Origin of the sequence: Mucilaginibacter sp. SMC90 (genome assembly GCF_022811725.1) — a bacterium.
Lineage (GTDB): Bacteria > Bacteroidota > Bacteroidia > Sphingobacteriales > Sphingobacteriaceae > Mucilaginibacter.
The window spans coordinates 6916603-6974273 of the sequence record NZ_CP094527.1; the positions used below are offsets into that span (position 1 = coordinate 6916603).

At 43.2% G+C, this 57671-nt stretch carries 52 protein-coding genes; 23 read left to right on the forward strand and 29 right to left on the reverse strand.

Going from position 1 to position 57671, the window contains the following annotated elements; translation table 11 throughout:
• Window positions 1-35 precede the first annotated feature (35 nt).
• Both rpsJ and MTO98_RS28830 read left to right on the forward strand, forming a co-directional pair.
• Window positions 36-341, forward strand: coding sequence for a 30S ribosomal protein S10 (gene rpsJ, locus MTO98_RS28825; RefSeq protein WP_022830652.1), 306 nt, complete (start codon window positions 36-38; stop codon window positions 339-341).
• A gap of 623 nt (window positions 342-964) precedes the next feature.
• A complete protein-coding gene (locus MTO98_RS28830) occupies window positions 965-2038 on the forward strand; it encodes an Ldh family oxidoreductase (RefSeq protein ID WP_243482457.1) in 1074 nt (357 codons plus the stop codon).
• Window positions 2039-2463: 425 nt separating this feature from the next.
• On the opposite strand, the gene lepB (MTO98_RS28835) is transcribed toward MTO98_RS28830, so the two are convergent.
• From lepB (MTO98_RS28835) to MTO98_RS28865, 7 genes are all read right to left on the reverse strand, one after another.
• A complete protein-coding gene (gene lepB / locus MTO98_RS28835) occupies window positions 2464-3942 on the reverse strand; it encodes a signal peptidase I (RefSeq protein ID WP_371825438.1) in 1479 nt (492 codons plus the stop codon).
• 23 nt (window positions 3943-3965) lie between these two features.
• On the reverse strand, window positions 3966-5105 hold the full coding sequence (gene lepB, locus MTO98_RS28840) for a signal peptidase I (protein WP_243482459.1): 1140 nt from the start codon (window positions 5103-5105) through the stop codon (window positions 3966-3968).
• 228 nt (window positions 5106-5333) lie between these two features.
• Window positions 5334-6755, reverse strand: coding sequence for a signal peptidase I (gene lepB, locus MTO98_RS28845; protein ID WP_243482460.1), 1422 nt, complete (start codon window positions 6753-6755; stop codon window positions 5334-5336).
• A 49-nt stretch (window positions 6756-6804) separates the two neighbouring features.
• Complete coding sequence (gene dapB / locus MTO98_RS28850; RefSeq protein ID WP_243482461.1) at window positions 6805-7554, reverse strand: 4-hydroxy-tetrahydrodipicolinate reductase; 750 nt, start codon at window positions 7552-7554, stop codon at window positions 6805-6807.
• A gap of 23 nt (window positions 7555-7577) precedes the next feature.
• Window positions 7578-8255, reverse strand: a complete 678-nt coding sequence (locus tag MTO98_RS28855; RefSeq protein WP_243482463.1) for a DUF5683 domain-containing protein — start codon at window positions 8253-8255, stop codon at window positions 7578-7580.
• Window positions 8256-8270: 15 nt separating this feature from the next.
• Window positions 8271-9182 (reverse strand): ParB/RepB/Spo0J family partition protein, encoded by a 912-nt coding sequence (locus MTO98_RS28860; RefSeq protein ID WP_243482465.1) that lies wholly within the window; start codon window positions 9180-9182, stop codon window positions 8271-8273.
• A 3-nt stretch (window positions 9183-9185) separates the two neighbouring features.
• On the reverse strand, window positions 9186-9989 hold the full coding sequence (locus MTO98_RS28865; RefSeq protein WP_243482467.1) for a ParA family protein: 804 nt from the start codon (window positions 9987-9989) through the stop codon (window positions 9186-9188).
• Window positions 9990-10290: 301 nt separating this feature from the next.
• Between MTO98_RS28865 and MTO98_RS28870 the strand changes: the two genes are divergently transcribed.
• Window positions 10291-10812 (forward strand): NADPH-dependent FMN reductase, encoded by a 522-nt coding sequence (locus tag MTO98_RS28870; RefSeq protein WP_243482470.1) that lies wholly within the window; start codon window positions 10291-10293, stop codon window positions 10810-10812.
• Window positions 10813-10966: 154 nt separating this feature from the next.
• Here MTO98_RS28870 and MTO98_RS28875 read toward each other — a convergent pair whose 3' ends face one another.
• Together MTO98_RS28875 and MTO98_RS28880 are read right to left on the reverse strand one after the other, a co-directional pair.
• On the reverse strand, window positions 10967-11818 hold the full coding sequence (locus MTO98_RS28875) for a gliding motility-associated C-terminal domain-containing protein (protein WP_243482472.1): 852 nt from the start codon (window positions 11816-11818) through the stop codon (window positions 10967-10969).
• Between the two features lie 173 nt (window positions 11819-11991).
• Complete coding sequence (locus tag MTO98_RS28880) at window positions 11992-13956, reverse strand: gliding motility-associated C-terminal domain-containing protein (RefSeq protein WP_243482473.1); 1965 nt, start codon at window positions 13954-13956, stop codon at window positions 11992-11994.
• Between the two features lie 174 nt (window positions 13957-14130).
• Between MTO98_RS28880 and MTO98_RS28885 the strand changes: the two genes are divergently transcribed.
• On the forward strand, window positions 14131-15453 hold the full coding sequence (locus tag MTO98_RS28885) for a sorbosone dehydrogenase family protein (protein WP_243482474.1): 1323 nt from the start codon (window positions 14131-14133) through the stop codon (window positions 15451-15453).
• Between the two features lie 168 nt (window positions 15454-15621).
• Here the strand turns inward: MTO98_RS28885 and MTO98_RS28890 are convergent, their stop codons facing one another.
• The 5 genes from MTO98_RS28890 to MTO98_RS28910 all read right to left on the reverse strand — a co-directional run bounded on the left by MTO98_RS28890 (window position 15622) and on the right by MTO98_RS28910 (window position 22841).
• The gene (locus tag MTO98_RS28890) at window positions 15622-16548 is read right to left on the reverse strand and encodes a hypothetical protein (protein WP_243482475.1); all 927 of its coding nucleotides are present in this window, start codon (window positions 16546-16548) and stop codon (window positions 15622-15624) included.
• A gap of 87 nt (window positions 16549-16635) precedes the next feature.
• The gene (locus tag MTO98_RS28895; protein ID WP_243482476.1) at window positions 16636-17826 is read right to left on the reverse strand and encodes a M20 family metallopeptidase; all 1191 of its coding nucleotides are present in this window, start codon (window positions 17824-17826) and stop codon (window positions 16636-16638) included.
• The gene (locus tag MTO98_RS28900) at window positions 17819-18280 is read right to left on the reverse strand and encodes an SPOR domain-containing protein (protein ID WP_243482477.1); all 462 of its coding nucleotides are present in this window, start codon (window positions 18278-18280) and stop codon (window positions 17819-17821) included. Before MTO98_RS28900 ends, MTO98_RS28895 begins: the two co-directional genes overlap by 8 nt.
• Window positions 18281-18616: 336 nt before the next feature.
• Entirely contained in the window at window positions 18617-21928 is a 3312-nt protein-coding gene (gene secA, locus MTO98_RS28905; protein ID WP_243482478.1) for a preprotein translocase subunit SecA, read from the reverse strand.
• A gap of 340 nt (window positions 21929-22268) precedes the next feature.
• Window positions 22269-22841 (reverse strand): hypothetical protein, encoded by a 573-nt coding sequence (locus MTO98_RS28910; protein ID WP_243482479.1) that lies wholly within the window; start codon window positions 22839-22841, stop codon window positions 22269-22271.
• Window positions 22842-22919: 78 nt separating this feature from the next.
• On the opposite strand from MTO98_RS28910, the gene purD reads away from it, so the two are divergent.
• Window positions 22920-24194, forward strand: a complete 1275-nt coding sequence (gene purD / locus MTO98_RS28915; RefSeq protein ID WP_243482481.1) for a phosphoribosylamine--glycine ligase — start codon at window positions 22920-22922, stop codon at window positions 24192-24194.
• Between the two features lie 131 nt (window positions 24195-24325).
• Here the strand turns inward: purD and ispG are convergent, their stop codons facing one another.
• The 7 genes from ispG to MTO98_RS28945 form a co-directional block, all read right to left on the reverse strand.
• Window positions 24326-26395, reverse strand: a complete 2070-nt coding sequence (ispG, locus tag MTO98_RS28920; RefSeq protein ID WP_243482483.1) for a (E)-4-hydroxy-3-methylbut-2-enyl-diphosphate synthase — start codon at window positions 26393-26395, stop codon at window positions 24326-24328.
• Window positions 26396-26507: 112 nt separating this feature from the next.
• Window positions 26508-26633: a DUF2683 family protein gene (locus tag MTO98_RS34335; RefSeq protein ID WP_256464327.1), complete on the reverse strand. Its 126-nt coding sequence runs from the start codon at window positions 26631-26633 to the stop codon at window positions 26508-26510.
• A 14-nt stretch (window positions 26634-26647) separates the two neighbouring features.
• Entirely contained in the window at window positions 26648-26947 is a 300-nt protein-coding gene (locus MTO98_RS28925; RefSeq protein ID WP_243482485.1) for a type II toxin-antitoxin system RelE/ParE family toxin, read from the reverse strand.
• The gene (locus MTO98_RS28930; RefSeq protein ID WP_091165582.1) at window positions 26935-27117 is read right to left on the reverse strand and encodes a hypothetical protein; all 183 of its coding nucleotides are present in this window, start codon (window positions 27115-27117) and stop codon (window positions 26935-26937) included. The genes MTO98_RS28925 and MTO98_RS28930 overlap by 13 nt, the downstream gene beginning before the upstream one ends.
• Before the next feature lie 49 nt (window positions 27118-27166).
• Complete coding sequence (locus tag MTO98_RS28935) at window positions 27167-27778, reverse strand: RDD family protein (RefSeq protein ID WP_243482487.1); 612 nt, start codon at window positions 27776-27778, stop codon at window positions 27167-27169.
• 115 nt (window positions 27779-27893) lie between these two features.
• The gene (locus MTO98_RS28940; protein ID WP_243482488.1) at window positions 27894-28892 is read right to left on the reverse strand and encodes an MBL fold metallo-hydrolase; all 999 of its coding nucleotides are present in this window, start codon (window positions 28890-28892) and stop codon (window positions 27894-27896) included.
• 78 nt (window positions 28893-28970) lie between these two features.
• The gene (locus tag MTO98_RS28945; protein WP_243482491.1) at window positions 28971-29801 is read right to left on the reverse strand and encodes a S9 family peptidase; all 831 of its coding nucleotides are present in this window, start codon (window positions 29799-29801) and stop codon (window positions 28971-28973) included.
• Window positions 29802-30569: 768 nt separating this feature from the next.
• On the opposite strand from MTO98_RS28945, the gene MTO98_RS28950 reads away from it, so the two are divergent.
• Window positions 30570-30977: a hypothetical protein gene (locus tag MTO98_RS28950; protein WP_371825389.1), complete on the forward strand. Its 408-nt coding sequence runs from the start codon at window positions 30570-30572 to the stop codon at window positions 30975-30977.
• A gap of 127 nt (window positions 30978-31104) precedes the next feature.
• Here MTO98_RS28950 and MTO98_RS28955 read toward each other — a convergent pair whose 3' ends face one another.
• The 3 genes from MTO98_RS28955 to MTO98_RS28965 form a co-directional block, all read right to left on the reverse strand.
• Complete coding sequence (locus MTO98_RS28955; RefSeq protein WP_243482496.1) at window positions 31105-31749, reverse strand: hypothetical protein; 645 nt, start codon at window positions 31747-31749, stop codon at window positions 31105-31107.
• Between the two features lie 142 nt (window positions 31750-31891).
• Complete coding sequence (locus tag MTO98_RS28960; RefSeq protein ID WP_243482499.1) at window positions 31892-33418, reverse strand: carbon-nitrogen hydrolase family protein; 1527 nt, start codon at window positions 33416-33418, stop codon at window positions 31892-31894.
• Between the two features lie 121 nt (window positions 33419-33539).
• On the reverse strand, window positions 33540-33926 hold the full coding sequence (locus MTO98_RS28965; protein ID WP_243482501.1) for a MauE/DoxX family redox-associated membrane protein: 387 nt from the start codon (window positions 33924-33926) through the stop codon (window positions 33540-33542).
• A 168-nt stretch (window positions 33927-34094) separates the two neighbouring features.
• On the opposite strand from MTO98_RS28965, the gene hemA reads away from it, so the two are divergent.
• The 4 genes from hemA (at window position 34095) to MTO98_RS28985 (ending at window position 38328) form a co-directional block, all read left to right on the forward strand.
• The gene (gene hemA, locus MTO98_RS28970; protein ID WP_243482503.1) at window positions 34095-35321 is read left to right on the forward strand and encodes a glutamyl-tRNA reductase; all 1227 of its coding nucleotides are present in this window, start codon (window positions 34095-34097) and stop codon (window positions 35319-35321) included.
• 92 nt (window positions 35322-35413) lie between these two features.
• Complete coding sequence (locus MTO98_RS28975) at window positions 35414-36037, forward strand: hypothetical protein (RefSeq protein ID WP_243482504.1); 624 nt, start codon at window positions 35414-35416, stop codon at window positions 36035-36037.
• 246 nt (window positions 36038-36283) lie between these two features.
• The gene (locus MTO98_RS28980) at window positions 36284-37096 is read left to right on the forward strand and encodes a YncE family protein (RefSeq protein WP_243482505.1); all 813 of its coding nucleotides are present in this window, start codon (window positions 36284-36286) and stop codon (window positions 37094-37096) included.
• Complete coding sequence (locus MTO98_RS28985) at window positions 37093-38328, forward strand: gliding motility-associated C-terminal domain-containing protein (protein ID WP_243482506.1); 1236 nt, start codon at window positions 37093-37095, stop codon at window positions 38326-38328. Before MTO98_RS28980 ends, MTO98_RS28985 begins: the two co-directional genes overlap by 4 nt.
• A 25-nt stretch (window positions 38329-38353) precedes the next feature.
• Here the strand turns inward: MTO98_RS28985 and MTO98_RS28990 are convergent, their stop codons facing one another.
• A complete protein-coding gene (locus MTO98_RS28990) occupies window positions 38354-39073 on the reverse strand; it encodes a LytTR family DNA-binding domain-containing protein (protein WP_243482507.1) in 720 nt (239 codons plus the stop codon).
• Window positions 39070-40134: a sensor histidine kinase gene (locus MTO98_RS28995; protein ID WP_243482508.1), complete on the reverse strand. Its 1065-nt coding sequence runs from the start codon at window positions 40132-40134 to the stop codon at window positions 39070-39072. The genes MTO98_RS28990 and MTO98_RS28995 overlap by 4 nt, the downstream gene beginning before the upstream one ends.
• A gap of 216 nt (window positions 40135-40350) precedes the next feature.
• Here MTO98_RS28995 and MTO98_RS29000 point away from each other — a divergent pair, with 216 nt between their 5' ends.
• Complete coding sequence (locus MTO98_RS29000) at window positions 40351-40797, forward strand: hypothetical protein (protein WP_243482509.1); 447 nt, start codon at window positions 40351-40353, stop codon at window positions 40795-40797.
• Between the two features lie 671 nt (window positions 40798-41468).
• Here MTO98_RS29000 and MTO98_RS29005 read toward each other — a convergent pair.
• A complete protein-coding gene (locus tag MTO98_RS29005) occupies window positions 41469-43838 on the reverse strand; it encodes an ABC transporter permease (protein ID WP_243482511.1) in 2370 nt (789 codons plus the stop codon).
• Window positions 43839-44201: 363 nt separating this feature from the next.
• Between MTO98_RS29005 and hemC the strand changes: the two genes are divergently transcribed.
• The 8 genes from hemC to MTO98_RS29045 all read left to right on the forward strand — a co-directional run bounded on the left by hemC (window position 44202) and on the right by MTO98_RS29045 (window position 52631).
• Window positions 44202-45776, forward strand: coding sequence for a hydroxymethylbilane synthase (hemC, locus tag MTO98_RS29010; protein ID WP_243482512.1), 1575 nt, complete (start codon window positions 44202-44204; stop codon window positions 45774-45776).
• A 109-nt stretch (window positions 45777-45885) separates the two neighbouring features.
• Window positions 45886-46857: a porphobilinogen synthase gene (gene hemB / locus MTO98_RS29015; protein ID WP_243482513.1), complete on the forward strand. Its 972-nt coding sequence runs from the start codon at window positions 45886-45888 to the stop codon at window positions 46855-46857.
• 293 nt (window positions 46858-47150) lie between these two features.
• The gene (gene hemL, locus MTO98_RS29020; protein ID WP_243482514.1) at window positions 47151-48518 is read left to right on the forward strand and encodes a glutamate-1-semialdehyde 2,1-aminomutase; all 1368 of its coding nucleotides are present in this window, start codon (window positions 47151-47153) and stop codon (window positions 48516-48518) included.
• Between the two features lie 98 nt (window positions 48519-48616).
• Window positions 48617-49492, forward strand: a complete 876-nt coding sequence (locus MTO98_RS29025; RefSeq protein ID WP_243482515.1) for a cell wall metabolism sensor histidine kinase WalK — start codon at window positions 48617-48619, stop codon at window positions 49490-49492.
• A 14-nt stretch (window positions 49493-49506) separates the two neighbouring features.
• A complete protein-coding gene (locus MTO98_RS29030) occupies window positions 49507-50214 on the forward strand; it encodes a response regulator transcription factor (RefSeq protein ID WP_090529686.1) in 708 nt (235 codons plus the stop codon).
• Complete coding sequence (locus MTO98_RS29035) at window positions 50214-50744, forward strand: hypothetical protein (RefSeq protein ID WP_243482516.1); 531 nt, start codon at window positions 50214-50216, stop codon at window positions 50742-50744. Before MTO98_RS29030 ends, MTO98_RS29035 begins: the two co-directional genes overlap by 1 nt.
• 219 nt (window positions 50745-50963) lie before the next feature.
• Entirely contained in the window at window positions 50964-51989 is a 1026-nt protein-coding gene (hemE, locus tag MTO98_RS29040) for a uroporphyrinogen decarboxylase (RefSeq protein WP_243482517.1), read from the forward strand.
• 108 nt (window positions 51990-52097) lie between these two features.
• A complete protein-coding gene (locus MTO98_RS29045; RefSeq protein WP_243482519.1) occupies window positions 52098-52631 on the forward strand; it encodes a CopD family protein in 534 nt (177 codons plus the stop codon).
• Between the two features lie 11 nt (window positions 52632-52642).
• On the opposite strand, the gene MTO98_RS29050 is transcribed toward MTO98_RS29045, so the two are convergent.
• Complete coding sequence (locus MTO98_RS29050; protein ID WP_243482520.1) at window positions 52643-52945, reverse strand: hypothetical protein; 303 nt, start codon at window positions 52943-52945, stop codon at window positions 52643-52645.
• A gap of 356 nt (window positions 52946-53301) precedes the next feature.
• Between MTO98_RS29050 and MTO98_RS29055 the strand changes: the two genes are divergently transcribed.
• The 4 genes from MTO98_RS29055 to MTO98_RS29070 all read left to right on the forward strand — a co-directional run bounded on the left by MTO98_RS29055 (window position 53302) and on the right by MTO98_RS29070 (window position 56719).
• Complete coding sequence (locus MTO98_RS29055) at window positions 53302-53871, forward strand: RNA polymerase sigma factor (RefSeq protein WP_243487958.1); 570 nt, start codon at window positions 53302-53304, stop codon at window positions 53869-53871.
• A complete protein-coding gene (locus MTO98_RS29060; protein ID WP_243482522.1) occupies window positions 53855-54652 on the forward strand; it encodes a hypothetical protein in 798 nt (265 codons plus the stop codon). Before MTO98_RS29055 ends, MTO98_RS29060 begins: the two co-directional genes overlap by 17 nt.
• 31 nt (window positions 54653-54683) lie before the next feature.
• Entirely contained in the window at window positions 54684-55514 is an 831-nt protein-coding gene (locus MTO98_RS29065) for an outer membrane beta-barrel protein (protein ID WP_243482524.1), read from the forward strand.
• Between the two features lie 206 nt (window positions 55515-55720).
• The gene (locus MTO98_RS29070) at window positions 55721-56719 is read left to right on the forward strand and encodes an ABC transporter ATP-binding protein (RefSeq protein WP_243482526.1); all 999 of its coding nucleotides are present in this window, start codon (window positions 55721-55723) and stop codon (window positions 56717-56719) included.
• Window positions 56720-57131: 412 nt separating this feature from the next.
• Here the strand turns inward: MTO98_RS29070 and MTO98_RS29075 are convergent, their stop codons facing one another.
• On the reverse strand, window positions 57132-57443 hold the full coding sequence (locus tag MTO98_RS29075; RefSeq protein WP_243482528.1) for a hypothetical protein: 312 nt from the start codon (window positions 57441-57443) through the stop codon (window positions 57132-57134).
• Window positions 57444-57671: the final 228 nt, after the last annotated feature.

Below are 57671 nucleotides of genomic sequence, written 5' to 3' on the forward strand. Positions count from 1 at the left end.
ATAGCTCTTATAATCAGCCATAATAACAAACAAAAATGAGCCAAAGAATCAGGATCAAATTAAAATCTTACGATTACAACCTGGTAGATAAATCTGCTGAGAAAATCGTAAAAACAGTAAAGCCAACTGGCGCTGTAGTTAGCGGACCACTTCCGTTACCAACCGAAAAGAAAATCTTCACCGTATTACGTTCACCACACGTAAACAAAAAAGCACGTGAGCAATTCCAACTTTGCTCATACAAGCGCTTATTAGACATTTACAGCTCTAATTCAAAAACTGTAGATGCCCTAATGAAGCTTGAATTGCCAAGCGGTGTTGAGGTTGAGATCAAAGTTTGATAGACGACCGGCCCACTGAAAGGTGTGGGATCAAAAAATAAAAAGACCATTTGCGTAAGCGGATGGTCTTTTTTTATGGGTATATAATCGCCGAAACCGTCATTCCTGTAAGGCTACGAAGCAATTTTCACCAACCCGTCATTGCGAGGTACGAAGCAATCCCCGACTTACAGAGCGGCTATGCAAACCTCCCTGTGCGGTTCGCGATTGCTTCGTACCTCGCAATGACGTCAGTTTTAACAATTATTTAAACACACTGTTATTGGCGTTACCTGCGGCCCGGGCTGTACGGTTATACGCCTGCAGGCATTATGCACAGGCCGGTATCCGCTTCCATCCCTAACGCAGAATTTGTCTGAACCGTGATTTATGGGATTAGTCGGATTATAGGATTTTGCCAGTCTGCTTTGGTCTGAACTCGAGTTTAGGGGAATTATTGGAATCTCTCGAATTTGCTTATCATCCTGTCAATTCCTTAATTCCTTAAGATTCAGGTTCAGACAAAAAATCCTGCCCATCCCAAAATCCCCCCAAATCCCGGTTCAGACAATCATCATCGGCAAAATCCCCGAAAAATCAACGAAATCAGCGTAATCAAAAAAATCAACGGTTATCTTTGCCCTATGCTGATATCACCATCTACCCTACGCACATTCACCGAAGATATATTCAAAGCCATAGGCTGCAGCCATGAACATGCAGTATTGGCAGCCGATGTACTGCTCAAGTCTGATCTGCGGGGTATCGACTCCCACGGCGTGGCTCGTTTAAGCGGCTATGTACGCCTGTGGGAGAAGAAACGCATCAACCCCACACCCAATATCCGGATAGTACACGAAACACCTACAACGGCCACTATCGACGGCGATGCGGGCCTTGGTCTGGTGGTTGCCCCCTTCGCTATGGAAGTAGCTATTAAAAAGGCTGAATTATATGGATCAGGATGGGTATCAGTACGAAATTCCAACCACTTTGGTATTGCAGGTTATCACGCATTAATGGCGGTTGAAAAAGATATGATAGGTTTTGCCATGACCAATGCCAGTCCGCTGGTGGCACCAACTTTTTCCAGCGAACGGCTGTTGGGCACTAACCCAATGTGTTATGCCTTTCCAGCTGGTAAATATCCGCCGGTGATAGTTGATATGGCTACCTCTGCAGCTGCCAACGGCAAACTTGAAATAGCCCAGCGTTTAGGCAAGCAAGTTCATGAAGGCTGGATCCAGGATAAAGACGGCAATTATACTACCGATCCGCATGCGCTGAAAACCGGAGGCTCGCTCCTGCCCCTCGGCAGCGACCGCGACCATGGCAGCCATAAAGGTTTTGGTTTGAGCGCTACCGTTGATATATTATCAGCAGTATTATCCGGCGCAAACTATGGTCCCTGGGTACCACCGTTTGTGGCTTTCCTTGATCCGCCGAACGATCCGGTTGGTGCAGGTATAGGCCATTTTTTAGGGGCGATACGGGTTGATGGCTTCCGCCCGGTTAATGAGTTTAAAGATCATTTGGACAACTGGGTAAGTCGTTTTAAATCATCAGCTACTGTTGATCCGACACAAAAGGTAGTTATCCCCGGTGAACCGGAACTGGAGGCTGAAGCTGATAGAATGGCTAATGGGATACCGTTGGTTGATGCGGTTGTTGAGGATTTGAATAAGCTGGCAGAAAGGTTTGAAATAGATAAACTATAAACTGCCGCGGGTTTAGCGCAGCGTAACCCGTGGTGGCCAATCATGTAAGCTTTCAGCTTACATATCCGTTCAGCTGAAAGCTGAAACCATAATAAACCACGGGCTGAAAACCACAGGTGTTAGGAAGATGAAGATCGGTTGGAAATGCTGGTTAAAAAAGCTATGTCATTGCGAGGAGCGGCATGGCCAAAAGCACTTGGGGCGACGCGGCAATCCCGTAGCTATACAGAGCGGACATGCATTGGCTACGAGATTGCCGCGCTACGCTCGCAATGACATCTTTTTTTATTTAAAAATAGAGATAATTTCATCTTCCGAACACCACGGGCTGAAAGCCCGCGGCGTTGTATACAAAAAGCACAAGGCCCGTTTTGCTTCGCAAAACAGGCCTTGTGCTGAAATTCCCCCTTCAGGGGGTTAGGGGGCTAATGGATCAGATTAAATAACCTGCTCCAGCGAATTTTGTGAACGAATGAAGCGTTATCATCAACACTCATCCAAATGAACAGCGCTTTACCCACAATATGATCTTCGGGAACAAAGCCCCAGAAACGTGAATCTTCCGAGTTATGACGGTTATCGCCCATCATAAAATAATAGTTCAGTTTAAAAGTATAACTATCGGCTTTTTTACCGTTAATCAGGATCTCATTACCGTTTACTTCAACTTTGTTACCCTCATACACGGCTATCGCGCGACCGTAAATCGGGAATGTTAAACTATCCAGCTTTACTGTCCAGCCCTTTTTAGGCACGATGATCGGCCCGAAGTTATCAACGTTCCATTTATAATCGGGAATGTTAGCACCGATTTTATAGTTAGAGAAAATAGTTGGGTAAACCGGATTAAGCGGATCAGACGTTCCCCTCGGTGTTAACCTTGGCGCAACCGATTTAATATTTGAATATCCGCGCAAAGCCTTTGCCGATTCTTCGGTAGTGTTGGTAATAAATTCGGTATTATTTATTGACGAGATATCAGACAAATGCAAATCCGTTGCTATCTGCGGGTTAAGCTCGTCACCATCCGTTTTAACATCATAAGTGATCTCGCCGTTTGGCGGCGTGATAGCAGCTTTACTATTAATAAACACCTGCGCATTAACAACGCTCAACGTATCGCCCGGGGTACCCTGGCAGCGTTTAATATAGTTTTCGCGTTTATCAACCGGCCTGAAATAAGGCGAGTCGGCATCCATAGGATAATTAAATACTACCACATCGCCTTTTTTAATATCACTTAAACCCGGCAGACGGTAATATGGCAGTTCAATGCCATCCCAATAAGCTTTGGTATTGATGAGCGGCATGGTATGATGTGCAAACGGAAACGCGACTGGCGTCATTGGTAAACGTGCACCATAATTTACTTTGCTTACAAACAGGTAATCGCCAATAAGCAATGAGCTTTCCATCGAGGCGCTGGGGATCACGTAAGCTTCGATGAATAATGTACGGATCAACGTAGCAGCAATCACCGCAAAAATAATAGCATCGGCCCATTCACGTGCCTGAGTTTTCTTAAGGGCAAGTTTATACTTCTGCCTGAATTCGGCACTTGCTGAGGGACCAAAATATTTGGTATTCTTGTCATTGCCCCATTTAGGGAAATAAATAAAGGGCAGGATCACTCCCTGTACATGTTCAGCAAATGTAAACTTACCGTATGACTTCAAAAAGTCAACAATTAAACCCAATGCTATTAAAAAATTCAGACCGGGTATCAGTAACATAATAAACCACCATGCAGGTCGCCCGGTTAATTTAATAATGATAAAAAAGTTATAGAGCGGTACAATGCCTTCCCATCCCTGTCTTCCTGCTTTTTCAAACAGTTTCCATAAACCCGCAAATGGTAATACTATAAAAAGAACAAATGCAATCAATAATCCAATTCCGTTCACTTCAGTGTTTTTTATATTTTCAATTAATGTATGCCCCTGAACAGCCTGTTCCATCTTATCCTATCAAAGAAGCTGGCGGTGCTGTCAATACTCATCCACGTAAATAATGCTTTACCCACTACGTGATCTTCAGGAACAAAACCCCAAAAGCGCGAATCTTCTGAGTTATGGCGGTTATCGCCCATCATCCAGTAGTAGTTAAGCTTAAAGGTATAAGTATCGGCTTTTTTTCCGTTAATCATGATATCCTTGCCCACAACATTTACCTTATTGTTTTCGTAAATTTCGATAGCTCTGCCATAAACCGGGAAAGTAAGACTATCCAGCTTAACAGTCCACCCCTTTTTAGGAATTATAATAGGCCCGTAGTTGTCAACATTCCATTTAAAATCGGGAAAATTAGGCGTGATCTTATAACGCGGGTATTTGGCTGGATAAACCGGGTTCAGCGGATCGCTGGTACCTTTAAGCGTTACTGCCGGCACAATTGATTTTACGTTTGAATAAGTTTTCAAAGTAGCTGCCGACTCTTTTCCCATCATCATTTCATAACGGTTTCCGGTATTGCCCCTGATCTCAATTTTGAGCTCGTTTAAAATAGCAGGGTTAAATTCCTGCCCGTTAGTTTCAACAAAATAACCTTCTTTTCCCCTTTCAGGATCAGGGGCCGCCTTGCCATTGATATAAACCTGGGCATCAACAACGCTCAGCGTATCGCCGGGCGTACCCTGGCAGCGTTTGATAATATTTTCACGCTTATCAACCGGCCTGAAATAAGGCGAATCGGCCTCGATAGGCGCATTAAAAACCACTATATCCTGCTTTTTTATATCGCTTAAACCCGGCAAACGGTAGTATGGCAATTTTACCCCACCCCAATAGGCTTGGGTACCCCAGGGAGTGGTGTGGTGCATAAAAGGAAAAGAAACCGGTGTTATCGGCATCCTTGCTCCATAATTAACCTTACTTACAAATAAGTAATCGCCAATTAAAAGCGAATTTTCCATTGAACCACTGGGGATAACGTAGGCTTCGATAAACAGCGTACGGATCAGGGTAGCGGCTATTACCGCAAATATGATAGCGTCGCCCCACTCACGAAGAGCGCCCTTTTTCTTTTTTACTTTACTTGTATCTTTCTTTTTCCAGAATTTCCAGTTCATATGATATTTGAAATGTGCAGATTACAGATGTGCAAATGTGCAGATTTTTTAATGTTTATATTTTATGTATAAGATATATGTTACACGTTATATGTTACGTTCCTCAATAATAATTAAAAGATGTCAATCAAATCATTCATCCGTAAATCTTCTCAATCATTTGTACACCTGAATTCTGAACTTCCGCACATCTTCCCTCATTTGCACATCTAAAATTTGCACATCTTCCTAATTGATCCCCCTGAGCACCCTATCCCACCTGATCTTACACCATGATGGTGCATTAGTGTCCCAGCTCATCCAAACAAACACGGCCTTTCCTACAATATGGTCTTCGGGAACAAAACCCCAAAAGCGCGAATCTTCAGAATTATGGCGGTTATCGCCCATCATCCAATAGTAATCCATTTTAAAGGTATAACTATTTGCCCTGCTGCCATTAATCAGGATGCTATTGCCCTTCACCTGCACCTTGTTGTTTTCGTACACCTCGATAGCCCGGCGGTAAAAAGGCATGGTCATGCTGTCAAGCTTAACCGTCCAGCCTTTTCGCGGAATAATAATTGGCCCTAAGTTATCTTCATTCCACCTAAAGTGCGCATCATGAGGAAAAACTTCCGGGTCATACACACCTCTTAATTTGATATCAGGTTTTACCGTTTTAATATGGGGATAGCTTTTTAGTTTTTCGGCGGATAGCACGGTGGTATTAACGGTAAAATCAGCACGGGTATACTGCTGAACATCCTCCAGGTGCAGATCATATAGTGTACCGGGGCTAAATATGCCTGCTAAACCGTCTGTATGCACCAGGTATTCCATTTCGGCGTTTGGCGGCGTGGGCATGGGCTGATTATTTACATATACCTGTCCATACTCCAGTTTAAGTGTATCGCCGGGAGAGCCCTGGCACCGTTTGATATAATTTTCCTGTTTATCCACAGGCCGGTAAAACGGTGAATCTGCATCCATGGGATAATTAAATACAACAACATCCCCTTTTTTTACTTCGCCAAAACCCGGCAGGCGGTAATAGGGTAGCTTTATTCCGTCCCAGTAAGCTTTGGTGCCGGTAAGCGGCATGGTATGATGCGCAAAGGGAAACGCTATTGGTGTCATGGGTAAACGTGCGCCGTAGTTGATCTTACTGACAAATAAAAAATCGCCGACCATTAAAGAGCTTTCCATAGATGAGGTTGGTATGGTGAAAGCTTCCATAAAAAGCCCGCGAATAACCATTGCAGCGATTACAGCAAACAAAATAGCTTCGGCCCACTCCCGCGCAGGCGATTTATCAAGGTTGCGGTATTTTTCCCTGAAATTCTCACTTGCCGAAGGACCAACGTAACGGGTGCTTTTATCAAAACCCCATTTAGGAATAAAAACAAAAGGCAACAGTACCGACATAGTAATTTGACCTATGCCAACCTTGCCGAACGATTTAATAAAATCAATGAGGATGCCAACGCTTATAATGAAATTTATGCCTGGTATTGCAAGCAGCAAAAGCAGCCATAGCGGCCTTTGGCTTAATTTGAGCATAATATAAAGCTGGTATACCGGGATTAAAGCTTCCCAGCCCGGCCTACCGGCCTTTTCAAAGAGCTTCCAGTATCCGGCCAGTATTAAAATCAATAGCGGGCTTATCATGATGTAAAACCCAATATAGCCCGCTATTGCCATTTATATTAAAGCGCTATTAGCTGTTAAAATCAAACATGGCTTCAACCGAGTAAAAGCCTTTTTTATCGTGCAGCCACTCGGCAGCCAGTACAGCACCCAATGCAAAACCATTACGGTTATGGGCAGTATGCTTAAATTCAATACTATCTACTTCTGAGTCGTAAATAACGGTGTGCGTACCGGGTACGCTGTCTATCCTTAACGATTCAATGAGCAACTGGTTAGGGCCAACACTTGCGTCATCGTCCTTATCATCGGTGGTTAACACGTTAACCCATTCGTTTTTGGTATCGGTGTTGTTGATAATACCTTCGGCAATGGTTATGGCCGTGCCGCTTGGCGAATCCATTTTTTGGGTATGGTGAATTTCCTCAACCTGCACCTCGTAGTAAGGATACCTGTTCATTACTTTGGCCAATAGCTTGTTAACGTGAAAAAATACGTTTACACCTACGCTAAAGTTTGAAGCCCATAGTAACGATTTATTCCCTTCAATACACTGTTGCTTTACCTCTGGTAGCTTTTCATACCAGCCCGTTGTACCAATAACAACAGGAACATCTGCATTAAAACATTGCTCAATATTTGATAATACGGATGCCGGGGTAGTAAACTCAATTACAACATCTGCTTTCTGCAGGTTTTCGGGAGTAAGGTCATGAAGGGTATCATGATCAATGGTAAGTACAATTTCATGCTTGCGGCTAAGGGCTATCTTCTCAATGATCTTGCCCATTTTTCCGTAGCCAAGTAGTGCTATCTTCATTTCAGGTATTGTGGTTTTCCTTATTAAAACGTAAAGGTAACTTTTAAACCCGGAATATAAGCATTATTAGCGCCCAGAGCATACACCGGCTGATTAATTAAACCAGGAGTCACTTTGAACGACAGGTTATTATCAACAGTGTATGAATGGATGAACTTAGCATCAATATAAGCGTCGATAGCCTGAATACCCCATACAGCCAGAAAACCAAAGATACTCAGATCGCGGTTACGTCTTGAATTTTCGCGGGCATCGTTCAAGTTAGCATCCGGAACCTGGGCATACAGGATCGATTCTTGATAGTAAGGGTCGCCCGGTTTAGCAGGGGTGCCTTGTCGATACCTTGATAGTATTAAATACTCATTATAATAATGCTGGTTATAAATAATGGCAGAGGTTAACAAACCTAAACCGCCATAAATTAACGGCACTTTCCACCATCTGTGGTTATAGACCTGTCCCCAGCCCGGCACCATCAATGAATGAATTACTGCTTTATGCGGGATATGGGTACTATCGGGATGGTAGATCTTTTCTTTGGCGGGATCAATTTTTGGAGCAAATGAGCCCGAAGGAGTTTTAACAGGATGCTTTACTTTTAGCGTATCACTTTTTTTATTCTCCGTAGTATCAAGTATTTGAGCCTCCGCAGCAAAAATAAAAAAAGTGAATACACCTAAAAAAAACAGGAATTTATACATTTTTAAAATTAACAATTACCAATCAAGCATTTCAAGGATGCGGCCAAGATCATCTTCCGAAAGGAAAGGGATCTCAATAACACCGCTTCCGCGGCTACCTACTTTCAGTTTTACCCTTGTACTAAATTTTGAAGCAAGATCATCCTGGATCTTTTGCAACTGGTATGAAACAGGCTCAGGCTGTTTGCCCTCCTTTTTCACCGGCGACTTTTGCATATCCCTTACCAGTTCTTCAACCTTACGAACGGATAAACCTTCCTTTATAATATGCTGATGTATAAATAATTGTTTTGCTGGATCAGTTAGCGTTAAAATAGCTTTGGCATGCCCCATAGAAAGTTCGCCATCACGAATAGATGCCTGGATAACCGGTGGCAGCCTTAACAGGCGCAGGTAGTTGGTAACGGTTGATCGGTTTTTGCTCACCCTGTCGCCCAGTTCTTCCTGTTTCAGGTTACACTCTTCAATCATCCGCTGAAAGCTCAGGGCAACCTCAATGGCATTCAGGTTTTCACGCTGAATGTTTTCAATAAGCGCCATTTCCAGCATTTGCTGATCATTGGCGGTACGTACATAAGCCGGGATCTGGGTTAGGCCAGCCAACTTTGAAGCGCGAAAACGACGCTCGCCCGATATAAGCTGATATTTGTGGGCACCAACTTTACGGAGCGTTATAGGCTGGATCAAACCCTGCAGTTTAATCGACTCGGAAAGCTCTGTCAGGGCCTGCTCATCAAAATCAGTACGGGGCTGAAAAGGGTTAACCTCAATTTCGGCCAGCTTTATTTCATTAACCGAGCCAAGGTCATTTACCTCGGCAGGGCTTGCTGTTTCTTTACTTCTGTTTTGGTATGGTTGTACGTTAGGCGTGTCATTCAATAGCGCACTCAGTCCCTTGCCCAGGGCATTTCTCTTTTCACCACTCATTTATTATACTGTTGCTGTAGCTGTTGTTTGTTCACCCTTAACCAATCCGTTTTTCTCCAAAATTTCGCGGGCAAGGTTTAAATAATTAATTGCACCCTTACATGTTGCATCATGCATAATTACCGATACACCAAAGCTTGGTGCCTCGCTTAAACGGGTATTACGTTGTATGATAGTATCAAAAACCATATCTTCAAAATGGGTTTTAACCTCATCTACCACCTGGTTGCTTAAGCGTAAACGCACATCATACATAGTTAGCAGGATACCCTCTATCTCCAGCTGCGGGTTCAGGCGCGACTGAACAATTTTAATGGTATTTAACAGCTTGCCCAAACCCTCTAACGCAAAATACTCGCACTGTACCGGTACAATTACCGAATCGGCAGCGGTTAAAGCATTAATGGTGATCAAACCTAATGAAGGTGAGCAATCGATAATAATAAAATCATACTCGTCACGTACCTTATCAAATACCTGTTTCATTTTATACTCGCGGCCGCTTAAATTGATCATTTCAATTTCGGCACCTACCAGGTCAATATGTGCAGGCAGTAAATCAAGATTGGGGGTTTCAGTTTTTTGAATGGCCTCGTGAGGATCAACCTCATTGATGATACATTCATAAATACTGTTTTTTATATTGCGGGGATCAAAGCCTATGCCCGAAGTTGAGTTAGCTTGCGGGTCGGCGTCAACCAATAAGGTTTTATAATCTAATACGGCTAAACTTGCTGCCAGATTTATAGATGATGTAGTTTTCCCTACGCCGCCTTTCTGGTTGGCTAAAGCAATTATTTTACTCATTCTATAGTTTAAAAAAATTTATAGTTCTGTGATTTATAACAACGTTAAATAGAAACAGAAATTTCTACTTTCGTAAAGTTTTTATCCGGTGATAAAGATACGGAATTAAATAATGCAGAAATCCACAGCTTTTGCCTATTTACAAACAAAATTGACCTATTAATGAATTATTAGCTTAACAACCTGCCGAATATTATTGCTTAAATCATACTCAAAACTAAAGCACTCATTAACAAAATATTAAAAAGGAAAAGCAGCACTAATATCATTAACAGATCATGCAGCAATTTATAAATAATAAATGATAACTATTATATCATCAACCAACAGGCCCGGCAGTTCAACACTTAAACTGGCACATGTTTATCAGCAAAAACTGCGCGAAAAAGGCGTGGAAGCCGGCATATTATCACTTGCGCAGTTACCTCCCAACGTTATTGAAACCGACCTTTATAATAAACGCAGTGCCGGATTTGAGCCTCTGCAGCAAATAGTTACCAATACCGATAAATTTATATTCCTGATACCTGAGTATAACGGAAGCTTTCCGGGAGTGCTCAAGGTTTTTATTGATGCCTGCAGCTTTCCCGAAGGTTTTTATGATAAAAAGGCTGCTTTGGTTGGCCTGTCATCGGGCAAGTATGGTAATATTCGCGGCGTTGATCATTTTACCGGTGTTTGCCACTACCTGCACCTTAATATCATGGCGCTTAAATTGCACATAGCCGCCATACACAAGGAATTTGACGAAGAAGGGAACCTGTTTAAACCCGATACCATAAAGTTTGTAAATGAACAAATAGACAAGATCATTAAGTTTTGATTATTGGGGATTTCACCGATTAGAGTTGATTACACCGATTTCTTTTTTTGTATTCCACTTGATAAAAGAAAAATTTTAACCGATGGCATTACCAACTAAAATCAGCCACGTATCGGTGAAATCAAAAAATATCGATGTAATCCCGGCAAAAAATCTATCTCATCAAAAACACCCAGCCCGAGATCCTTTTGGCACCGGTTTTAAGATCAATTGTATAATAATAAGTGCCCGTATCAAGAGGTGCCCCTTTTCGTGTACCATTCCAGGGGGTATCGTATCCAATACTTTTAAAAACAATCCCTCCGCTGCGGTCAAAAACCGTTAGCTCACAGTCGGTATAAGCGTCAAGGTTTGTGATATTCCAAACATCATTAATGCCATCGCCATTAGGCGAAAACATGGTAGGAACAGTTATTTTAGGAGCACTTGTTATAAATTCTATATCATCAAGCATCAGGTCATTTCCGGGGCCGCCGGGGGCACGGTTACTTATTTTTAATACAAGGCTGTTTACATTATCAGGCGTTTTAAAAACCAGGTTATACTTCTTCCATACCGGGCCTGCAGTTGCAGTTACGGAGCCGGTCCGGAGCGTATCAAGTACCTCACCCGCTGTGGTTTCGATAGAAAAAAGAATATCCGGCTGCTGTACTGTTGGCCCAACTACGGTATTTTTAAGCAGGTTAAGAATATACGCCGAAAACTCATAAGCTGTAGCCGGGCAAAGCGAGGGTACCATACGGGTATAAAAAGTACTTGGCTCGTTTGAGGCGTTGATCATCATCATGTAGCCATTACTATTACCGGTATGGTCATGTATTACTTTGTGCCACGATTCTTCAGCACATCCGTCGGATGTGCTAACCAGGGTGTAAAATCCATCTGGCGGACAAAACTGCGTGTATGCCATATTGGTAACGCCTGGCGGTAATGCAGGCCCATGTCCGGTGCCTGAACCAAAATCCTCTCTGAATAGCCAATGCCCAAGCTTACCTGTACAATCCATGCTTTGAGCACAGGCATTAGTACAAAATAAAAACAATAAAAAGATTAGGGGAAAACGCGCCAGCATGACCAGATCAACACTTAAAACTTTAAAAATAAGATCAAATGCGCTGCTAAATGCAGAAGTCAACGGTCAGATTTTGGATAACAACTCAAAAAGATAAGCAATGCCGATCAATGCACAATAAACACCCAGCCTGATAATAACGGCGCATTATTTTTAAGATCGATCACGTAGTAATAAGTTCCCGACGGCAAAACATACCCTTTATAGGCACCATTCCATGGCTTATCATAACCTGTAGAAGTATATACCTTTTGACCGCTTCGGCTAAAAACATTCAGCGTACTTTGAGGATAGGTTGATAAGGCTTCGATATCCCAGTAATCATTGAAGCCATCACCATTGGGCGAAAACGTTGTTGGGATGACAATTTTTTTATAAACCCGCACAAAAACCGAAACGTTAACAGATCCGCAGCCAATACCTGATGATGCCGTTAGCGTATAAGTAATATCATCGGTTGGACTGGCAACAGGGTTTAGCTTGGTAGGGTCGTCAAGCCCTTCGGCCGGGGTCCATAAGTAACTATCGGCATATTTTGCCTCAGCATCTAACACCACCGACTGACCTTCAAAGATCTTTTTTTGCGGAGTTATACTTGCCTCAGGCACTGGCATAACCGTTACAGTTACCGTTTGGGTAGCCGTACAACCCTCATTACTGGTTACAGTTACGGTATAAGTAGTGGTTTCGGCTGGTTTGGCAGCGGGGCTTGCCGAAGTTGGATCAGACAAGCCAGTAACCGGTAACCAGCTATAGCTTTTGGCATTGGGCGTAGTTTCATTGAGAATGGTGACGCTGCCCTTACAAATTGGAGCAGGGGTGATAACTGGTATCACAGGGTTTAAATTAACAGTTGCCTTTACTTTATCCGATACCGTGGCACAATCGCCAACCGAAAAAACTGTAACCTGGTAATCGCCATTATCGGCAACAGATGCATTGTCAATTACCAACGGATTTTGAGCTTTATTATCAGCCGTAACGCCGGGGCCAGTCCATTCATACCTGATTGCCCCCGGTGTAGCGGTAAGCGTAAGCGCATCGCCTTCGCACACCGGCGGAGCGGTAATGGATGGTTTAGCCAAATAGGCGTTAATTGTTACAGTACGCACATCAGAGTAAACCCGGCAGGTTGCCGAGTTAATATTATCACCCTCCGCAGCAGCTATCCTGTACTGGTAAATACCAGCCGGTTTATTTGCTGCAAATTGAAAAGCATAGCTAAGGCTTGTTGCTCCGGGTATGTTAACCCAAGTAACGCCGCCATCGGTACTGCTTTGCCATTGTAATTTAGGATTGCTGTAGCCGCTGTTAAGATCGGCTATAAGATTATAGTTTTGTACCTGACCTTCGCACGTATTTTGCGGCTGAGTATTATCGGTTGTTGTAAAACCGACTTTAATATTTGGCCCGCATGCCCTGAATTCAATATCATCAAGCAGCAAATCATTTCCGTTACCGCCAGGGCCATTATTGCTAATTTCCAATACTATCTGAGTAACCCCGGCACCGGTTGAAAAAGGCACACTGTATTTATTCCATTCTGGCCCGGCAGTGGGTAATATAGTATTGGTATCATACTGCGCTAAAATTGTCCCATCCGGCTTTTTAATAGTAAATAACAAATCGGGCTGTACGGTGGTTGCATCGCTTGATGAAAGCTTCAACAAATTGAGCACATAAGCCGAAAACTCGTAGGTTGTGTTTTCGCAAAGATTAAGGTCTTTTGTTTCGGTAAAAAAAACGCTTGGTGCGTATGATGCATTTACCAGCATCATGTAACCACCGGCATTGCCTGTATGATCATGAAGCACCGTATGCCAGGTATCATGACATGAAGTATGGCTGCTTACAATTGAATACTGACCATCGTTGGGACAATCGGTAACGTAAGCCATAGTTGTAATATCAGATGATAGAGGCGGTCCGGTACTGGTAACCCCCGATCCAAAATCAAGCTTCACTACCGGATCACCATAACTTCCGTTACAAGCAGCCGTTTGAGCCCTAACTTGTATACAAGCGAGAGCAAACAATATCAACAGAAATAATTTAATTGTTTTAAAAGGCATCAGCCGGTTGAAGGATAAAAAAACATCGAACTACCAAAAATATATTTTTTTGACTGCCCCCATGCATAAAAACCATTTAAACGATGAATATATTACACACTGCAAAACAATAGCTTATCCCAAACAATCCCAGTAGCTAAAAAGTTAACTATTAGTATACAAACTCGCGCTAAAATGAAAAATAAGCTCATCATATTCCCTTTTATTATTGGTATAACACTTTTGGCCTGTAAACACAAAAAGCCGGCTAACTATAACAATGCTGATACGGTTATCAATAAAAGCGATCAGGAAGTTAAACTGCCCGCTCCATATGAAACTAAAGCTGTAAAAAACTACTGCGATGTTATTGGCTGGCCTAAAGGCAAAACCCCTGTTGCACCGGCAGGTTTTTCGGTAAGCCTTTATGCTGATGAATTGGATAACCCACGCAATATCTATATTGCATCAAACGGCGATGTTTTTGTATCTGAAGCCAATACCGAAGTTACCGGACTGAAAAAGATAGGTGCCGATATTATCGGTGTAAGTAAATCCCAGCATCTGGGCAAAAGCGCCAATAAGGTGCTGTTATTTAAAGATACCAATGGGGATGGTATCCCCGATTCAAAAACTGTTTTTCTGAGCGGGCTCAACCAGCCCTATGGGATGCTGATTGCCGGCGATTGGTTTTATGTAGCCAATACCGATGCCCTGTGGCGTTACCCTTATAAAATGGGCGAAATGAAAGCAACCGGCAAAGGCATTAAAATACTGGATTTGCCTGCAGGCGGATATAATAACCATTGGACCCGAAACCTGCACCTAAGTGCCGATGGCAAAAAAATATACGTTTCGGTAGGATCTGGCAGCAATGTTGCCGAGCACGGAATAGAACATGAAAAACGCCGGGCTGATATTTTGGAAATCAATCTTGATGGTACCGGTGAACGTGTTTATGCTTCAGGTTTACGCAACCTGGCCGGTATCGACATTCAACCGGGAACAGGCGTTTTATATGCAGCCGTAAATGAACGTGACGATCTTGGCGATCAGCTTGTGCCTGATTACCTCACCAGCGTTAAAGATGGTGGCTTTTACGGCTGGCCCTGGGCATACTTTGGCCAGCATGAAGATCCGGTACTGAAACAGAAAGATCCTAACCCCGAAATGGTTAAAAAAGCAATCGTGCCCGACGTTGCCCTTGGCGCGCATACAGCATCGTTGGGCTTAGCATTTTACAATGGCACAAGCTTTCCGCAGGACTATCATAATGGGGCTTTTATCGGGCAGCATGGTTCATGGAACAGTTCAAAACTGGTAGGCTATAAGGTTGTTTTTGTTCCATTCAGTAATAATAAACCAACCGGACAAACAACAGATTTTTTAACCGGCTTTATTGCCGATAGCGCCAAACAAAAAGTATATGGCCGCCCGGTCGGCGTAGCTGTAGCAAAGGATGGATCATTGTTGGTGGCTGACGATGCAGGGAACAAGATCTGGCGGGTGAAGCATTAAGCGTCATACAATCAAATTTGTAGCCGTCGCTCAACTACGGAATACAAAAAGACCATGTCATTGCGAGGCACGAAGCAATCGCATGCTATACAGAGCGGCCATGCTTCCGTGCGATTGCCACGCTACGCTCGCAATGACATGGTTTTTCCGCTTTAGTTAGTCAAACCTCTACTCCTTCTTATAATCCTTATGCACAATCAAAAAACTCGCGCGTTCTTCTTTATGGAAGGGGATGTTCCAGTTGCCCTGGTAGGTGATCTTGGTAGGTAGCGGTTCGCCCTGGAAATTATTTAGTTCAATGTTCATCTGCACATTAAAATCAAAGAACATATTGCTGAATTTCATATCGATATAACGGCCCAGGATTTGGAAGGTGCGTTCATCAAATATGGTGGTCATTTCCTTGATCATGGTATCACTGTCGGATGTGCTGGGTTTACATCTTACCTTAAAGCGATAAACCGGGATTGTGTCAAGGTATTTACCACGTGCAAACTCATAATAGTAATACTGGCGCATATCATCACCGAATATTTCCGTTTTACTGCTGATGAAGGGGATGCCGTTTATTTTGCGCCCTGGTGTGAAAATGAGCGCTTTGAGTTTGCTTTTGTATGATTCATTTTTACCTCCCGAACCCGGCAGCGCATCGCCTTTAGTGAAATCAGAGTTATAGGCGTTCATGAAAATAAAGTCGAACATCTCCACGGTGTACAACTGGTACTTGCCGTTCTTTTTGTAAACATCGCTGCTGTCCTTTTTTGCTATGTATTCAATTTTATGTTTACCGGCAGCGTTGCTGTGCAGTATTTTGCGGTAGATGCGTCCGTTTACCTTATTCTTATTATCGTAAGTAAAAATGCGGTTTTCGGCAGTAAAGCCGAAACTTTTCATATTCTGAAAAGCTTTGTAAAAGCCGGTATCGGCCAGCACAGCATCAATAAAATCCTGCGCGTTGAGTTTATGCGAGCGGATGTCAACCAGCGAATCAATCACGATGGTACGGATAGTGTCCGGGTTAAAGCGGTTGATTTGCTGGGCTTTTGTAAGCAGGCTTGTTGAAGCAAGGATAAGGATCAGGAGTAGTTTTTTCATAGTAAAATTAGGTAAAAGGTTAAAGGCAAAAGGTTAAAGGTGCAGCTACACCTTTCGCCTTTAACCTTTTGCCTTTCGCCTCAAAAATTAGTTTCCTAACTGCTTAACCGCCAGATAAGCCATCAAACCGGTGCTTACTTTAAATGCATCCTCCTCCACATCAAAAGTTGGTGTGTGTACCGATGAGGTAATTCCGCGGGCTTCGTTACGGGTACCGAGACGGTAGAAACAGCTGTCGGCAACCTGCGAGTAATAAGCAAAATCTTCGGCGGCCATCCAGATATCCAGGTCGAGCACGTTTTCTTTACCCAGGTAATCTTCGGCATGACCGCGGGTGGCATGGGTTAGTTTTTCTTCGTTGATCAGGAATGGATAACCACGCATGATATTGAAATCGCAGCTCCCGCCCATGCTTTCGGCAATGCCTTCGGCCATTTTCTTCATGCGCTTGTGTGCTTCCTCGCGCCATTTTTCATCCATAGTACGGAAAGTGCCTTCCAGGTAAATCTCATTCGGGATCACGTTGGTTGCGCCATTGGCTATAACTTTGCCAAAGGATAATACCGATGGGCTTTTAGGATCGGCAAAACGACTTACTACCTGTTGCAAAGCAGTTAGTATATGAGCAGTGATAATAACCGGATCAATATTTTGTTGCGGTTGTGCACCATGGCCGCCTTTACCTTTAACGGTAACATAAAGCTCATCGGTTGATGCCATGTATTTACCTGCACGGAAACCTACTTTACCGGCATCAATCAAAGGCATTACATGCTGCCCCAATACTGCCGCAGGTTTTGGATTTTCCAAAACACCTTCTTTGATCATCAGGCTGGCACCACCCGGCAATTTTTCCTCTGCAGGCTGAAAAATCAGTTTAACGGTACCTGCAAACTGACTTTTCAGTTCGGTTAATATTTTGGCCGTACCCAATAATGATGAAGTGTGCGCATCATGACCACAGGCATGCATCACTCCCGGGTTTTGTGATTTATACGGAACATCATTAGCTTCTAATATAGGCAAGGCATCCATATCGGCGCGTAATGCAACTACATTGTTTGCATCAGATGGCTTTTCACCTTTAATGAGGGCTACCAAACCGGTATCGGCCATTTTATGGTATTCCAAACCCAACTCTTCAAGCTTATTGGCTACAAACACCGAGGTTTGCAATTCATGAAATGAAAGCTCGGGATTGGCATGCAGGTGACGGCGGTTGGCCACTACCTCGTTGAATATTTTTGCGGATAATTCCTGTATTTGCTCTTTAATCATTATTAGGATCCGTTTTAGGAAGATTTATTTTTTCAGAAATGATGAATATACTCGAAAACGACGAACGCAGGTCCTGTACCAGCTTTTCGGCTTCGAGGCGGGTACGGAAATCACCGGCTTTTACTTTAAAGTTGGGATCGCGGTAGGTGATGTAGGTTCGCAGTTCGGGGTGTTGTTGTTGAAGCCGGTTTTGTGCATTGTACGCATCTTTACGGTTGGAGCCGCTGAAAAACTGCACCCGGTAACCGAAGGATGCACCAGTTGCATCAGTACCGGTTACACCGCTTAGTGAAAACCTTTTGGCTATCAGGCTATCCATCAGCGGATCTTTGATCACCTCAACTTTGCCACGGGTTTGGGCAAAGGTTTGGGTTGATGCCAATAGTAATAAAACAAAAAAGCAGTATCTGATAATGGCCGGCTTAGCTTGATGATCAAATACTGCTTTTTTCATTTGGTACATTTTCTTTTAAACAGTCATGCCGAACGGAACAAACTAACATCTTAAAAAATCAGCCTTTGTCATCCTGAGCGATAGCGAAGGATCTTCTTCGATAAGCCGAGGCGCTGTAAAGGGCGAAGACGATGCTTCGTCCCTCCGCATGACAAAACTTTTTAATTGTCGTTAGCAGAACGAAGCAATCTCCTGAAACCGGCGGGTTGACCTGCCAATCGGGGATTATTAATATCTATAATTTGTTTCTTATAGGTATTAATGAGCTCCCTTTGGTCGGTTGTCTTCGTACCTCGCAATGACGTGGTTGTTGTAGCCCGCTTTCGCGGGCTTATATTAATTCTGCCCTACTCCGTGGCAGTTTTTGTATTTTTTACCGCTACCGCAAGGGCAAGGGTCATTACGGCCTATTTTGTTTTCAACCCTTACCGGGGTGATTTTTTGCTGCTCCTGAGGGAAATCATCCATCGGCACACCGTTGCTTTCGCTTACTACTTCGGCCTTGGTGGTTTTCATTTTCCGCAAATCAAGCTTTGGTTCAGGCTTTGCTTCCCTTACCTCTTCGGCCTGCTGCTGAACCGGGATACCACCGCGGAACAGGAAGCTTACAATTTCCTTGTTCACGTTGGCCAACATGCCTCTGAACAATTCAAATGCTTCAAACTTATAAACCAACAATGGGTCTTTTTGTTCGTAAACGGCGTTTTGTACCGATTGTTTTAACTCGTCCATTTCGCGCAGGTGCTCTTTCCATGCATCATCAATCAGGTACAGGGTAACGTTTTTCTCGAAAGATTTGAATACCTCGTGACCATGGTTTTCAACCGCCTTTTTAAGCGGAACAGCTACCTGGATACCATGGATCCCATCGCTAAACGGAACAACAATATTTTCAACGTACTGACCGCGGGTTTCATAGACGTCTTTAATAACCGGGTAAGCCTGCTGTGCAACTGCTTCCTGTTTACGTTTATAAAAGTCCATTACAGTTTGGAAAGTCAAATCGGTTAATGCCGGAATTGTTTTTGCAGCAAATTCATCAGCGCTAAGCTCTATATCAACAGAGAACAAACGGATCACTTCTAAGGTAAAACCTTCGTAGTTCGCGCTTTCTTTATATTCTGTAACGATATCCTCAACCACATCAAAAATGGTGTTGCTCAGATCAACATCCAAACGCTCGCCAAACAGGGCATTTTTACGTTTAGTATAGATCACCGTACGCTGTGAGTTCATCACGTCGTCATATTCCAGCAAACGTTTACGGATGCCGAAGTTGTTTTCTTCAACTTTCTTTTGTGCACGCTCTATTGATTTAGAGATCATAGAGTGCTGGATAACCTCGCCCTCTTCAATGCCCATACGTACCATCAGGCTTGAGATCCGCTCTGATCCGAATAAACGCATCAGGTTATCCTCCAACGATACAAAGAATTGTGAAGAACCCGGGTCACCCTGACGACCAGAACGACCGCGCAACTGCCTGTCAACACGGCGCGATTCGTGGCGCTCGGTACCCACAATGGCTAAACCGCCGGCATCTTTAACGCCAGGGCCTAATTTAATATCCGTACCACGACCAGCCATGTTGGTAGCAATGGTCACAGTGCCTGCCTTACCTGCTTCGGCCACAATATCGGCCTCTTTCTGGTGCATTTTGGCGTTCAGTACGTTATGTTTGATGCCGCGCAGCTTCAGCATACGGCTCAATAATTCAGAAATTTCAACCGAGGTTGTACCTACCAGTACTGGCCTGCCAGCCTGGGTAAGTGTTACTATCTCTTCGGCTACTGCGTTGTATTTTTCGCGTACAGTACGATAAACTAAATCCTGCCTGTCTTCGCGGGTAATAGATGAGTTGGTTGGAATTTCAACCACATCAAGTTTATAAATTTCCCAGAACTCGCCTGCTTCAGTAACAGCAGTACCGGTCATGCCGCAAAGCTTGTGGTACATCCTGAAGTAGTTTTGCAGGGTGATAGTTGCAAAGGTTTGGGTTGCATCCTCAACCTTAACGTTTTCTTTAGCTTCAATAGCCTGGTGTAAACCATCAGAGTAACGGCGGCCATCCAATACACGACCGGTTTGCTCGTCAACTATCTTAACCTTGCCTTCGTCAAGAATGTATTCTGTATCTTTTTCAAACAGGGTATAAGCTTTCAGCAACTGGTTAACCGAGTGGATCCGCTCAGATTTGATAGAGAAATCGCGCATCAAAGCGTCTTTATGTGCTATCTTTTCTTCGGCGCTTAAAGCTGATTTTTCTATTTCAGCAATTTCGGTACCTACATCAGGCATCACAAAGAAGTGAGGATCTTCGCCAGATGCGGTGATCAGCTCGATACCTTTTTCAGAAAGTTCAACCGAGTTGTTTTTTTCGTCAATAACAAAGAAAAGTTCGGAGTCAACTTTCGGCATTTCTTTGCCCTGATCCTGCATATAGTGATTTTCAACTTTTTGCAGGATGGTACGGTTACCGCCTTCGCTCAGGAATTTAATGAGCGCTTTATTTTTTGGCAAACCACGGTAAGCACGTAATAAAGCCAAACCACCGCCGTCAACATCATTGTTGCCATCGTTGATAGCTTTTTTTGCTTCGTTCAACACACCGTTGATGTAGTTTTTCTGCGCATTAACCAGGCGCTCAATGCGTGGTTTCAGTTCGTAAAACTCATGCTCATCACCACGTGGGATAGGGCCAGATATAATTAAAGGTGTACGGGCATCGTCAATTAAAACGGAGTCAACCTCATCCACCATGGCATAATGCAGTTTGCGTTGTACCAGCTCTTCGGGGCTGCGTGTCATATTGTCACGCAGGTAATCAAAACCAAATTCGTTGTTGGTACCAAAAGTAATATCAGCTAAATAAGCAGCACGGCGCTGCTCCGAGTTTGGCTCATGTTTGTCGATACAATCAACAGATAAACCGTGAAACTCATACAACGGGCCCATCCACTCGCTATCCCTGCGGGCCAGGTAATCATTCACCGTTACGATGTGAACACCTTGTCCGGCAAGGGCATTCAGGTATGCAGGCAGCGTGGCTACCAGCGTTTTACCTTCACCTGTAGCCATCTCTGATATTTTACCCTGGTGCAATACTGTACCGCCGATAAGCTGTACATCATAGTGAACCATGTTCCAGGTAACTTCATTACCGGCAGCTATCCAGGTGCTGCTATGGAAGGCTTTATCGCCTTTAATAGTAACATTTGATTTGCGGGCAGCAAGTGTGCGATCAAAATCGGTAGCGGTAACTTCTAATGAACTATTGGCAGACAAGCGGCTTGCTGTTTCTTTAACTACAGCAAATGCCTCCGGCAATATGTTCATTAATATATCTTCAAGCTCTTTGTTACGGTCTTTTTCAAGCTTATCAAGCTGAGTATAAAGCTCAACTTTTTCGGCTACATCCATATCAAGCTCGTTTTCTGTACGATCTTTAATGGCTTGTATCTCACTGTCGATACCTGAAAGGCCTTCGGCAATGGTTTCTTTAAAATATATGGTCTTAGCCCTAAGCTCATCATTACTCAGGGAGCCAAGTTTTGCATATTCAGCCTTAATTTTCTCAACTATAGGCTGTATACTTTTTACATCCCGTTCTGATTTGCTTCCGAAAAGCTTACTGATAAAATTTAACATATTATTTTATTATGATACAACCCGGTTCAACAATTGCGCCATAGCAGCCATTAGAGCCAAATTGACAGGCAAATGTAAGATTTTGCGCCGAAAGCCGAAAGGATATTGGCTTAAAGCGCCGTGCGGGATGTAAGATTGACATTGTGGTGTTTGTTACTGTTATGATTCGCCCCCGTTGTCGTGTCCTCACGACAACATGTATTCATGTGCTACGTTTAGGCCGGTCAGTTGCCTTGAGGACACGGCAACGGGGTGAAAAAATTCCAAAAATTCTTTAATTCGTTTAATTCGAGTTCAGAAAAAAAATCCGAAATCGAACATCCGAAATCCGAAATATCATTCATTTATCATCATTGTTTTTGTCGTCGTCCTTTTCATCATTATATCCCTCTTCGTCGTCAAAATCATCGAAGTTGCCCATGTCTTCCTCATCTTCATTAAACTCGCCAAAAAAGCGGTCTTCGTCAAACATCAGTTCTTCCAGTTTTTCCTGTTCGGGTGTGCTGGTATCAAAGCGGATAGCCCAGTTATCAGGAATATCGTAGGTTTTATCAAACCCCCTGATCCATTCTACAAAAACCAGCCGAAACTCTTCCACTTTTTCCCGCATCAGCTGCACGTAATCCTCTTCATTGATTTTCACCATCGATGCAAAGGAAACTGCGTTGAACATATCCTGCACTGCCAGCTTAATAAGCACAGCATTCTGCATCCGCAGTGAATACAGGCTACCACCTTCGGCACCGGCTATTTTTGCCTGGATAAGGGCGGCATTACTGCACATCTGGATGGCCAGATGTTCTTTCATGCTGTCTTCTTTTAATGATTCGGCAATTACATCTGCCAGGTCAAATAATTCCTGCGATTTTTGGTATACCGGGAGCTTTTCAAACTTTTCGAGTCTACGGGCCATGTGGTAAATTTACTACTTATAACACAAGTAGCCTCATATATAGTATTAAAGGCTTATTAAAAAAACTATCTTTGCCGCATGAACATCCTGATTCTTGGTTCGGGCGGAAGGGAAAGTGCCTTCGCCTGGAAAGTAGCCCAAAGCCCTAAGTGCGACAAACTTTTTATCGCTCCCGGCAATGCCGGTACCACCCAGTACGGTACAAACGTAAATATTAAGGTTACCGATTTTGAAGGTATTAAAGCGCTTGTTTTAAAAGAGGATATTAACCTGGTATTGGTTGGGCCTGAAGAACCGCTGGTAAAAGGCGTTCATGATTTTTTCCTGGCCGATGAGCAATTGAAAAACATCCCGGTTGTCGGTCCGCAGCAGGAAGGCGCACAGCTGGAAGGCAGCAAAGATTTCTCCAAGCAGTTTATGGAGAAACATAATATCCCAACCGCAGCCTATAAAACATTCACCAAAGATACTTTACAGGATGGCCTGACTTATTTAGCGACCGCCGGTTTACCCGTAGTTTTGAAAGCCGACGGACTTGCAGCCGGTAAAGGCGTACTGATCTGCCTTACTTTAGAGGAAGCCCAATCTGAACTTACCGCCATGCTGGCCGATGCCAAATTTGGCGAAGCAAGCTCACGCGTGGTTGTTGAACAGTTTTTAACAGGCATTGAACTATCGGTTTTTGTTATGACCGATGGTAACAGCTATAAAATTTTACCCGAAGCTAAAGATTATAAACGTATAGGTGAAGGCGATACGGGTTTAAATACCGGTGGCATGGGTTCCATTTCTCCTGTTCCGTTCGCGGATGCCGCTTATATGAAAAAGGTAGAAGAACGCGTGATCATCCCTACGGTTGAAGGTTTGAAAAAAGATGGCATACCTTATAAAGGCTTCATTTTTATTGGTCTGATGAATAGCGACGGCGAACCATGGGTAATTGAATACAACTGCCGTATGGGCGACCCGGAAACGGAAAGCGTAATGCGTCGCATAGATTCGGATTTTGTTGACCTGCTTTTAGGCGTTGCCGAAGGAAACCTGAACGAAAAGGAGATCATCATCAGCCCTAAAACAGCTGCCACCGTAGTAATGGTTGCAGGCGGTTATCCCGGCGAATACCTGAAGAATAAAGTGATCACCGGTACCGAAAACGTGCGTGATTCAATCGTGTTCCATGCCGGTACATCAATGGATGGTGACGATGTAATCACTACAGGCGGCCGTGTACTGGCTATTACCACTGTACAGGATAATATGTTTAGTGCATTGCACCAGGCAACTGCCGATGCAAGCCGGATCTATTATGACGGTATGTACTTTAGGAAAGATATAGGCTTTGACTTGCTTTAGTCATTGGGTCATTAGTCATTAAGTCATTTTTGATTATCGCTTGAAAACTTACGAAGTTTTAAAAACTTCGTAAGTTTCTCATCATGCTTATTCTGCAAATTCCTTAATTCAACAAATCCCGGTTCAGACAATTACTCCTGCACGGCATCAATCCAATTACCATCACCTTTAATGATATTGATCAATTCATCAAGTGCATTGGCCGAACTGATATTTTTCTTCACAGCTTCCTTGCCGCGATACAGGGTAATTTTGTCGGTACCAGAGCCTACATAACCATAATCGGCATCGGCCATTTCACCGGGACCATTTACGATACAGCCCATGATGCCAATCTTCAATCCTTTAAGGTGACTGGTACGGCTCCTGATCATCTGCGTAGTAACCATCAGATCGAACAGCGTACGCCCACAGCTTGGGCAGGAAATATATTCTGTTTTGGAAATGCGTGAGCGGGTAGCCTGCAAAATCCCAAACGCGGTAGAGGTAATTACATTTGTAGGTAGTTCTGGCGCATCAATCCAGATGCCATCCCCAAAACCATCAACCAATAAAGCGCCGAGATCTGCGGAGGCGTATAATTGTAAGTTCTGAGTCTTAAGCTCTAAGTCTTGAGTCTGTTCTTCCTGACTTCCGACTCCCGACTCCCGACTTTCAACTTCAAATAAATAGCTTCTCTTCACAATCACTGGTACATCAAGTCCCAGCTCTTCCATTTTAAAGAAGAAAAAACGCTGCTCGGCCATCCCGTGTAAAGCATCCGTTTCAAGTACCAGTACCAGCGAGTTATCCAGTTGGATTGATCCGAATGCATCCGAATCGATATCGGTTGGTTTTAAACGTACCAGGTTCAGCTTTGATGAACGGTCGACATCGCTTATGTATTCCTGTAAGGTAAATACAGGGTGACAGTTGGTTTTATCAGCCAGTTTTTGCCAGACGTTATAATTATAAAGCTGCTTTAAGTTGCCCGGCAGGGTAAATGAAGGCAATTCATCAGCCAGGTAAACAAAATCAACCGATTGCTCGGCCATGTTATATTTATCCAGTAGCGGCGAGTACAGGTAACCGGCCTCGTTCAACACAGCAGGATCTTTAAGGTTCTTTTTAGATAGATCGACAACAACCCTCGGCACCAAATGGCCGCCGATAAAAGCGTTGGCCTCATAGGTTTCGCGTTTTTTATATTCGTAGGGATTATGTTTTGAAGGTGAAAGGTCAAAGGTTAAAGGCGAAAGGTTTTTATTTTCTCCCGGAGCTTCGGCCTTTTGCCTTTCGCCTTTCGCCTTTTCCCTCAAAGTGTAACGGCGAACCAACTCAATAGCAACGGGAGCTTCAGCTTCTGGTTCTTCGGTGAGGGATACGCGTACGGTATCACCGAGGCCATCCTCCAACAGGGTACCTATGCCTACGGCAGATTTAATCCGACCATCCTCACCGTCGCCGGCTTCGGTTACGCCAAGGTGCAGCGGGTAATTCATGCCTTCGGCAACCATGGTTTCAACCAGTAAACGGTAAGCCTGCACCATCACCTGCGGATTGCTTGATTTCATGGAGATCACGAGGTTATAAAAATTAAGCTGCTCGCACATCCGCATAAATTCCATAGCCGATTCAACCATGCCCTGCGGGGTATCGCCATAACGGCTCATGATCCTGTCGCTCAGCGAACCATGATTGGTGCCGATGCGCATAGCAGTACCATACTCTTTACAAACTTTTACAAGCGGTGTAAATTTCTGAAAGATGCGTTCCAGTTCGCCCTGGTATTCCAGGTCGGTATAATCTATCTGATCAAATTTCTTTTTATCTGCATAGTTGCCGGGGTTCACACGCACTTTTTCAACTATGCGGGCAGCAACCTCGGCAGCGTTTGGGGTAAAGTGGATATCAGCGACCAGCGGCACAGTATAACCACGGGCACGGAGCTGTTTTTTGATCTCGGCCAGGTTTTGGGCCTCCTTGATACTGGGGGCTGTGATCCGCACATACTCGCAGCCGGCATCAACCATGCGGATTGACTGCTCAACCGTACCAATTGTATCCATGGTATCGGTAGTGGTCATGCTTTGTATGCGGATTGGATTATTCCCGCCCATAGGCACGTCACCAATATTAACCTCGCGGGTAACAAAGCGTGAATATTCGGTTAACGAATTACAATAACGGCCGGGCAGCACTTTAACAGCATCAGTATTCATCAATGACGGAAATTAGAATGCAAAAATACGAAAGTTGTTTGATGGGAGGAAGTTGTAATGTTTAAAGGCTGTAATGATTAGGTTAACGACCTTTCGATGTTGTCATCATCTTTTACTTTATCAACTTTTGTTTTTTTACTGTCTTTTTAATATCGAATGAAAGGTTAAATGCTTTGAACAGCTTTTTTAAAGCATCTAATTGCTCTTTATTTTCAGGATGCACAATTAATGATTTCATATTCAACTAACGTTTCATAGCTCTATATCCAGCAATCTTGCTCCGTGTACAATTCTAAGCACATTAATATTTTTATCGTCAACTATTTGGTAGATGATCCTATACTTGTTCAATAATAATTCTCTTATCGATCTATCTGCAATTTCTGATACGAACTTTCCCGATGTAGGATACTTATAAAGCTGATCGATTTTATCAAATATTTTATTGATAAAATTTCTGGCAATTAGCTCAGAATCTTGCGATATGTATGTTTCTATATCTAATAAATCTTCATAAGCAGATTCGGTGATAACAATGTTTACTTGCTCCACTTGTCTGCGAATTTCCTTTTTACATCCTTATAATCCATTACCTTACCTTCTTTAACGTCTTGCAATCCCTTCTCAACTTTTTCAACAAATAAAAGGCGCTCAATCAGTTTTTCAGTATCAAACTCATCTTCAAATGAATCGAGGGTTTCAAGTACTGTGGTCTTTTTCATCTGACTTAAATTATATAGCTAATATACAGAATTCTGTAAACAAAACACTCTACACCAACCTCTCCTTAATCACCAGCGTCCCCGCAATCATGTCATGCAAACATTGTTGTTGCTTATTAAAAAAGGCTATCAGGTAGCCGATAAAAAAAGTCAGTACTGAAAATATTTTGGCCAGGTTACGGCCTATGGCTTTGGCAACGGTGATCCTGTTTCCATCCAGATCGACCACTTTTATTTTAAGCATTTGTTTGCCATAAGTAGCCTGTTTAGCCGAGCTTTCCATCACCACATGATAAATAAATTTACCTATAGGCGTAAAAGCAACTATACCAATTGAAGCATATATGCGCTCCTGCTTATCCGTAATGAACAGGAACACCGCCATTGCTGCAAGTAAAACAAACACCCCAAACAGGATAAACCAATCCAACGCCGAAGCCAGCCAGCGCTGATCAAAACTGCCGTAATACTGCATCAGTAGTTTAGGCCGGGCAAAACCGAATAATTCTCTTAATTCGGCAATTTCATGGGCTTCCTTGTAATCCACCATATCATCGGTCTTTACAAAATCGCCGGGTTTAATGCCGCGGGCTTTGAGCTCAGGAATTGTAAAAGGGCCTTCGGGTTTACCGTTGATGACTAATATGTAGGATTGGGACATGGATTATGAACTATAACGTCATTGCGAGGTACGAAGCAATCGCGAACTATACAGGGCGAACCTGCCAATCGGGGATTGCTTCGTACCTCGCAATGACGTATGGTGAAAATGCCCTCTAAGATAAATATTCCTTCCACCAATCAGAATTATAGGCACCTTTTACTTCAGTTGGCTCGCCGGGCTTGGGTACAAATAAATCAATGTGTTTTTGTTTTGCCATCGGCACTAACCATTCTATAGGTTCGTACCAGGCATGCGGGGCCAGGTTAAACGTACCGTAATGAATTGGCATCATCAGTTTACCCTTCAAATCGAGGTGCGCGTTTGAAGCATTGTCAGGCCCCATATGTATATCCGGCCAGAATTTTCCGTACGCTCCAATCTCCAGCATGGTCAGATCGAACGGGCCAAAGGCCTCTCCTATCGCCTTAAATTCTGGCGAATAGCCCGAATCGGCACCAAAATAAATATTATGCTGAGAGCCTTTGATCACGAATGAAGACCATAGCGTTTCGTTTCGCCCGATAATCCCCCTGCCCGAAAAATGGCGTGAAGGTGTTGACGTGAGCACAATTTCGTTGCCGATCATAGCGCTGTCGCCCCAATCCATTTCGGTGATAAAATTGGCTGCCATACCCCAGCTTGTTAAATATTGCGCAACCCCTACCGAACAGAAAAAGGGGATGTTTTTATCAGCAAAAAACTTAATGGTAGCCTTATCCAAATGATCGTAATGATCATGCGACTGGATCACAGCATCCAGCGGAGGTAAATCTTCTAAAGCTATCGGTGGGTTAAAAAACCGCTTCGGCCCAAATGATTGCGAAAACGAAACCCTGTCGCTCCAAACCGGATCGGTAAGAATGCGTTTACCATCGATCTCGATCAGGATACTGGAATGGCCGATCCAGGTAATGCGTAAACCCGATGCGGGCGGAGTACTATAAACCGACGGATCCGTTTTAAACGGGCCTAAAGTTTTTTTAGGCGTATTCTCGGCCTTGTTGTTCATGTATTCCCTCAAAATAGGGATCATTTTGCCAAAGCCGGCTTCGTCAGTGGGTATGGTATTTTGATATTTTCGTCCTTTTTTACGCGATGCGGGTAAACTCATAGTAGCAATTATAGTACTTATATCAGGTATGATATAACTAACGCAAAAAAGTTACGAATGGTTGAAAGCCTTACGTCTTTATTTACTTAAGAATGATATTGCCGTATCACAAAACTCAATCAGCGAAGCAGGTAAAGCATCACCTGCAAAAGGATGCCCGCCGCCAAAAGTATGGTCGGCTCCTTTTTGCACGATGTATTCGGCAGCAGGATTAGCTTCGTGCAATTGATTTGAATGACTCACAGGTACAGTAGGGTCGGCATCGCCATGAACGATAAGCCATGGTTGGGTTATCAAGCTTGCCTGCCTGATAATATCCAGTCTGAGTGGGTGATTATCAAGGTCATCAAGTAAAGTTGACTTCACTGGCATTTGCTGACCGGTACGTTTATTTTCAAAGTAAAAAACGCCCTGCAAGCGCCATTGCTGCTCTATTTGCTTTGGCCAAAGGTTCCGGAAACCAGATATGGAAGCCATAGTCACCAGCTTTTTGATACGGGCGTCTTCGGCTGTTTTGATAATGCTTACACCACCGCCCATGCTATGCCCAATCAGGTATACTCCGTTTGCAACCGGGATGCTTGCGCCGCTGCAGGCAAAATCAATGATGGTATCCAAATCCTCCAGTTCGATGGAGACGGTATTATCGGCGAAGGCTGTCAGATCGGCAAAATCTAAAGGATTGGCGGGTGTTGTGCCATTGTGCGAAAAGTTGAATTTCAGGAAACGGAAACCCTTTTCGGCAAAGTACCGGGCCAAAAGATCATGCGTACCCCAATCCTTAAATCCCTTAAAACCATGGGCAAAAATTACCAGCGGCGCGTTTTTAAAAACATCATCGTATGTAACATCAATAAGCATTGGCCGCCCCTTGGCGCCGGGAAGGGTGAAATTATCTTTCCTGATCATGGCGGCTAATTTAGTGTTAAAAGGAGAAATGTTGGCCAGTTAAATTGATGAATAAACTATGTAATTCTCGTCCTGAGGGTCTCTCGCAGATTTAGGTTAACCCACAAAATCGGATTTCAAATCGCTTTAATAATCCGCGTGAGTTGAACCCCTCTGGGGTTCGGGTGAAGGCTGGGACGTTATTTCTACAAACCTTTTCCCCCTCTGGGGGATTTTTATAATTTAATAGACAGCTATTAATTGAGATATGCTTAAGGACAGGTGCACCAGAGGTGCAAAAGGTTTGTAGTAGTGTAAAATTATGAAAATATCCTTTGCCCCAGAGGGGCAAAACAAGCCGCTTTACTGATTAAACAACAAAACAATTTCGTGGGTTAACCTAAATCTGCGAGAGACTCTGATGGGACAGTTTTTTAGTAGAGGGTATTACACCCTTTTCCCATTAAAAGTAATATTATACAGATCGGTGCGCCTGTCTTTGATATTTTTTCCCGTCCCCTCAGGGTCTCTCGCAGAGGACTCTGAGGTTGACAATCATCTTAAGATCCATAATTATATTTATATTTAACCATGGCCACCCATACCTTACACAACGATCCCGGCGAAACCTGGTTTATAACGTTTACATGTTATAACTGGATCCCTTTATTCGAGATCACACAATCGTATAACATACTATATGATTGGTTCGGGTTTATAGCAGAACGTTATCAGGTGCAAACTCATGCTTTTGTATTGATGCCTAATCATGTCCATCTGATTATTAAAATGCCCGATACAGATGGTGGACTTAATAAGATGATAAGTAATGGCAAAAGATTTATGGCTTATGAGCTTGTTAAAAAACTAACAACAAAAGGCAGAACCGATATCCTTGATCAGCTTTCGGCGGCGTGTACTGAAAAAGAAAAAGCCAAAGGACAAAAGCACAAGGTTTTTGAACCATCATTTGATGCCAAACCAATATACTCCACCGCATTTCTTCATCAAAAAATAGACTATATACATCATAATCCGGTATCAGGAAAATGGTCTCTTTGTAATGACTTTACCGAATACCCACATAGTAGCGCAACTTTCTATCATTTGGCAAAAACTCATGAACTTGTAATTATTAATGATTACCGGAATTTTTGGGCAGATATAAATCATGTGAAACCAGTGAGACTACTCTAATTAAACATAGCAGCTGGCATGGCGTAGAACCTCAGGGTCCTCTGCGAGAGACCCTGATGGGACAAAAACCAGTGAGACACATAGCAGCTGGCGTGGCGTATAAAATGATGCGATACGATCACCACTTCTAAATAGGCAACAGCTGATCAGAATGATAATAAGTTTGAGTATCCCATGAGAATAAAGGAGCTATAAGAGGATGATTTAAAATATTTTCCTCTTCCGTTATATAATATATTTCATTATCGAAATCGGGCAAATTAATCAATACCGTAATTTCATCTGGCTCACTAAGACCATAAGCAAACTCAAGTGTACCATAGTTAAGGACCCTATCTGTATATACAAAACTTCCAAAGTTTGTTAGATAAAAATATTTAACCGTGTATAGGACATGATGTGTTGCAACATCAACATGTCCCTCCGCAATAATTCGACCCTGGTTATCCCAGACCTTTCGTCCTTCTTCTAACTTTTCTGTTTTTTCATAAAGCCCCCAGTCCATGACGGTATAATTTCCTACTTGTTGCTTATTGGTAAAGAACGTTCCGGACCTCCATAGCGACTGGTATTCCGCAAGCACGCTCTTTAGATTTTCCCCCTCTGACAAATAATACTCTCCGGTACTTAATTCTCCGTACTCATATATGTCAATTTTTTTTAAAACATCGTCGACATAGTGTTCAGAACTGTAATCACCTTGTAAGAGGTTAGCCTGTTGAGCGGATACTTCTACACCCAATGAATTTTTATATTTTATTTCAATTGCCATAACATTATTTGTATTTGAAAAGAATGAGAGGTTCCAATCCTACAATATACTATATGATTGGCTCAGATTTATAGCAATGTAGAACCTCAGGGTCCTCCGCGAGAGACCCTGAGGGGACAGTTTTCTGAAATGTAGATAAAACTTACACCCTCTTCCCGTTAAAAGTAATGTTATATAAATCCGTGCGCCTGTCTTTGATATTTTGTACACTGCCATATTCATGCAACTCATCCAGCAATGACAGGTCAACATCGGCAATAACTATCATCTCGGTATTAGGCGTAGCTTCCGATTGAATACCATTGGTCGGGAAACCAAAATCCGAAGGCGTAAACACTGCCGATTGTGCGTAGCTGATACCCATATTATTTACATTAGGCAAGTTACCTACACAGCCGGCTATAGCCACATAACATTCGTTTTCCACCGCGCGGGCCTGGGCGCAAAATTTAACCCTGTTGTAACCATTTTGGGTATCGGTAAGGAAGGGCACAAAAAGGATCTGCATATCCTGACCAGCCAGGATTCGCGATAGTTCCGGAAACTCCACATCATAACAGATCAGGATGCCTACTTTACCGCAATCGGTGTCAAAAACTTTCACCTCATCACCGCCGCGCATGCCCCATGAGCTGATCTCGGCCGGAGTTGGGTGAATTTTGTAAACTTCCTCCATACTGCCGTTACGCCTGAACAGGTAGGATACATTATACAACGATTCCTCAAAAATATAAGGCATACTGCCCGCTATGATGTTCACATTGTACGATACCGCCAGTTTTGAAAATTCCTCGATAATGGGCTGAGTATATTTGGCCAGTTCGCGCATAGCCTTGGCCGAATCCATGTGGTTATAATCGGCCATAAGCGGTGTATTGAACAGCTCGGGGAACAGGATAAAATCGGCCTGGTAATCGCTCACGGCATCAACAAAATATTCGGCGTGCTTCATAAGCTCGCTGATATTGCTGTATGATCGCATCTGCCATTGTACCAAACCAATGCGCACTACTGTTTTGTGGTTAATGGCATCGCTTACCTCTTCGTAATACACATTATTCCACTCAATAAGTGTAGCAAAACCTTTGGAGCGACTATCCTCCGGCAGATAGTTTCTCAATACCTTACGTACGTGAAAATCGTTGGATAACTGGAAGGAAAGCGTAGGATCATAGATCTCCTTGTACTTCACCTTGTCAATATACTGGCGTGGCGTAAGCTCGTTCTGAAATTTCTGGTAATTGGGAATGCGGCCGCCAGCAATGATGCTTTTCAGGTTCAGCTTTTCGCAAAGCGCTTTTCGGGCGTCATAAAGCCTGCGGGCCAGGCGTAATCCACGGTATTTGGGGTGAATGAACACATCGATACCATATAGCACATCGCCCTTGTCATTATGGGTTTTAAAGGAGCTGTCGCCGGTAATTTGTTTGTAGGTGTGGTTGTCGCCAAATTTTTGATAGTCAACAATAATTGCCAGCGCACAGCCTACAACCATATCATTAACAGTAATACAGATCTGCCCTTCGGGGAATATTTTGATGAGCTTGCGGATAGAATTGGCATCCCAATAATCCTCATCCATATCCATATAGGCCGATTTCATTGATTTTTTAAGCTCCTGGTAGTCCTGTACCTCCAGGTTGCGCATTTCAATACTTTGCAGATCCATATATTATTTGTTGTATCAGTTTTTTAGGCAGAGCGGCGTTTACTCACCCCGACATTACTGGCCCGGATGAGTCAGCCAATCACCCTGCCCCATCTCCCCAACAGCCAAACACAGTTTTAGTTTAGGCTTTTTTAATGTCGGTAGTATGCCACCATGCCCAATAGATCAGTACAAATTGGGCTACCAGCCTGCCCCACGCAAAAAGAGGTGTAATTGTCATCCCCTCTGCTTTAAAGGGTGCTTTAAATATCATACCAACATGTACAGTTAAAAAAGCAACCAGCATAAGCACAATTCCCCAGGCTGCCCAATACCTTGTTTTTGCCGGTATAAGCAATAAACCAAGTGTCATTTCTGCAATACCGGCAACTATATTTACAACTATAGGATACAGCAGGTTATGGGGCATTACGGCATAATAAAATTCAGGATCACGAAAGTGGTTAAGCCCAGCAAAAACATAAAATGCAACGAGTATTGCAAGACTTATTTTTTTAAACTTATTCATGTTTTAATTTACAAATATTTTGTTATACGTATCGCAAAACAGTTTAAATACTGCAAAACAAGCCATTTTTACAATTTATAACCATTCCAAATAAGCCTGTTTGACAAAGTGTTGACATTGCATGTGCCGAATAGTGATACTTTTGTTCGGTCAAATTTTAAAACTGCTTTGAAGTATCTAAAGGTAATAGCTTTTACGCACAAACAGATTGAACTGAAGGAATTGGGTAGATTGGTGGTTTGCCAGGAAAATCTGACAGATAAACTTGCGCAGGTTAAAGAGCAGTTTAATATTCCCGAAATCTTCTATCTTGCTACCTGTAACCGGGTTGAATTTGTCATGACAACTCCGCAAGCGGTTGATAAAGACTTTGCCAAAAAATTCATAGAAGCCTTTAATACAGAACTTTGCCACGACTCGCTGAGTACATTCATGGATAGCGCATCTATTTATGAAGATCAGGAAGCCATGGTGCATTTACTTCGTACTTCGTGCTCGCTGGAGAGTTTGATCGTAGGCGAAAAGGAGATTCTGGCGCAGTTACGTAAAGCATATGAGCATTGCAAAGAGGCCGGCCTAACGGGCGATGCCATGCGCATGATCATGAACTGCGTGGTAAAAACAGCCAAGGAAGTTTATACGCATACCAATATCTCCAAAAATCCAATCTCGGTGGTATCGCTGGCTTACCGCAAGCTAAAAGACCTTAATCTTTGTTCAAATGCCCGTGTTTTGATCATCGGTGCAGGCGAAACCAACCGTAACATTTCTAAATACCTTCAAAAACATAAATTTTCAAACTTCGCGGTGTTTAACCGTACAGTGGCCAATGCCGAAAAATTAGCTGCCGATTTGGGTGGCGAGGCATTTGACCTTGAAGCTTTGAAAACTTACAATAAAGGTTTTGATGCCATTATCACCTGCACATCAGCAGTTGAGCCTATCATCACCACCGAAATATATCAATCGCTGCTAAACGGCGAAACCGGCAGGAAAACCATTGTGGACCTTGCCATCCCTAACGATACTGCCCCCGAAGTGCTGGAGCAATTCCCTGTTAACTTTATCGAGGTACACTCCCTTAACGAGGTTGCCAAAAAGAACCTGCAGGAACGCTACCACGAACTGGTTCATGCCGAAGCTATTATTGAGCAAAACATTGCTGAGTTTATCATGCAGTTAAAACAGCGCCGTATTGAAGTAGCCATGCGTCAGGTGCCTGAAAAGATCAAAGAGATCCGCAATACTGCCATTAATTCTGTTTTTGCCGATGAGGTACAGGGTTTGGACGAGCAATCTCGCGAGATCCTGGAGAAGGTGATCAACTACATGGAGAAAAAATATATCAGCGTACCCATGATCATGGCGAAAGATATATTGATCAACGAAAATTGATTAGCTCATTCCCCCTTTAAAATCAGAAAAGCCCCATGTATAACATTTTTGTTACATATTGGGTAATTTCTTCGATAAACAAACGTTGATGGATGTACATCCACATTATGCTGATCAGTTTTCCAGAACAAAACTTTAACAATTTTATCATCCCCGCCTTTCAAATAAATGAAGGCGAAATTGTTGTCGTAGAATTTCCGGGAGGTGCATTGTTTCAGCCTCTTTTAGCCAAACTAAAAAGTATACTTACCGGTACCGTTGCCGGTAGCCATGTTGAAATAAATCCTGAATTCAGATTTGTTGAACATTTTAAAGAGAGTTTTCTCACTCGCCGTTTTGCCCCTGTAACAATTGGTAAGTATCATCAAAAACATGCCAATAAGCACAACCCGGTATACGAAAAAATTCACAATACACCTTCATTAACAGCGCAAACCAAAGTAAATACCCTTACAGGGGATGTGAGAAAAAGAATGGAACTTTATACTACGCTTTCATGGACAAACCGGTTAATTATTGATTTAACAGGTGTAGACCCAAAAGGCGGAACAGATATCTTCAACGCTGTTAAACAAGCAATAATGCCTAACGGGGCCGCTATTGTAATTGATAGCTGCGATGAATTTAAAGACCAATGCACTACGTTTGTTAAGGTCAATTACATCGGGGCTGATATCAGATCAGACAGTGTTAAATTGATATCAAAATCTAAATAAATATAAATTACCGGGTGGAAACACCATCGCTACCGTAAGGCTGTACCTTGTGATCTGTATGCCAAATACAGTATTACTGCCTGAACCCCTATTAATGGAAATGAGAAAATAAAACCCGCCTGTCAAAAGCTGTGCAGCAATTTTAGCTATCGTTAATTAAATGCAGGCAGTTGTCTTATTGCCTTAAAATAATATCTTCGTCTCCTGATTTCCCTGTTAATTAACGCCTTGACCCGATCTGATTATATGTGCAAGTTTCCACTGCTATTATACATAGCTTTTATCTTTTTTATCGCACCAAAATCAGCACGTTGTCAATCCGGGCAAGGAGTTAATAATGGACAGAATACCACCGCTATAACCTTCCCTGCGGGATGTAAATTTAACTGGACCAACGATAACCCCTCAATAGGCCTTGCCACAAGCGGCACAGGTGATATCTCATCATTCAAAGCGATAAACACCGGAACCAGCCCTATAACAGCAACGATCACCGCAACTCCGGAAACACAATCCTTTGCTTATGTAGCTAATGGACATGGACAACTATCAGTTATCGATCTTAATAAAAATACAACTGCGGCTACCATCCAGGTAGGGAATGGCCCTATGGGTACGGCTATAAACCCTTACAATAACCGTGTATATGTAGTTAACCAGGAGTCGCATACAGTTTCGGTAATAAATAGTATAACCAATACGCTTGTAACAAGTATAAGTACCTTTCCGGGCGAATATCCATCTGGAGTGGCATTGAGCCCGGATGGCAGCAGATTATATGTGACCGCGCACAACAACAATTATTTAACGGTCATCAACACGGCCAATAATACTATCATAACATCAATACCAGTTAACGAAAGTCCATGGGGTACAGTGGTTAGCCCTGATGGTAAGTTTGTATATGTGGTAACAAGCTCTGGCAACACAGTTGATATTATAAACACGGCAACTAATCAAGTTATTGGTTCGATACCTGGCTTACAGGAGCCAAATGATATTTGTATAAGCCCCGACGGAATTATTTGTATGTTTCAAATTACACGTCAGGTGCGGTGACGGTTATCAACACAACAACTAAAACAATCAGCGCTACCATTGAAATAGGCTTTAATTTAATTGATATAGCTATAAGCCCGGATGGAAAAAAATTATATGTAACTAATTCAGGCAATAATACAGTAACAGCAATAAACACTTCAAACAATACTATAGCTGCAACAATTCAGGTGGGTAACCTTCCGTTGGGTCTTTGTTTTTCAGTCGATGGCAGTAAGGTTTATGTAATTAATGACCTGTCTGGTACCATATCAGTTATAAACACATCAAATAATACGGTATCTACTTTAACCGGTTTTCCCTTATCCGATTCACATACTTTTGGTAAATTCATTTCAACAACTTCCAATTGCCCTCCTGTACCAATTAAATATACCATTACCGTTAATCCTTCACCGCCGCCGGCTGTTACAACTGCAGGTAACCTATCGCCGCTTACCACAGTTTACGGAACAGAATCGGCAACCGCCAGCTTCACCGTATCCGGTACTAACCTGGTATCTGGCATATTAATTACCCCACCAGCCGGCTTTGAACTCAGTGCCGATGGAATTAATTTCGGCGGCAGCATTACAATAGGCAGTACCGGCACAATAACCAATGCCACAGTTTTTGTAAGGCTGGCCAAAACAACTCAAACAGGAAACTACGCTGGCAATATTACTTTAAATGCCGGTATTACCCCGGCAAGCATAATTTTACCAACCAGTACGGTTACTCCTGCACCATTAGTTATCACGGCTAATAATAAAAGCAAACCTTTTGGGCTCAACAACCCTCCTCTAACCGTCGTTTACAGCGGCTTTGTAAATAACGATCAGGCATCCGATTTAACAACCCAGCCAGTAATTACAACAATCGCGCTAACCACATCTCCTATTGGGGTATATCCTATCATAGCAAGCGGGGCCTCCTCATCAAACTATACTTTCACTTATGTACCAGGCGAACTCACCATAACACCGGCAGATATCATAATCCCAAATACCTTTACGCCTAATGGCGACGGTGCAAATGATACATGGGCTATAAAATACATCGAATATTATCCACAATGCAAAGTGAATGTATTTAACAGATTGGGCACCAGGATATTTTCATCAATTGGATATAGCGTACCATGGAACGGCAGGTTAAAAGGTAATGATCTGCCTTCGGGTGCTTATTATTACATCATTAGCGTTAAAAATAATTCACCGGTAAAATCAGGCTGGGTAACCATAATAAGGTAAGCTCACCTGTTTAAACTTCATATCATCACCCTGTTAATGTCTTTTCCAGGTCATCTTTAAAATTCCTCCCTATCGGAATTTCATGCCCGTTCAAAATAATGCGGCTACTTTCTAATCGGGTAATTTTGGATACAGCTACAATAAAAGATTTATGCACCCTGACAAAACGCCTGGGCGGAAAAATATCCAGCATCGCTTTGATGGAACCTTTTAACAGGATCTTTTCTGTATGGGTATAAATGATAGCATAATCTTTTAGCCCCTGGATATGGGTAACCTCGTTGAAGTTAAGCTTGATCCGCTGAACACCGCTTTTAACAAAAATAAAATCATTGTCTTTATTCGCCGAAAGCCCCTCTGTATGCTCATATTGTGCTTTCAGGTCCAGAAACTCTCTGATTTTATCGATGGCCTGCCCAAAACGCTTAAATGAAATAGGCTTCAGCAAAAAATCAACTACACCCAATTCATAACCTTCAAAAGCATAGTTGCGGTAGGCCGTGGTGAAAACAGTTAGCGGTGGATCTGGCAATGTTTTCAGAAACTGGATCCCTGTCATTTCGGGCATTTCGATATCTAATAACAATACATCAGCATGGTGATCTTTTAAATGATGTAAAGCATCACCCGCGTTGCTGAACAGAAAAACCGAATGCACATGATCAGTTCTTTTCAGATAATCATCTAATATTTCAAGCGCAAGCGGCTCATCGTCTACTACCACAAATTTCAGCATGGCTTTCATATTAAATCAATCACGAGTTTAGCCAAAAAGGCATCCTTTTTATCTTCCAGTTGCAGAGTGTAGCTGGCCGGATAAAGCAGGTCGAGGCGCTTTCGCAAATTATCGAGCCCTATTCCCCCTTTACCCATATCAACCACTATCAGCGGTTTAGCATTTTCTACAACAACCTTAAGAGTGGATTGCACCAGGCCAATATCCACTTTTAGCCAGCCACCTTTGGTTTGCTTGCCCAGTCCGTGTTTAAAGGCATTTTCAACCAGGGGCAGCAGCAGTAAGGGGGCAATTTCATATCCATTCAACGCTGCATTAATATTCAGGTTAATGGCTGCCCCGCCGCTAAACCTTAGCCGTTCCAGTTCTATATAGTTGCTGAGGTAGCTGATCTCTTTTTCCAAAGGCACCTTTTCGCCGGTACTGTCGTACAGCATGTATTCCATCATTTCTGACAGTTTCAGCACTACATCCGGAGCAAGTTCTGATTTTTTGAGCGTTAGCGCATACAGGTTATTGAGGATATTAAACAAGAAATGCGGATTTACCTGCGCGCGCAGAAAATTAACTTCAGCGTTCAGCTTTTCTACAGTAATTTTCTGTATGACCAACTGCTGCCCGTACCAGTCCATACTTAGTTTGAGGGCCAGCATTAGCCCCAGGTACCATAGCGTGCTAAAAAAATTGTATGATAATGATTCTACCAGGTTACTGTTGCGCATCGGGCCAACCACATAACCGTACAGGTAAAAATCAAACAGACTTTGAGCGGTTAAATAACCAAGCACCGACAGGATAATTGCTGTAAAATAAGCAAGGTACCGCTTCCTTAATAAGTACCGGGGCAAAAAGTATTGCAGGTTGAGATAAGCTATAATAATGAGCAGCACGATGCGACCAGCAACACAAGCCGCGAAATAAGGCATACTCGCTTTATAAATAAGGTACCTTTTTTCATATATGAAAAAGCCGGTGATCAGCACCCAATAAGCGCTATGCATGAGGGCATGCCTTAATGTGGTGCTGCGTTTTGAAAACGGCAGCCGAAATGGTTTATCCAGCGCATCCATTTTAAAGTTTCATGATCAATTCAGTATAAAAGAAACTAAAAGCCTTTGGCCCTCAAAATTATATCGACAAACGGCACAAATAGTAGAGGAATATAAAGATAAAAAAGCTCATGTCTATTATTCAGGTTGTTGGTCTACTAATTTTCTACCTGATTTCCAGTTCGTTTAATATTGTGCTACAGAGAATCAAGGACTTCATTTTAAAAACTTATGATCATGAAACACATCAAATTTTATCAGGCGTTTATAGGTCTATTTACCCTGATCGCGTTAAGCTTCACAGCATTCGGTTTTACCTCCAAATTCGGACTTGACGGTTACGAGATCTACTTAAACAATAAGCTCATTTTAAAGCAGTATGTGAACCAGCCGGTAAGCTTAAGAGTATTGCAGCTGGATAAGGCCAATGAAGGCGACGAGCTGCGCATCAAGTACACGCATTGCCAAACCAAAGGCCCCGGTACCGGCCGCAACATTACGCTTAAAGATGAAAAAGGAAACACATTAAAGAAATGGGATTTTGCCGATGCATCAGATTTTGCCATGACTGTACCTGTAAAAGAGCTGCTGCAACTGGAAAAGAAGAATAATAACCATGAGCTCAGCCTGCATTATACTTCGAAAGAGCGGCCTAATGGCGAGATGCTGGCAATGCTTCGTTAAAAGTATACGGTGGTTGAATTATACCGGCTTCGTGCAACGCTCTGTTAAAGACCACACTGCATGGAACCGGTCTTTTTATTTTAAATAGCATTCCACGCACCCACTGTACTCAGCGGCGATTTAACTAAAAAAATGTCATCCTGAGGTACGAAGGATCTTCTTCAACAAGCATGACTGCTATACAGGGCGAAGAAGATGCTTCGTACCTACCCATGACATAATAAATGAAGGATGTTCCCGTCAGCAGGTAAGCTTCGGGTGAAAGCGGGCAGAACAATGGTGGCCTTGTGCGCGGGAAGGGGCATAGCAAGTTTTTGCAGAAGCATAGGGAGCGCGGCGGAGCAAAATAATTGCAGCCCGTGGTTCCGCCCGGTTTGCAGGGCAAAGGCCTGTGCGCAAAGAAGCCTATCTGCTGACTTGACTTTTTGGATACTTTTGTGTCAAGACAAAAGTATCTGGCCCCGCGCGGCCAAGAGCGCGACGATGTAAGTATATAGAATAAAGTCTTTTACCTGCCTGTCGGGGATTGCTTCGTACCTCGCAATTGACGTGGTGAAGATGTCATTTCCACCTTCAGAATCCGCCGGATTTAAACACTCAACATGACATAAGGGCAAATGTCATTTGTCCCCTTCAAAATCCCTGGATTTTACATCCTCACAATGACATAATTACTCCGTTCTCAAACTCTTAATCGGGTTTACAGTTGCTGCTCTTAATGATTCATAACTAACCGTAACCCAGGCAATACCCAGCGCAGCTGCAGATGCTACTGCAAATACCAGCCAACCTACATTGATATGATAGGCAAAGCCCGACAACCAGCTGTTCACTGCATACCAGGAAAGCGGTATTGCTATGACTATTGCAATGAGGATCAACCTCGTGATACCTGATGATAATAAATAAACCAGGTTTAATACAGATGCACCCAACACTTTGCGCACACCGATCTCCTTAGTACGCTGCTCGGCCATAAATGCAGACAAACCATATAAACCCAGGCACGAAATAAAGATGCCCAAACCGGCAAAAAGGTTAAAGATGTTGCCCATCTGCTGTTCGCCCTTATAAAGTTTAGATAATTCCTGATCGATGAAATCAAATTTAAAAGGATAAGCCGGGTTAAATTCCTGGCTCATTTTTGCTAAAGCCTGTATAGTGGCATTGGTTTTACCGGGTAACGTCCTTACTACTATATAGCCGCCTATTTTATTAAAAGGCATAACCAGTGGTTCAATGGCCTGCTGAACAGGTTTAAAATTAAAATCTTTTACAACGCCTACTATTGTACCCTTGTTACCCCAAACCGCCAATGGTTTGCCGATGGCGGTGCTGGCGGTAAGGCCCATAATGTTCGCCATTCTCTCGTTGATCATGTAATTATTCGAGTCGGTTTTAAAAGCCGATGAAAAGCTTCGGCCTGCGGATAATTTCATCCTGAACGTACGCGTAAAATCATTGTCGACAGCCATTACCGGGATTGATAATTGCGAACGCGGGTCTTTGCCACTCCACTGTACATTAAGTGTCCAGCCGCCAAGCTCGGTTGGCAAATCGGTAACTACGGTGAAATCGCTGGTAAGTGAAGTTTGTGCCAAAACATTTTTTAAAGCCTGCTGCTTGTTCCAGATCTCGCCAGTCATAGGCATATATAAAAGATTAGCCTTCTCAAAACCCGGGTTCCGGTCCCTGATAAACTTAAGTTGATTATAGATAACTACAGTGCCAACCAGCAATACAATAGATACCATGAATTGAACAACAACCAAAGTGTTACGGAACAGTAAATTCCCTCCCATAGATTTCACGTTACCTTTAAGCACCTTAACAGGATTGAAACCCGAAAGAAACAATGCCGGATAACTGCCCGAAATAACACCGGTTATCAGCGCAATGCCAACAAGACTTAACCAAAGCCTCGCATCCGACATGTTTAAGATCAGTTTCCTGTTGGCCAGATCATTAAATGCAGGAAGGAACATGCGGACAATAACAAGTGCAAGCAATAAAGACAGGAACGAAATAAATACCGACTCGCTCAGAAACTGGATCACCAGCTGCCCGCGTACAGCGCCGGCAACCTTACGCAAGCCAATTTCCTTGGCCCTGCGTGCCGAACGTGCGGTAGCCAGGTTCATAAAATTGATACAGGCTACAATCAATATCAATATGGCAATTACAAAAAAGATGCTTACATATTGAGCATTACCATGACCAGGTGAATCGCCCAGCCTTTCGGGGGCCAGGTGAATTTTGGTTAAAGGTTGTAATTGAAATGTAGCTTTGGTACCGGGGCTATGTTTATGAAAAATGTCAACTATCTGTTGTTCCAGTTTTGATATATTGGATGCAGAGGGATCAAAACTTTTATCAAATTGAACGTAGCCGAAAAAGTTGAAATTATCCCAGATGTTATTTTTAACATCGTTGTTGGTTTGGGCGATAGAAGCCATCGGCAGCAGGATGTCAAACTGCAGATCGGAGTTGGCCGGAATATTGGCCATAACGCCTGTTACTACCAGGTTCTCCTTGTTATCTTTCCGGATTACCTTACCAATCGGATCTTCTTTTCCGAAGTATTTTGTTGCGATGTTTTCTGTTATTAAAACACCATTGATCTGTTTTAAAGCTGCAGCCCGGTCGCCTTTTACAAGAGGATATGAAAACATATCCATAAAACCAGGATCGGCGTAAAACACATATTCTTCCTGAAATTTCCTGTTCCCCGTTTCAAATAAAATGGATGGAAAACCGGGATATAAGCGGGCAGCATTTTTAACAACAGGCAGCTCAGATTTCAGCCCAAATGGCATACCGGCCGAACTCGCCGCAGTTTTAGAATCACCAAAATCACTGTTGATACGATAGATCTGCCCTGCATTTTTGTGGAACTTATCATAACTTAACTCATTTTGCACCCAAAGCAGGATCAGGATACTTGAGGCAAGACCTATCGCTAAACCCGGTATATTGATAATGGAATAAGCTTTGTCCTTTATTATATTTCTGTAAGCCAGTTTAAAATATGTTTTGAACATAGGTATGTTGATTGAATAGTGATAACTTGATGTAAGTTACAAACTTACGCTGTTAGGTTTTCTAAAACTCGTGCCACCGATTCAAATTACTGATAAATAGATATTTACACAGAATATTTTTGCAATACCGTTCGAAAACGTTACACCATGTGTGCGTTTTTGTTATTAACTGGATGGGGTTACGCTTAGCTAAACTTCAACCGGGAAACGATAAAGCAGCAATCCAATAAGCAAGACATATTTGCGCGGCGCTAAACCCACACATTACAGTCATTTTGTTGCAATTAACAATAATTCATTAAGTTGATGTACCTTATCATCGGCATAAAAAATTAAATTTGCAGCTGTAAAACATTCATTCTTTTGGACAGAAAACTGATTATAGGAACCCGTGGCAGTGAATTGGCTTTATGGCAGGCCAATTTCGTTAAAGACAGCCTTGCTGCCATTAACATTACCGCCGAGTTAAAGATCATTAAAACCCAGGGCGACCGTATCCTGAACCTCAGCTTTGATAAGCTGGAAGGTAAAGGCTTTTTTACCAAAGAATTAGAAGAAGAATTAATAGCCGGCACCATTGATATCGCGGTCCATTCACACAAGGACCTGCCAACTGAAAATCCTCCGGGACTCATCATCGCAGCAGTTTCAGAACGGGAAGACCCCGCTGAACTGTTGTTGATCTTGAAAGATTGCGTTGATGTGCACCAAAAGCTATCTGTTAAATATGGTGCTATTGTAGGCACCTCGTCAAACCGTCGCAAAGCGCAGTTACTGGCCCACCGCCCCGATCTTGAAATTGAAGATCTGCGTGGCAACGTACCTACCCGTATCGGTAAGCTTCGCGATGAAAAATATGATGCCATTATGCTGGCCAAGGCCGGTGTTACCCGTTTAGGCCTCGACCTGAGTGAGTTTCATGTAGAAGAGATCACCCCGGTTGAACTGATCCCTGCACCTGCACAAGGCGCATTGGCTATCCAGATCCGCGAAACTGACCATGAGCTTTTCGAAGCTTTACAGGCCCTACATCATACCGATGTAGCCGAAGAACTGGCTGTTGAGCGTACCGTTTTGAAATTATTTGGCGGTGGGTGCCACTTGCCTTTGGGTTGTTACTGCCGTAAGGAGGATGGCCTTTTCCAGGTGTTTACCTCTAAGGCCGAGGAAGGTGATCAATTTCCGGACAGACTGTTTTTAGAAGCACCAACTACCGAAGGCCTTGCCGAAAAAGTAGTGGCCAAATTTGCCAAAGGGCGCAAACATCCAGCAAGCGTATTTATTTCGCGCGAGCTTGGCGAACAAAGCTATTTCCGTAAAGCGCTTGAAAAACATGGCATCCAGATAGAAGATCGTTCATTGATTCGTACTGTGCCTGTGATCACCCGCTTTGACTCATATATATTAAAAAATATCGACTGGGTATTCTTCTCCAGCAAAAACGCGGTTGAATACTTTTTCCAACTAAACCCGCAATTCCCTAAAAAAGTAAAATTTGGGGTAATGGGCAGCGGTAGTGAAGAAATGCTGCGCCGCAAAGGGCACTTTACCGATTATGTTGGCGAAGGCACCGACACTGCCGAAGTAGCAGAAGAATTTGCCAAGCTGGCCAACGGAAAAATTGTACTGTTCCCCGGTGCCGAAAGCCCGATGAGGAGCATACAGCAAGGCCTATCTGCCGATACCAAAATTATCGACCTGCCAGTTTACGAAACTGTATTGGAAGAGGATGTAGAAGCCAGCGGCGCTGATGTGATGGTATTTACCAGTCCATCAAACGTGGAAGCTTATTTTGCCGATAACCTGCTTGACCCATACCAAAAGGTAGTGGCCATAGGCAAATCAACCGGCAAAAAATTTGATGAAATGGGTGTAAAATACACACTCCCCTACTCACCCGACGAAGTTGGGCTGGCAGAGGCAGTGTTTGGATTATAAAACGTTCATTGGTTCACTTGTTCATTGGTTCATTAGTATCGCTTTGATAAGCTTTGCAACTGAGAAAAGACCAATAAACTAATGAACCAGTGAACTAATGAACTAAAAAATGTTACAACGACCAAGAAGGAACCGCAAGAGTGAAGTGATACGCCAGATGGTGCAGGAAACACATGTTAGCGCTGCTAACCTGATTTTTCCGCTGTTTATTATTGATGGCGTAAACCAGAAAAGTGAAGTGGCATCAATGCCGGGCATCTTCCGTTATTCTATTGATAACCTGCTGCGCGAGATTGAGAGCTGCCTTAAACTGGGCTTAAACTCTTTTGATCTGTTCCCTAATATTGCCGAAGAGCTGAAGGATAAATTTGCTACCGAAAGCTACCGTGATGAAAGCCTTTACTTACGTGCTATCCGCGAGGTAAAGAAAAACTTCCCGGAAGCCTGCGTTATTACCGATGTAGCCATGGACCCATACAGCAGTGATGGCCATGATGGCATTGTGGAAAATGGCCTGATCCTGAATGACGAAACACTTGATATTTTAGGTAAAATGGCCCTGGCGCATGCGCAATCGGGTGCCGATATCATTGCCCCATCGGATATGATGGACGGGCGTGTGGGTTACATCCGCAATATACTGGATGATAATGGATTTACCAATGTATCTATCATGTCGTACTCGGCTAAATATGCAAGCGCATTCTATGGCCCATTCAGAGATGCTTTAAACTCGGCACCAAAATTTGGCGATAAAAAAACCTACCAGATGAACCCCGCCAACCAGCGCGAAGCCCTGATTGAGGCCGAACTGGATGAGCTGGAAGGAGCAGATTTCTTGATGGTGAAACCAGCCCTGCCCTACCTTGACGTTATTAAACTGATAAAAGATAATACCGAACTGCCTGTTGCCGCCTACAACGTAAGCGGCGAATACGCCATGATCAAAGCGGCCATACAACGCGGTTGGTTAAATGAGCAGCGTGCCATCACCGAGGTGCTTACCAGCATCCGCCGTGCAGGTGCAACTGCAATTTTAACTTATCATGCCAAGGAGGTATTGGAGAATAAGTGGTTGTAGGGCTGAGGCAAAAGGAAAAAGGTTAAAGGCGAAAGGTAGAAGCTAATCTACACTACGTCATTGCGAGATACAAAGTAGATCCAGACTTACGAAGTTTTAAAAACTTCGTAAGTCTGGATCTACACCATGTCATTGCGAGGAACGAAGCAATCGCGGACTGTGCAGGGCAGACCTGCAAATCGGGGATTGCTTCGTACCTCGCAATGACGGCTTACAAAACAGCCTTACGTCTGTTTATAAAAAATATAAAATCAAGCTTTAAGCCTTTGGCTTTCAGCTTTAAGCTCATAAAAATGTTCGATTCAATAAAAAAGATGTTTTCAGCAGAGGATGAACCGGTAAATACAACGGGCAAGCCCGATATCAGTCGTGAAAAATCGGCCGAATTGTATGCTAAGGCGCAAACGTATTTCCCGGGTGGGGTTAACTCGCCGGTTAGGGCGTTCAAGTCAGTTTACGGTACGCCGCTGTTCATTCAAAAAGGCGATGGCAGTCATATCTGGGATGCCGATGGTAATGAATTTATCGATTACTGCTGCTCATGGGGACCGCTGATCCTCGGCCATAACAACGCCAAAGTAAGGGAAAAGGTTATCGAGGTAATGCAGCACGGCATGAGCTTCGGCGCACCTACCGCTTTAGAAAATGAGCTGGCCGAACTCATCCTGAAAAACAATAAGTTTATTGAAAAGATTCGCTTCGTAAGCTCGGGCACTGAGGCCGTAATGTCGGCCATCAGGTTAGCACGGGGCTATACCAAACGCGATAAGATCCTGAAATTTGAAGGTTGCTATCACGGTCATGCCGATGCGCTGCTGGTAAAAGCAGGATCAGGCCTGGTTACTTTCGGCGAAACTTCATCGGCCGGCGTACCGAAATCAGTCGCCGACGAAACTATTGTAGTATCGCTTAATGATAAAGAAGCCCTGGCTAAAGCTTTTGACGAATTTAAAGACCAGATTGCAGCGGTGATCATTGAACCTGTACCGGCCAACAACGGCTTGCTTTTACAGGAAAAAGAATACTTGCAATACCTGCGCGACATCTGTACCCAAAACGGCACCATGCTGATATTTGATGAAGTGATCTCGGGTTTCCGTGTAGGTTTTGAAGGTGCGGCCGGTTACTACCAGATCAAACCTGATATCATTACTTACGGTAAAATTATTGGTGGCGGTATGCCGGTTGGTGCTTATGGTTCATCGGCAGCTATTATGAGCAATATTTCACCCGAGGGTTCGGTTTACCAGGCAGGTACTTTATCGGGTAACCCGGTTGCCATGGGTGCCGGTATTGCCCAGCTCAGCGAGCTTTTGCGCATGGGCTTTTACCGCGACCTGAACAATAAAACCGAAGAGTTCGTAGAAGCTATCCAACGCTTTGCCACTGCCCGCAATTATAAATTTAAGGTGTTTGGCATAGGCTCCATATTTTGGTTTGCTTTTACAGATAAAGAGTATATTCGTAAAGCCGAAGATATTGATGCATCAAGCATGGAAAAATTCAAAAAGTTCCACCGTGAGTTGCTGAACAGGGGCATTTATTTAGGTCCGTCGGGCTATGAGGTTGGTTTTATATCATCGGCCCATACCAAGATCGACCTGGAGAAAACAAAACGTGCTATATTTGATAGTTTAGATCTGGTATTTAATTCTAAGTAGCCAGTTTGCGGTTGCCAGCAGGCAGTTTGCAGTTTAATATAAACACATTGCAAACTGACAAACTACTGCCAACTGAAAACTGATAACTGCCAACTGATATGAAGAAGTCATTCGTTATTTTTTACGCGCTCATCACCTATGCCGTTGCCGAACTGGTGTGGTGGGGCTATATGCTGGTTACGCTGCAACCGCGCCGTACCGGCATGATCCTGGGCGAAGGAGCTATGTTTGTAGCCGTATTTCTGATTGGCGCAATTAACCTGCACCGTTCTTTTAACAAAGAGCGAAAACTGCAGGAGCAGAAGAAAAACTTCCTGCTTTCGGTAACACATGAGCTGAAATCCCCGCTGGCATCTATCAAGATCCTGCTGCAAACCATTCAAAAAAGACAGCTGACCAAAGAGCAGCTCCTTGATTTTATTGAGAAATCATTGAATGATGTGGAACGTTTGGATGATATGGTTGAAAACATGCTGCTTGCTTCTAAAATAGAAAACCGCTCATACAGCTTCCCTAAGGCCAGCTTTAACCTGTCGGTTTTGGTAGATAGCATTGTTAACCGCTTGCAGATCTCTAAATGCGATTGCAACCAGCAGATCATCGAGGCTGAGATTGAACCTAAGGTGGAGATTGTGGGCGATAAGTTTGCCCTTACATCGGTAGTAACCAATTTGATCGAAAACGCGGTGAAATATTCAAGCCCATGCTCATCTGTGGGGGTAAAGCTGTTTTCGAAAGATGATAAAGTATATTTACAGGTTGCCGATCATGGTATCGGCATTGCCGACGAGGAAAAGACCCGGATTTTTGACCGCTTTTACCGCGTAGGCAGCGAAGAAACCCGTAACACCAAAGGCACCGGATTGGGCCTTTACATTGTTAAGGAGGTGTTGGATAAGCACCAGGCCAGCATCAGGGTTAAGGACAACCGCCCTGCTGGTAGTATTTTTGAAGTTACATTTGGATTAACCTAAATTTGAATATGAGCATGCCAAACAAAAAAAGAATTTTATTGGCCGAAGACGAAGAGCATTTGTTAGAAGCAATTAAGCTTAACCTTGAGCTGGAAGGCTATAAGGTAACTCCGGCTAAAAACGGCAAAAAAGCTTTACAACTTTTTAAAGAAGAACGCTTTAACCTGGTGATACTTGACGTAATGATGCCCGAAATTGACGGCTTTGTTGTTGCTGAAACCATCAGGCTTGAAAATACCGAAGTGCCTATCATGTTCCTTACGGCTAAAAACACCAACGAGGACAAGATTTCGGGCCTAAAGAAAGGTGCGGATGATTATCTTACCAAACCTTTTAACCTTGAAGAGCTTATTTTAAGGGTGAACAACCTGGTAAAACGCAGCCTGAAAGGCGAAGACCTGAAAGAGTTTAACAGCTACAAAATTGGTGATAAAACCATCCACTTTAACTCGTTTGAACTGGTTAACGAAGATGGCTCAATTACTGCACTCACCAAAAAGGAAACCATGCTGCTTAAATTGCTTATTGAGCGCCGTAATGACGCCGTATCGCGCGAGCAGATTCTCGAAACCGTTTGGAATTATGACGTTTATCCGTCAACACGCACCATCGATAACTTTATCCTAACCTTCCGCAAGTATTTTGAACCAGATCCTAAAAACCCGGTTTACTTTCACTCTATCCGCGGTGTAGGCTATAAATTTACCGATAACCAGCATTAATGTTCAGTAACAGGATACGTATTTTTATTGCGTTTATATTTCTGCTGTCGTTAGGTGTGTTGATGTATCTTCGTGTTTATGAGCTTGCGGCAGTTGCAGTAATGATGATCATCCTGCTTATCTGGGATTATTTCAGACAGGGCACCCTGATTGTTGCATCCAAACATTTTCATGTAAAGGACTATGACAAAACAGCTGCCTCTTTAAATGAAATAGTAAAGCCCCAATGGCTCAGCAAAAACCGCCGGGGATACTATGAGTTTATTTATGGTGGCTTATGCCTGCAAAGGCAGGAGTTTGAGGAGGCTGAGAAACATTACGAAATTGCAGCACAATATCCGCTGCGTTCGGTTAATGACCACGTAGCTGCCTTGGTTAGTGTGGCTAATATCAGCATCAGGCGGGGTAATTTTGAAAAAGCCGAAGCGTATCTGCAATTAGCGGAAAAACATAAAGACAAAATAACCGCCAAAATGAAGGAGGTGATTAGCCGCCTTCAGCAGGAGTTGAAGAAAGAAACAAGACATTAAGAAGTAAGAATCAAGACAGCAAGAGTCAAGAAAAAAGATACAAGACTGTAAGAGTCAGGATTCAAGACAAGAAAGTCGAGAGACAATAAAATAAGATTAAGAGACAGGACAGTTAGAGTCAAGAGACAAGACAACAAGAGCCAAAATGGAACGAGAATTCCTTCTTGCATCTTGATTCTTGACTTCTTGACTCTGAGGCCTCCGGCCTCTCCATAAAATATGAGAGATTCGTTATTAATAAAAGCGGCATTTTCGGAGCAAACAGAACGCCCCCCGGTTTGGATGATGAGGCAGGCGGGCCGCTTTATGAAAGAGTATTGGGACATAAAAAACAAATACTCGTTCCTTGAAATGTGTAAAACACCGGAGATTGCTGCCGATGTTACCATGCTGCCTGTCGACCTGTTAGGCATCGACGGCGCTATCCTTTTTTCAGATATCCTGGTAACCGGCGAAGCCATGGGCGGCGACCTGAGCTTTAATGCAGGTGTCGGTCCGCTGTTTGCCAATCCGGTACGTACACAGGCCGATATTGATGCATTACAGACTGATGTATTGGATAAACTGCAATACGTTGGCGATGCCATCAAAGTAATTCAGCAGCGTCTTGCCGGCCGCATCCCTTTGATCGGTTTTGCAGGCGCGCCGTTTACCGTAATGAGCTACCTGGTTGAAGGCGGATCATCAAAAGATTTCAAGCGTACCAAACTGATGCTGCACAATGAGCCCGAAATGGCCCATCAGCTGTTATCAAAAATAGCTACAGTTACGGCCGATTACCTGAACATGCAGATTGCAGCCGGCGTAAACGCCGTACAGATCTTTGACAGTTGGGCACAGGCTTTGGCATGGGATGATTATAAAGAATTTAGTCACCGTTATATTGCAGAGATCATCAGCAAGCTGAACCGTAAAGATATCCCGGTGATCTCTTTCTGCAAAGGCAGCTCGGTTTTTGCACCGTTAATGGCCGAAGCTAAACCGGATGTGATTTCTATCGATTGGAACGTTGACCTGCTTGATATCAAGAAACGTTTACCGGCAGGTATAGCCGTACAGGGCAACCTTGATCCGCATATTCTTTATGCTGATAAAAAAGTAATTAAAGAACGCATCTACCGCCTGTTCGACCGTATGAAAGGCGAAAACGGCTTCATCTTTAACCTGGGTCACGGCATTATGCCCGATATCCCGTTTGATAATGTGAAGTACGCGGTTGAGGTGATAAAAGAATACAGGAACTAAGAATAACAGTATGTCATTGCGAGCGATAGCGCGGCAATCGCGAACTATGCAAGTCACTCTGTAAAGTTCGCGATTGCTTCGTTCCTCGCAATGACATGAACTTACGGCATGTACCAATACGTTCTCGCTATACACATCATTTTTGTAGTCTGCTGGATGGCGGGGCTGTTTTATATTGTGCGCTTATTTATCTATCATACCGAAGCGCAGGGTAAACCCGAGCCCGAACGCACCATACTTTCCAAACAATTTGAGATCATGGAAAGCAGGCTGTGGAACGTGATAGCCAAGCCATCCATGCTGCTTACCATATTGGCGGGCTGTACTATGTTATATTTAAGCCCTGCATGGTTAAAAATGCCCTGGCTGCATATCAAATTAGCTTTTGTATTTGGCCTGGTAGGTTATCACCATATTTGCGAATCCAAAATAAAGCAAATGCGCAAGGGCGTTTTCAAATGGACTTCCAGCCAGCTACGCCTCTGGAATGAGCTGGCCACTATTTTTCTTTTCGCCATTGTTTTCCTTGCTGTTAAGAAAGATGCTCTAAGCTGGGTATTCGGTGTGGTTGGGATAGTTTCTTTAGGGGTGATCTTAATGATTGCCGTGAAGATCTATAAGAGGTATAGGGAGAAGAAGTAGGCAATTGTTATCTATTGAAAAGCCTTATCATCCAATTTTATTTCCCCCTCCAATTCCAACAGTTTCTTCTGATTTTCTAAAATCGCAGATATATCCAATTCACGATCTTCTCTTTGATCTATTTGCCATTGCACAGGATCACCAAATGAAGATTCAGATGTAGTTCTGAAGTTCAAAATCTTCTCTTTGAGCGCTTCGCGGTTTATACTCGTAATTTCCGTATCTTTTTCCTCTATAATAAAATTAAGCTCTTTTGCTAACGCAATGATTTTTGCGATACTTTCTTTATTATCAGATTTCAGGATCAATTCCATGATTTTTAGCTATTGGCGTTACTTAAAAATACAATAAATCATAACTGTTAACAAGTCAGATAAAGAAGGCACTCTCAAAACTAACCATCGACACGAGGCGCCTACGGAGCCACTTTCCAATTAACTACTTGCTATAAACACGATACTCCTAACGGAGTTTTGAAATTGCAATTTAATACCCCGGCGGGGTAACGTGTTTATAGAAAAGATTAAATCAATTTTAAGGGCTCCGGAGGTGCCTCGTACTTTAAAAGCTATTCCCTATTTTGCATGCTGTTTACCTGATAAACTATTTATCAAAATATTTACATCCCCATGCAACCATTTACATCACTCTACCATCTTACTTATAAATGATGTTTTTGGAACCTAAATATACCATTCACCAATTGATAGACCGCTGCCGGGCAGGCGAGCGGAAGGCACAGGAACTGCTTTACAAACAGTTCGCTTCAAAAATGCTGGGGGTATGCATGCGCTACGCTACCGACCGCATGGAGGCCGAGGATATGTTGCAGAATGGCTTTATAAGGGTTTTCAAAAAAATGGATGATTACCGGGGCGACGGATCATTCGAGGGTTGGGTTAGGCGCATTATGGTTCACAGTTCAATTGAATACTACCGCAAGCATCATAAAATGATGCAAATGGTGGAGATTGACGAAGTCGGGCATGAGCCATCCGTTAACCCGATAGCTGCGGCCAACCTGGATGCAAAAGTGTTATTGGGTATGATACAGCAGCTTGCACCGGGGTATCGGATCGTGTTTAACCTTTATGCGCTGGAAGGTTACTCGCACAAGGAGATTGCAGAAATAGTGGGCATTACCGAGGGTGCCTCTAAATCGCAGCTATCAAGGGCACGCACAATTTTGAAGGAACAAATTGCTAAAATGGAGGGCAAAAGTTATGGATATGCAGGATAAGGAACTGGACAGGCTGTTTCAACAAAAGCTTGATGACCTGGAGATACAACCATCGGCCGGTGTATGGCAGGGCATCAGCTCCGAACTAAACGCCGATAAGCGTAAAAGAACATTATTGCCTTTGCTGAGCGCAGCAGCAGGCGTTATATTGCTTATTACCGCAGGCATCCTGTTTATTCCGAAACAACCGGTTAAACATCATGATCATTCAACAGTAATAGTAAAAACCCATCAACCGGTAAAACAACCCGTTGCAGTAAAAGTTGAGCCTGTGGTGCCTCCAGCCCCGGTTCAAAACAAAGTGCCTGCAAATCCGGTTATAGCTCCTGTTAACAATATAGCGCAGGTTAATAAACGTAATAAAACTAAACCCAATTTGACACCATCTGCACAACAGCCTGTAGTTACTGCCCAACCACCTGCAACTGCCCATGCAGATGAACCCTTATTGGCAAATGCCCCTGCCGCAGATTATCATGTTGTTAAAACCGATGCCCCGGATACAGCAACAAGGACCAGCCCGAAATCGGCCATTATTAATAATGAAAAAACACAGCCTGTATTAATTGCGCAAACACCTGCCCAACCGGCCCCTGCAACTGCCAAACATGTAAAAAAACGCCGTATTCGCAGCCTTGGTGATGTTTTTAATGTGGTTATTGCTGCTGTTGATAAACGTAAAGACAAAGTGATTGAATTTAGCAATACCGACGAAGATGATGCCACCATTACCGGCTTAAACCTGGGGTTCATCAAAGTAAAAAAGGACAAAGACAAATAGAATTTAGAAAACGATAGAAATACCACATTATATGAAACGCCTTATTTTTACCATCACAATATGCCTTGCCGCAAGTTTTGTTTTTGCTCAAAACACACCGGCCGATTCTGCACAAAACACGTCAGACACCACGACTCATAAAAAGCACGTTAAAGTAAAACTTGGCTTTGGCGATGATGTAACACAGGTTAATATCAACAATGATGAGCCTGACACTGCATATCACGCGCACAAAGCTCCGGGCTTTTCGTTTGGAGTTACTTTTTCAAGGATCGATCTGGGCTTTGCTACTCTGATTGATAACGGCAGCTTTACCTTGTCAAATAAGAACAAGTTCCTGAGCTACCGCCAATGGAAAACAAGCAATTTTGGTTTTGATGTGCTGCAATTTGGCTATCGCTTTAACAGCGCCTTTAAAATTTATGTATCCGGCGGGTTCGATTGGACACACATCCGCCTGCGTGATGATATCACCATACAACGCAACGCACCGGTGTTAACTTATACACAAGACAGCATTCACTACAGTAAAAATCGCTTCTCATCAACCTATCTCCGTATCCCCCTATCGTTTTACTACCGAAGCCATGAAGACGACCGCGGAAATTATTTCAGGCTGGTTGCAGGTCCGGAGATTGGCATCTTGCTTAACGGCCGCGTAAAGCAGATCAGTGATGAAAATGGCAAACAGAAATTCAATGATGATTATCACTTTGCCAAACTGCGTAAAGGTGTATTTGTACGCATGGGTTATGGCATAATGGGCCTGTATGCCAAATACTACTTCAACGATATGTTTGAAAACAGCCCCGATCAAAAAGGCCTCAGAAACTTTTCATTTGGATTAACTTTTGGCTTCTGACCGTTGATTTATTTGATTGCGTTGATTTCGCTGATTCTGTCCTCATTTGTAGTGATTAAATAGATTTAAGCTACGATGATTTTGAGCAATCAAAACCCGCACGATAAAAACATCAACGAAATCAGCGGAATCAAGAAAGGAATCAATGGTAAAAAATCAACGCAATCAACGTAATCATAAGCATCAACGGTTTATCTTTGCCCCTGATGTCAGAGATTCCTTTTTTGCAGGCGGTTGCAGTAAGTAAAATATACCCCGGGAAACAACAAGCCGGTGTAAAAAAAACCGGACTGGTCATTGAGCCGGGTAAGATCACAGCTATAATTGGCGAAAGCGGGAGCGGTAAAAGCACTTTACTCCGGTTGTTATATGGTCTGCTTTCTCCCGATGAAGGTACTGTTTACTTTAAGGGCGAACGCATTTGGGGCCCTGAAGAAAAACTGATCCCCGGTCATGATGCCATGAAAATGGTGACCCAGCATACCGACGATCTTAACCTGTTTGCCAAGGTTTGGGATAACGTGGCAGCCATGCTTCCCGCAACCAACCTCAAAGCCAAACAGGAAAAAACCGAAAGAGTACTTAAGCAGTTGAACATGCTTGCCATGGCCGATAAGCGTGTGGCGGACCTGAGCGGAGGCGAAAAGCAACGTGTTGCTATTGCCCGTGCCATCATCACCCATCCGCAGGTATTACTGCTCGACGAACCGTTTAACCAGGTAGATACTTCGTTCAGGGAAGGCTTGCAGCACGATATCAGGCAAATAGTTAAAGAAACCGGGCTAACGGTGATCATGGTATCGCATGATCCTGCCGAAGTGCTCTCGATGGCCGATGAGCTCATTGTTCTTAATAAAGGCGAAATAGTGGAGCACGGTGCACCTAAATCCCTATATAAGCATCCTAAATTCCTCTATACAGCCCAACTTTTGAGCAATTGCAACGTACTTAACGCAGCCGAAGCCCACCTTTGCGGTATTGAGATATCAAAGGAATATGCCGTTATTTATCCTGAACAGATCAAAATAAAACTGATAGCCGCAGTAAAAAGCTGGGTTGTGAAGCAGGTATTGTTTAAAGGTTTTTATGAGGATCTGATCCTTGAACATGACGGTATTATTCTGCGGGTTTTGAGTGAAGAGACAGGGAAATATACTGAAGGAGATTTTGTGGCGGTAAGGGTAGAAAAGTATCTGGAGTATTAGTAGAAAACTCGTTACCAAACTTCCGATTAAGGGTAAGAATATACTTTAGTTGTAAATAACTAACATTGGCCCGCTCAATCGCCGCGGGGTGGCTGTTACTTTTGTCTTGACACAAAAGTAACCAAAAAGTCAAGTCAGCAGATAGGCTTCTTTGCGCTCAAGGCCTTTGCCCTGCAAACCGGGCAGAACCACGGGCTGCAATTATTTTGCCCTGCTGCGCTCGCACTTTCCTCTCGCTTCTGCAAAAACTTGCTATGCCCTTTCCTGCGCGCAAGGCCACCATTGTTCTGCCCGCTTTCGCCCGAAGCTTACCTGCTGACGGGGACAGAAAAGGAATTTCCTACAAAAAACAAACCGGCGCCATACCTCGCGTTGGCAACCGGTTTTTTAAACGTATATTTAAAAAAAGGTCTTAATTTCTTAAATTGAGGCTAAGCATTACCAGGTTTTTATTTTCGATATAGGCGGTACGCTCGTTCAGCCTTTCTAATATCTGATCAAGGGCAAGACGGGTCTTTTGCTTTTTGATATTGAGTTTGCTGTAAACCGTTTCTTCGTATATCAGCTTGTTATTATCATTATAAAACTTAACAGTTTGCACGCGTGGTAAATTCACGTTGTGTTCAACCACCCAAAAACCGTGTGCGCTTGCTATTTTATTCTGAGCCTGCACTGCAGCTGCTGCAAATGCCAGGATGCAAATTGTGATAATTAATTTTTTCATGGCGTTATTTTTAATTGATGAACTAAAACTAACAGCATATTAAACAGGATGAAAACAACATAGGCACACTACCCACCAGTTACGACGAACCGCATGATAATGCGATGAACAAACTTTTAATTACAAAAAGTTATAGGAGCAGCCTCCTACTTGTAGTTCGTCATCAAATGATTGCAGTTCGTCGTAATTCGACTTAAAAACAATTCAATTAAACTGTTTTGCAGTAAA

What these genes read in the sequence shown, in the direction of transcription:
- MTO98_RS28900 (WP_243482477.1), bottom strand. Translation starts at nt 18,280, where the DNA reads ATGAAAAAAGCAGTATTTGATCATCAAGCTAAGCCGGCCATTATCAGA.
- MTO98_RS29005 (WP_243482511.1), bottom strand. Translation starts at nt 43,838, where the DNA reads ATGTTCAAAACATATTTTAAACTGGCTTACAGAAATATAATAAAGGAC.
- hemB (WP_243482513.1), top strand. Translation starts at nt 45,886, where the DNA reads ATGTTACAACGACCAAGAAGGAACCGCAAGAGTGAAGTGATACGCCAG.
- MTO98_RS28880 (WP_243482473.1), bottom strand. Translation starts at nt 13,956, where the DNA reads ATGCCTTTTAAAACAATTAAATTATTTCTGTTGATATTGTTTGCTCTC.
- MTO98_RS29050 (WP_243482520.1), bottom strand. Translation starts at nt 52,945, where the DNA reads ATGGAATTGATCCTGAAATCTGATAATAAAGAAAGTATCGCAAAAATC.
- MTO98_RS28945 (WP_243482491.1), bottom strand. Translation starts at nt 29,801, where the DNA reads ATGATCAGGAAAGATAATTTCACCCTTCCCGGCGCCAAGGGGCGGCCA.
- lepB (WP_243482459.1), bottom strand. Translation starts at nt 5,105, where the DNA reads ATGAACTGGAAATTCTGGAAAAAGAAAGATACAAGTAAAGTAAAAAAG.
- MTO98_RS29030 (WP_090529686.1), top strand. Translation starts at nt 49,507, where the DNA reads ATGCCAAACAAAAAAAGAATTTTATTGGCCGAAGACGAAGAGCATTTG.
- ispG (WP_243482483.1), bottom strand. Translation starts at nt 26,395, where the DNA reads ATGAATACTGATGCTGTTAAAGTGCTGCCCGGCCGTTATTGTAATTCG.
- MTO98_RS29045 (WP_243482519.1), top strand. Translation starts at nt 52,098, where the DNA reads ATGTACCAATACGTTCTCGCTATACACATCATTTTTGTAGTCTGCTGG.
- MTO98_RS28990 (WP_243482507.1), bottom strand. Translation starts at nt 39,073, where the DNA reads ATGAAAGCCATGCTGAAATTTGTGGTAGTAGACGATGAGCCGCTTGCG.
- secA (WP_243482478.1), bottom strand. Translation starts at nt 21,928, where the DNA reads ATGTTAAATTTTATCAGTAAGCTTTTCGGAAGCAAATCAGAACGGGAT.
- lepB (WP_243482460.1), bottom strand. Translation starts at nt 6,755, where the DNA reads ATGATAAGCCCGCTATTGATTTTAATACTGGCCGGATACTGGAAGCTC.
- MTO98_RS29060 (WP_243482522.1), top strand. Translation starts at nt 53,855, where the DNA reads ATGGATATGCAGGATAAGGAACTGGACAGGCTGTTTCAACAAAAGCTT.
- MTO98_RS28935 (WP_243482487.1), bottom strand. Translation starts at nt 27,778, where the DNA reads ATGTCCCAATCCTACATATTAGTCATCAACGGTAAACCCGAAGGCCCT.
- rpsJ (WP_022830652.1), top strand. Translation starts at nt 36, where the DNA reads ATGAGCCAAAGAATCAGGATCAAATTAAAATCTTACGATTACAACCTG.
- hemL (WP_243482514.1), top strand. Translation starts at nt 47,151, where the DNA reads ATGTTCGATTCAATAAAAAAGATGTTTTCAGCAGAGGATGAACCGGTA.
- MTO98_RS29075 (WP_243482528.1), bottom strand. Translation starts at nt 57,443, where the DNA reads ATGAAAAAATTAATTATCACAATTTGCATCCTGGCATTTGCAGCAGCT.
- MTO98_RS29055 (WP_243487958.1), top strand. Translation starts at nt 53,302, where the DNA reads ATGTTTTTGGAACCTAAATATACCATTCACCAATTGATAGACCGCTGC.
- MTO98_RS28955 (WP_243482496.1), bottom strand. Translation starts at nt 31,749, where the DNA reads ATGGCAATTGAAATAAAATATAAAAATTCATTGGGTGTAGAAGTATCC.
- MTO98_RS28860 (WP_243482465.1), bottom strand. Translation starts at nt 9,182, where the DNA reads ATGAGTGGTGAAAAGAGAAATGCCCTGGGCAAGGGACTGAGTGCGCTA.
- MTO98_RS28885 (WP_243482474.1), top strand. Translation starts at nt 14,131, where the DNA reads ATGAAAAATAAGCTCATCATATTCCCTTTTATTATTGGTATAACACTT.
- dapB (WP_243482461.1), bottom strand. Translation starts at nt 7,554, where the DNA reads ATGAAGATAGCACTACTTGGCTACGGAAAAATGGGCAAGATCATTGAG.
- MTO98_RS28875 (WP_243482472.1), bottom strand. Translation starts at nt 11,818, where the DNA reads ATGGATTGTACAGGTAAGCTTGGGCATTGGCTATTCAGAGAGGATTTT.
- purD (WP_243482481.1), top strand. Translation starts at nt 22,920, where the DNA reads ATGAACATCCTGATTCTTGGTTCGGGCGGAAGGGAAAGTGCCTTCGCC.
- hemE (WP_243482517.1), top strand. Translation starts at nt 50,964, where the DNA reads ATGAGAGATTCGTTATTAATAAAAGCGGCATTTTCGGAGCAAACAGAA.
- MTO98_RS29025 (WP_243482515.1), top strand. Translation starts at nt 48,617, where the DNA reads ATGAAGAAGTCATTCGTTATTTTTTACGCGCTCATCACCTATGCCGTT.
- MTO98_RS29000 (WP_243482509.1), top strand. Translation starts at nt 40,351, where the DNA reads ATGAAACACATCAAATTTTATCAGGCGTTTATAGGTCTATTTACCCTG.
- MTO98_RS28940 (WP_243482488.1), bottom strand. Translation starts at nt 28,892, where the DNA reads ATGAGTTTACCCGCATCGCGTAAAAAAGGACGAAAATATCAAAATACC.
- MTO98_RS34335 (WP_256464327.1), bottom strand. Translation starts at nt 26,633, where the DNA reads ATGAAATCATTAATTGTGCATCCTGAAAATAAAGAGCAATTAGATGCT.
- MTO98_RS28980 (WP_243482505.1), top strand. Translation starts at nt 36,284, where the DNA reads ATGTGCAAGTTTCCACTGCTATTATACATAGCTTTTATCTTTTTTATC.
- MTO98_RS28910 (WP_243482479.1), bottom strand. Translation starts at nt 22,841, where the DNA reads ATGGCCCGTAGACTCGAAAAGTTTGAAAAGCTCCCGGTATACCAAAAA.
- MTO98_RS28895 (WP_243482476.1), bottom strand. Translation starts at nt 17,826, where the DNA reads ATGATTAAAGAGCAAATACAGGAATTATCCGCAAAAATATTCAACGAG.
- MTO98_RS29070 (WP_243482526.1), top strand. Translation starts at nt 55,721, where the DNA reads ATGTCAGAGATTCCTTTTTTGCAGGCGGTTGCAGTAAGTAAAATATAC.
- MTO98_RS28975 (WP_243482504.1), top strand. Translation starts at nt 35,414, where the DNA reads ATGTACATCCACATTATGCTGATCAGTTTTCCAGAACAAAACTTTAAC.
- MTO98_RS28855 (WP_243482463.1), bottom strand. Translation starts at nt 8,255, where the DNA reads ATGTATAAATTCCTGTTTTTTTTAGGTGTATTCACTTTTTTTATTTTT.
- MTO98_RS28870 (WP_243482470.1), top strand. Translation starts at nt 10,291, where the DNA reads ATGATAACTATTATATCATCAACCAACAGGCCCGGCAGTTCAACACTT.
- MTO98_RS28960 (WP_243482499.1), bottom strand. Translation starts at nt 33,418, where the DNA reads ATGGATCTGCAAAGTATTGAAATGCGCAACCTGGAGGTACAGGACTAC.
- MTO98_RS28890 (WP_243482475.1), bottom strand. Translation starts at nt 16,548, where the DNA reads ATGAAAAAACTACTCCTGATCCTTATCCTTGCTTCAACAAGCCTGCTT.
- MTO98_RS29065 (WP_243482524.1), top strand. Translation starts at nt 54,684, where the DNA reads ATGAAACGCCTTATTTTTACCATCACAATATGCCTTGCCGCAAGTTTT.
- MTO98_RS29035 (WP_243482516.1), top strand. Translation starts at nt 50,214, where the DNA reads ATGTTCAGTAACAGGATACGTATTTTTATTGCGTTTATATTTCTGCTG.
- MTO98_RS28995 (WP_243482508.1), bottom strand. Translation starts at nt 40,134, where the DNA reads ATGGATGCGCTGGATAAACCATTTCGGCTGCCGTTTTCAAAACGCAGC.
- MTO98_RS28830 (WP_243482457.1), top strand. Translation starts at nt 965, where the DNA reads ATGCTGATATCACCATCTACCCTACGCACATTCACCGAAGATATATTC.
- MTO98_RS28965 (WP_243482501.1), bottom strand. Translation starts at nt 33,926, where the DNA reads ATGAATAAGTTTAAAAAAATAAGTCTTGCAATACTCGTTGCATTTTAT.
- MTO98_RS28930 (WP_091165582.1), bottom strand. Translation starts at nt 27,117, where the DNA reads ATGAAAAAGACCACAGTACTTGAAACCCTCGATTCATTTGAAGATGAG.
- MTO98_RS28950 (WP_371825389.1), top strand. Translation starts at nt 30,570, where the DNA reads ATGCCCGATACAGATGGTGGACTTAATAAGATGATAAGTAATGGCAAA.
- MTO98_RS28865 (WP_243482467.1), bottom strand. Translation starts at nt 9,989, where the DNA reads ATGAGTAAAATAATTGCTTTAGCCAACCAGAAAGGCGGCGTAGGGAAA.